The organism is Pseudomonas sp. DTU12.1, from assembly GCF_009873475.1.
GTDB lineage: Bacteria > Pseudomonadota > Gammaproteobacteria > Pseudomonadales > Pseudomonadaceae > Aquipseudomonas > Aquipseudomonas proteolytica.
On the sequence record NZ_CP045254.1, the window covers coordinates 685,300 to 742,970 of the forward strand.

Below are 57,671 nucleotides of genomic sequence, written 5' to 3' on the forward strand. Positions count from 1 at the left end.
GTGGAGCTGCACAACCTGCTGGAAAACACCTGATCTGAAGGGTGAACACGGTCTATGTGGGAGCTGGCTTGCCTGCGATGACGGTGTGCCAGCTTGCATATCCATCAAGCTGCCCCTCGCCATCGCGGCATAGGTATCTACACAACTTTCAGAAACTGACGAACTCCCCTGTGGCGAGCGGGCTTGCCCCGCGCTGGGCTGCGAAGCAGCCCCAAAACCAGCCGCTGCGGTGTATCTGGTACAACGTATTCGTCTTATTGGGGCTGCTTCGCAGCCCAGCGCGGGGCAAGCCCGCTCGCCACAACTGCGCTATCTGTCTGGATTTAGGTGTTGCTGCAAAGTTGTGTAGATACCTATGGCCATCGCGGGCAAGCCCGCTCCTACAGGGTTACACCCCTTGGCTGCGCAACCAGCTCATCAATTGCGGTAACGCAAACGCCCCGCTCTGGCGTGCCACTTCCCGGCCATTCTTGAACAGGATCAGGCTGGGAATCGAGCGAATCCCCAATTGCGCCGAAAGCTGCTGGTTGGCCTCACTATCGAGCTTGGCCAGCCGGCACTTGCCCGCCAACTGCCCGGCCGCCTGTTCAAACACCGGCGCAAACGATTTGCACGGCCCGCACCACTCTGCCCACACATCCACCAGCAGCGGCAAGTCGCCCTTGATCTGGCTGGAATAGTCGCCCTGTTTCAGTTCAAACGGTTTGCTCAGCAACACCGGCTGCTTGCATCGCCCGCACTTTGGGGCATCGCCCATGCGTTCGTGGGGGATGCGGTTGAGGCCATTGCAATGAGGGCAGGGGATTACCAGGGGATCGGACATGGTGGGATTCCGTTGAAGTTGCCAATGAACTCTATTTGGAGCCAAGACCGAAATTATCAAGGCTCGGCGGTGGCGACGCATGTGTTCACATTTTTGCCTGTGCGCACGTTTGGCCGCCTACCTAGGCTACGTATGCAAGTTTGAGATTGTGCCGCTGGTCTGCTGAGCACCTATCGCATATTGCGATAATTTGATGCCGAGACTAACCCCCATAGCAAGATGCGATAAGGATATTGCATGCGAGTAATCAGTGTGAGACCCATTCGAAATGCCAAGGGCAAGTGGAAGGAGTGACAGGAAAATGAGCGTATTGATTGAGCAGGCTGTTGAGCACTGGGAATTTGTGTCACCGCTGTTGCGCAAGCCCAAAAGCGAGGCTGACTACGATGTGCTGGTCGAGGCCCTCGACGAATTGCTGGATATTGTCGGGGACGACGAAACCCACCCCCTGATGGGGTTGGTGGATATTATCGGCGACTGGGTCGAGGCCTACGATCTGGAGCATTGGCCGATACCCGAGGTGAGTGGTGTCGAAGTGTTGCGGTCAATGATGCAGGAGCACGGTTTGACCCAGAGTGATTTACCGGGCGTAGGTCCTCAATCGGTGGTCTCTGAAATTCTCAGTGGCAAGCGCCAGCTCAACGTGCGACAGATTCGTTGGCTGGCAGAGCACTTTAAAGTGCCTGTGGATATGTTCATCTGAAAAGAGCTATGACGAACAACTGATCTCCAAATGCTTGCCCCAATCGGGGGGCCGCTGGGCGTACTGCTCCATCCCTGCCTGTTCTTCAAATGGCTTGCTCAACACCTCATGCAGCCTGTGCACTTCGCTGTAGTCGCCGGACTCGGCGGCGGTGATGGCGTTTTGTGCAAGGTAGTTGCGCAGGATGTACAGCGGGTTCACTGCGTGCATCCGCTCGCGGCGTTCTGCTTGGGGGCTGTTGCCATCGCGCTCGACACGGGCTTTATATAGGTCTGCCCAGGTATCGAACCCATTGAGGTCAACAAAGTCATCGCGCAACTGCGCCACGGCCAGTGCGGCGGGCTCATCCCCCAGGCGGCGGAAGAACAAAGTGTAGTCCACGCCGCTGTTTTGCATCAGTTGCAGCAAGCGCTCTACCAGTTTCTGGTCGTCGTCTTCGGCAGTGGTCAGGCCCAGGCGGCGGCGCATCAGGTCCAGGTAGTGGGCCTGGTAGAGCGGCAGGTACAGGCCCAGGGTTTCGCGCAGGGCTTCAACGCTGATATACGGCGTCAATGCCTGGGCCAGGGCACTGAGGTTCCACTGGCCGATCGGTACCTGATTGCTGAAGGAATAGCGGCCTTCATGATCGGAGTGGTTGCAGATGAAATGGGCGTCGAAGTCATCGAGGAAGGCAAACGGCCCGAAGTCGAAGGTAATACCCAGGATCGACATGTTGTCGGTGTTCATCACCCCATGGCAAAAGCCATAAGCCTGCCACTTGGCGATCAGCTCGGCGTTGCGCTCGACAATCTCGCGGAACATCGCCAGGTACGGCTCGGGTTGCTCCTGGCATTCGGGGAAGTGCAACTTCAGCACGTGTTCGGCCAGTTGCTGGTGCAACTCGGTTTTCTGGGTGTAGTAGAAGTACTCGAAGTGCCCAAAGCGGATATGGCTCGGCGCCAGGCGCAGGACCATGGCAGCACGTTCCTGTTTTTCGCGCCATACCGGGGTGTCGGAGCCGATCACGCACAGGGCACGGCTGCTGGGGATGCCCAGGGCGTGCAAGGCTTCGGAGGCGAGAAACTCGCGGATCGAAGAGCGCAGTACCGCGCGGCCATCACCCATGCGTGAGTAAGGCGTTTGCCCCGCGCCCTTGAGGTGCAAGTCCCAGTGTTCGCCGGCCGCGTTATATACCTCGCCCAGCAGCAAGCCGCGACCATCCCCCAGTTGTGGGTTGTAGGAGCCAAACTGATGCCCCGAATAGACCATCGCCCGTGGTTCGGCCTCGGCCCACAGCTTGTGGCCACCGAACAGTTCGGCGAACACCGGTGTCTGGGCGACGGCCGGGTCGAGATCAAGCAGGGCCATGGCGGCACTGCTCGCCACCACCAGCCGTGGCGCGTCGATGGGCTCGGGCAGTACGTGGGTTGAGAAACCATCGCCCAGGCGGGCGAAGCGGTTGTCGAAGGTCAGGTCGTCGAGGGCTTTCACCGGCCATCTCCAGCAGAATGTCCGAGCATTCTGCTGGGGATAAAGCGGTTAGTCGAGTTTGGTCGGCGGCGTGGGTTGTGGCGAGCCGTCATTGGCCGGCTTGCTCAGGGGTTCGATTTCCACCAGTTTGTATTCCTGGCCGTGCAGGTTCTTCAGGTAAACCTCCATCTGCCGGAACGAAATATTGATGCTCTGTTTCTTGAACTCACGATTGATGAAGCGGTTGACCTCATCGATCACCGGGTTACGGTCGCCCAGATCGCGCACATGCATGCGCAATTCGTGGTCGAGGGTACTTTCGCCGAAGTTGAGGAAGTACACGTGGGGTTCCGGGTCTTTCAGGACGCGCGGGTTATCCCTGGCGGCCTTGAGCAACAATTCCTTCACCAGGTCCAGATCGGAGCCGTAGTCCACGCCGAGCTTGAGGGTGACCCGGGTGATGGTGTCGGTCAGCGACCAGTTGATCAGTTGCCCGGTGATAAAGGTTTTGTTCGGGACAATGATGTCCTTGCGGTCAAAGTCGGTGATGGTGGTGGCGCGGATGCGGATCTTGCTCACCGTGCCCGACAGGTTGCCGATGGTGATGGTGTCGCCGATGCGTACCGGGCGCTCGAACAGGATCATGATGCCGGAGATAAAGTTGGCAAAGATCTCCTGCATACCGAAGCCCAGGCCCACCGACAGTGCGGCCACCAGCCATTGCAGCTTGTCCCAGCTCACCCCGAGGGTCGACAGGGTCGACACAAAACCCACACCGGCAATGACATACGACAGCAAGGTGGTGGTGGCATAGGCGCTGCCCTGGGCCAGGTCCAGCTTCGACAGCACCAGCACTTCCAGCAGCCCCGGCAGGTTGCGCGCCAGGGCAAAGGTGATACCGATGATGATCAGCGCGCCGAGCATGTCGCCGATGCTGATGGGCACCATGCTGATATTGGCGCCGGTACCGCTGGTGTATTCGTAGAGGGTGACGTTGTCCAGGTAGGAGAACACCGAGATCAGGTCGGACCAGACCCAGTACAGCGCCGCGATAAAACCGCCGAGCAAGGCCAGGCGAATCAGGCGCATGGATTGTTCGTTGACCTGCTCGATATCCAGGGTCGGTTCCTCGATCACCACTTCGCCGTCGCCGGCTTCCTTGGCGGCCTGGCGCTTGGCCAGTGCGCGGGAGTAGGCCAGGCGCCGTGCGGCAACGCCCAGGCCACGGACGAAGGTGGCTTCGATCACCAGCCAGAACATCAGCAGGTACAGGGTGTTGATCAGGCGGTCGCTGAGTTTGAGCGCGGTGTAGTAGTAGCCAAAGCACACGGCAATAAACAGCGCGATGGGCAGCGCGGTAAACGCGACGCCGACGACCTTGCGAAACAGTGAGGCTTTTTCATGGGTCGGGCTGTTGAGCAGCAGGCGGCTGAGCAGCCAGGCCATCAGCCCATAACAGGTGAGGACCACGGCGATACCCAGCACATCATCGGCCAGGGCTGCCGGTTGATGCTCGGCGATGGACACCACGGCCACCAGCGCCAACACCACCAGCCCCAGTTTGCGGATCCAGCCCTGGAGGAATTCGACCTGGGGTTTTTCCCAGCGGAAATGCAATTCGGCCACGCCACCCGGCGCGAGGATCCGGTAGGCGGTGTAGAACACCAGCCACGCCTGGGCGATCTGCACCAGGGCCATGCCCAGGTTGGCGTTCTGCCCACGCGCATCGATTTGCAGGGCATAGCCGCACAGCGCCAGGCCGAGGGTCACGGGCAAGGCCAGCAGGATATTCACCAGGATCGCGACCGGGGTGTGCCACTGGCTGTCACGCTTGAAGTGACCGATATCCATGTGGATTTTCTTCAGCCGGTCATACAGGTTGCTGCGCCGCCACAACAGTGCGCCGATCAGCAGCAGCAGGGGCAAAAACAGCAACGGGCGCTGGGCCAGGCCGTCGTACAGTTCGCTGAGGCTGGAGGCCCAGGGCAGGGTGTCGACCTGTTTGCTCAGGCGGTTGGGCACGCCTTCGAGCCATTCGACGTCCAGCGGTTTGTTGCTGGGGATCCAGAACATCTGTTCGTCGAGGGTCGCGCGCAGGCTGGCGGCGGTGCTGAGCAGTTGCTTCTGGTTCAGTTGCAGGGTGATGGATTCGTTGAGCAGTGAGCTCAGTTCCCGGCTCAGGCGTTCGAGCAAGTCGCTGCGGGTCACGGCCAGTTCCAGCAGGGTGCGGCGCAGCTGTGGCGTGACCTGGTCCTGTGGCTGGTCGGCCAGCAGGTTGTCGACGTAGGCGCTCGGTGAACTGATCAGCTCGCGCTGCTGGTTGACCTCGAATTGGTACAGGCGAATGTTGGCGATATCGTCGGCCAGGTCGCGATCGACTTTCAGGCGCGGCAAGGCCTGCTTCTGTTTATAGAGGATTTTCGACAGCAGCAGGCTGCCCTTGAGCACGTTGATCTGCTCGTCCAGGGCCGAATCGCTCTGGGTCACATTGTCCAGCAACTGTTTGGTTTGCAGGTTCTGCTGGGTCAGCTCATTGAGCCGGTCAGTGCTTTTGAGCAGGTAGTCGGACAGCTTCAGGTTGGCTGCGCTTTCCGTGGCCAGCAGGCTGCTGCCGCCGGCCTTCTGTGCCTCGATGGACTGCTGGGTCACAGTCTCCTGGGACTGGGCCAGGCGTTTCTGGTTGATCAGGGTTTGCAGGTCCTGGATTTCCTGCTCCAGGCGCGCGGTTTTTTCCACCGCCAGGTCATGCTGGCTGTTGCCCAGGTCTTGCAGTTGGCTGTTGCCGGCCAGTTCCTGGCGGCGCAGCGGGATCAAGGCGTTGAGCGCCGCCAGTTCGGCGTTCAGCAGGTTTCGCTGGTCGCCATTTAGCGGTTTGCCATTGTCCTTGCCGGCCTTGAGGATGCTGTTGATCTGCTGGATGCGCGTCTGGCTGTTGCTGATTTCGGTCTGGGCGCGCTCGGGGCGGGTCTGGGCAGCGATGCTCAGGCTGTTGGCGTCGGCCAACTCTTTTTGCAGGTCGCCTTGCTGGGTGCTGCGCTGCACCAGCAGTTGTTCGAGCTGCGGCACCGGCAGGCTGGCGTAGCGTTGGGCCACCGGGACAACCTTGGTGCCCTTGAGCCGGGCCAGTTCACGGGCGTTTTCCGTGGTCTGGCGGGGTGCATCTTGCAATTGGCGCTTGAGATCGCTCAGGCGTTGCTCGTAGTCCTGCTTGTTGCCCAGCAACGTCAGGGTCTGCTGCAAAACGTTCTGCAGCGCCTTCATGTCGGCGTCGGGCAGTTTGCGGTCCGGCAGCTTGTCCAGGGTCTGTTGCACACTCTCGATGCTTGGCGGGTCGGCGGCGAATACGGGGCTGACGCAGAGACTCAGGCCCAGCAAGGCAGTGGCTAAAAAAGTGCGCAGGATTGTCATAGAGACCGGTCGAACAAGATGAAGAATAGGGGGCGTGCTGATGGCCATTGGCACACCGTCGCCCCGCAGTTTAGAGGAAGAGTCCGGGGGCCGGGCGACTTCCTTCGGGGAATCTGACGCCGACTTTGCCGATCTTGTTCCCGTCCATCACGGCGACTGTCCAAATGGTGTTGTTCCACTCCACCTGGTCGCCGACGATGGGGGCGCCACCGACCTTTTGCGTGATGAACTGGCCCAGGGGCATATCCGGATCGATACCGTCGAGCTTGAGCCCGTACAGCGCCGACACCGCGCCCAGTTGCGCGTCGCCTTCGAGCACGAAGTCGCCGAAGAAGCGCAGGTCCAGGCCCCGTTGCGGTGCCTGGCTGAACAGTTTGCCGAGGGCCGCGAGGTTATGCTCATGGCCTATCACGCACAGCAGGTCGTCGGCCTCCAACACCGTACTACCCGACGGATGGAGCAGTTGCTGGCCGCGAAACAGCGCGGCGATGCGCGTGCCTTCGGGCATTTTCAGCTCGCGCAGGGCGGCGCCGATGCACCACTTTTCGGCGCCCAGGCGGTAGACGAACAGCTCCCACTCGCTGGTGACGTGCACTTCCAGGGCGGCCCGGGAAATCGGCGCGGGCTCGGGCGGTACCGTCACTTTCAAAAGCTTGGCCACCCACGGCAGGCTGGTGCCCTGCACCAGCAACGACACCAGCACGATAAAGAACGCCAGGTTGAAATACAGCTGGGCGTGGGGCAGGCCGGCCATCAGCGGGAACACCGCAAGAATGATCGGTACCGCGCCGCGCAGGCCGACCCAGGCGATAAATACTTTTTCGCGGCCGTGGAAGGCCTTGAACGGCAGCAGGCCAACCGCCACTGACAGCGGCCGGGCAAACAGGATCATCCACAGCGCCAGGCCCAGGGCCGGCAGGGCGATGGGCAGCAGGTCGTGGGGCGTGACCAGCAGGCCCAGCACCAGGAACATGCCGATCTGCGCCAGCCAGGCCATGCCGTCGAGCATATGCAGGATGCCGTGGCGGCTGCGCACCGGACGGTTGCCGATCACCAGGCCGCACAGGTACACGGCGAGGAAGCCGCTGCCGTGCAGGGCATTGGTCAGGGCAAACACGAACAGGCCACCGGCGATCACCAGGATCGGGTACAGGCCGTTGGCCAGGTTGATCCGGTTGACCAGTTGCAGCATCAGCCAGCCGCCGCCCAGGCCGATAATGCCGCCGATGCCGAATTCGCGGATCAGGTGGGTCAACAGGCTCCAGTGCAGGCCGGTCTGGCCGCTGGCGAGCATGTCGATCAGGGTTACGGTGAGGAACACCGCCATTGGGTCGTTGCTGCCGGATTCGATTTCCAGGCTGGCGCTTACCCGTTCGTTCAGGCCCTTGCCGCCCAGCAGCGAGAACACGGCGGCGGCATCGGTGGAGCCGACGATGGCTCCGATCAGCAGGCCCTGGATGATATTGAGGTCAAACAGCCAGGCCGCCGCCATACCGGTGAGGCCGGTGGTTATCAACACCCCCACGGTCGCCAGCGACAGGGCTGGCCACAGTGCCACGCGAAAACTCGCGACCCGTGTGCGCAAGCCGCCATCGAGCAGGATCACTGCCAATGCCAGGTTGCCCACCAGGTACGCGGTCGGGTAGTTATCGAAAATGATCCCGCCGCCATCGACGCCGGCGATCATGCCCACGGCCAGGATGATCACCAGGATCGGGATGCCCAGGCGGGACGAAAGAGAACTCACCAGAATGCTCGCACTTACCAGCAACGCGCCGATCAAGAACAGGCTGTTGATGGTCGTCGCATTCAAAGGCAGTACTCCGGAAATAAGGCGAGGCGCAGTCTGACCATGCAGTCTGCGTGCCAGCGATTCTAACCTGTTGAATTGCTGCGCTGTCAAAAAGCTTTTGTAGGAGCTGGCTTGCCTGCGATGGCAGCGCCTCGGTGAATCAGGCTCACCGCGGCGCTGCCATCGCAGGCAAGCCAGCTCCTACAGGGGGTGACTGTATTTCAGAGGCGGAAACGCCCCACCATCCCATTCAAATCCACCGCCAGGCGCGACAACTCGCTGCTGGCCGCACTGGTCTGGCTGGCGCCTGTGGCCGATTGCACCGACAAGTCGCGGATGTTCACCAGGTTGCGGTCCACTTCCCGCGCGACTTGTGCCTGCTCTTCGGCGGCGCTGGCGATCACCAGGTTGCGCTCGTTGATCTCGATGATCGCGCTATTGATGGTATCCAGGGACATCCCTGCGCCTTTGGCGATATTGAGTGTGGATTCGGCGCGCTCGGTGCTGTTGCGCATCGAGTCCACCGCCTGTTCGGTACCGGCCTGGATACTGCCGATCATCCGTTCGATCTCACTGGTCGATTGCTGGGTGCGATGGGCCAGGGCCCGCACTTCATCGGCCACCACCGCAAAACCACGCCCGGCTTCCCCGGCACGCGCAGCCTCGATGGCGGCGTTCAGGGCCAGCAGGTTGGTCTGGTCGGCCAGGCCGCGAATCACGTCGAGCACCTTGCCGATATCCCGCGACTCTTCGGCCAGCGCGCCGATCAGCGTGGCGGTGCCCTGCACATCGCCGCTCATGCGCTCGATGGCGCTGACGGTTTCCTGCACCAGGTCGCGACCATCACCCGCCGAGGCCGTGGCGTTTTTCGAGGCTTCGGAGGTGCTGACCGCATTGCGCGCGACTTCTTCAACGGCGCTGGTCATTTCGTTGACGGCGGTGGCCGCCTGTTCGATCTCGTTGTTCTGCTGGGTCAGGCCACGGGCGCTTTCGTCGGTGACGGCGTTCAGCTCTTCGGCAGCGGAGGCCAGTTGGGTGGCCGAACCAGAAATGCGCTGCAGGGTGTCGCGCAATTTCTCCTGCATTTTATTCATTGCGCGCAACAGGCGGCCGGCTTCGTCATCGCCATCGACCTTGATCGACTGGGTCAGGTTGCCCTCGGCAATGTGCTCGGCGGCTTCCAGGGCTTGGGCGATGGGCAGGGTGATGCTGCGGGTCAGCAGCCAGGCAAACAGCACGGTCAGTGCGGTGGCCAGCACCAGCAGGGCCACCACCAGGTCAAAGGCCGAGTCATATTGATCGGCAGCCTTTTGGTTGGTGGCATTGGCCATGCTGTTGTTGAGGTCCAGCAGGCGCGTGAGGGCCGCGTTGATCTGCTCGGAGTTGCTCAGCAATTGCGTGTTGAGCAGGGTGCGCAGTTCTTCTATCTGGTTGCTGCGCGACAGGCTCTTCATCCGCTCTTCAATCTGGTGGTACTGGCCCAGCAGGCGTACGTACTCGTCGTACGCCGAGCGTTCCTCACGGCTTTCGATCAGCTTTTCATAAGTGCCCTGGGCCGTACGAATCTGCTGGTTGCGCAGTTCAAAGGCTTCCAGGGTCTTCTGTTGTACGTCTGGCTCGCGGTTGGTCAGCAGGCGATAAGACAGCACGCGCAGGCGCAGGGTCAGTTGGGTAAAGTCCTCGAGGGCGCGAATGCTCGGCACGCTGCTCTGGGTGATGTCTTCGGCGGCCCCACGGATCTTGCTCATCTGGTTCAGCGCAAAAATACCGAGAAACAACATCAGCGCACCAATGCACGCGAAGCCGAGAAACGCGCGCGGCGCGATATTCATATTACGAAGAGACATGAGTGGTCCTGGGAGAGGCGCGATCCGTGCGGCTTTGAGGCGGGGTAAGCATGACCTATCGGACATGCGACCAAAGTCTTGAGGGGCTGTGCGCTTTTGTCGCACCCGGCACGGATTGGCAGGGATTCAGGAACCAGATGGCGTAAATGCAGTCACTAAGGCTCCACAGCGTGGCCTGACCCGTGAAATCAGGGCTGCGCGCCAGGATAACCCTGGCTTCCACGGTGAATTTTCTTTATCGTCACCGCCCTTTGAAAAAGCCCGAGAATTCAAAATGTTAGAAACATCCCTCAGCCAACTGGAACAACTGGTCAGTGACCTGGTGCAGCAGAATCAAGCATTGCTGGGTACCAACGAATCCCTCAAGGCGGAACTGGCCCGCGCCAAGGATGAGAACGACAGCCTGCAACTGAACCTGATGGAACAGGAAGAAAAGCAGGGCGCCACCGCCGCCCGTATCCAGGCGTTGGTTGAGCGTGTGAGCGCAGGTCCTGTGAGCGCATGAGTGAAGGGATAAAGGTCGTTTCGATTCTCGGTGAGGATTACTCGATCAAGGCACCGGACGGGGAAGACAACACCCTGCTCAAAGCCGTGACCATGCTCAAGGCGTCATTGGCAACCACCAAGCAGAAGTACCCGACCCTGATCGGCGACAAACTGCTGGTGCTGGCGGCGCTGAATCTATGTGCCGAACAGATCGACATGCAGCAGCGTCACCAGCAGGAACTCGACCGTTACCAAGAGCAAGTCAGCGCCACGGTCGATGTGATTTCCAAGGCCATCGGCCAGCCCTGATCAGAACCATTCATCCTGCATGGTCAGGCACGTATCGTCCCGTGCCTGCAGGATCGACAGTTCATGATGGCAGCCCGGTACCTCCCAGGTCAGGAAGTACCGGGCCGCTTGCAGCTTGCCCTTATAGAAGGCCACATCCGCTACATTGCCTTTGGCCAAGCCTTCTTCGGCGCGGATCGCCTGTTCCAGCCAGCGCCAGCCAATCACCGTATGCCCAAATACTTTCAGGTACAGCGCCGAGTTCGCCAGGCTGCTGTTGACCTTGCCCTGGGCGAGATCCGTCAACAGCCCCAGGGTCACGCTTTGCAGGCGCGCCACCAACTGTTCCAGCGGCTCGCGCATGGCCGTGAGTGACGGATACTCCTGGGCCCGTGCGCCGGTCTCAGCGATCAGGCGAACCAACTGCTTCAAACCCGCGCCGCCGTTTTGCGCGAGCTTGCGCCCCAGCAGGTCCAGGGACTGGATGCCGTGGGTGCCCTCGTGGATCGGGTTCAGGCGGTTGTCGCGGTAGTACTGCTCTACCGGGTATTCACGGGTGTAGCCGTGGCCGCCGAGGATCTGGATCGCCAGTTCATTGGCCTTCAGGCAGAACTCCGAGGGCCAGGACTTGACGATCGGGGTCAGCAGGTCGAGTAACTCATGGGCCTGCTTGCGCCCGGCCTCACTGTCCAGGGTCGTGGTGTCATCGAACAACCGTGCCGCGTACAGGCCCAGGTCGAAGGCACCTTCCACATAGGCTTTTTGCGTGAGCAGCATGCGCTTGATATCGGCGTGCTGGATGATCGACACCGGTGCGGTGTTCGGGTCCTTGCTGTCGGGCAGGCGACCTTGCGGGCGTTCCCGGGCGTACTCCAGGGAGTACAGGTAACCGGCGTAGCCCAGCATCACCGCGCCCATGCCGACGCCAATCCGCGCTTCGTTCATCATCTGGAACATGCAAGCCAGGCCCTGGTGTGGCTTGCCCACCTGATAGCCGACACACTCGCCGTTATCGCCGAAGTTCAACGCCGTGGAGGTGGTGCCGCGCCAGCCCATCTTGTGGAACAACCCGGCCAGCAACACATCGTTGCGCGGGCCCAGGCTGCCGTCATCGTTGACCAGGAACTTGGGCACGATAAACAGCGAAATGCCCTTCACCCCGGCCGGTGCGTCCGGCAGTTTGGCCAAGACCATATGCACGATGTTTTCCGACAGCGGATGATCGCCGCCGGAGATAAAGATCTTGTTGCCCTTGAGCCGGTACGTGCCATCCGCCGCTGGCTCGGCGCGGGTGCGAATGTCCGACAGCGACGAGCCGGCATGGGGCTCGGTCAAGGCCATGGTGCCGAAGAATCGGCCTTCGATCATCGGTTGCAGAAAGCGTTGTTTCTGCTCCTCGGTGCCAAAACTCTCGATCAGATTGGCCGCGCCCATGGTCAGGAAAGGGTAGGAGGTAGAGGCCGCATTGGCTGACTGAAAGTGCGCAAAGCAGGCCTGGGACAGCAGCGTCGGCAGTTGCATGCCACCGGCTTCGAAACTGCGGGCAGCATTGAGAAAGCCCGCTTCGAGAAAGGCATCGACGGCAGGTTTCACTTCCGGGATCAGGATCGCCTGACCGTCTTCGTAGCGCGGTTCGTTCTCGTCACCCTTGCGGTTGTGCGGTGCGAAGTACTTTTCGGCGATGCTGCGCGCAGTGCCAATCGCAGCGTCGAAGGTTTCGCGATTATGTTCGGCAAACCGCTCGCGCTGGGTCAGGCCCTCGGCATCGAGGACTTCATACAGCTCGAAAGCCAGATTGCGGGAACTGAGGAGCGTCTCGGACATGGCGGCTTACCTATGTGGGAATAGGCCGCAGTCTAAGTGCGCGAATAGAGGCGCGATAGCAAGATTGATCTGGGTGATGGAGCAGCAAAACACAACGTAAAGGTCTGACGCGGTCAATGTAGGAGCTGGCTTGCCTGCGATGGCGGAGTGTCAACCAAGCAAATAGTGCCTGGCCCACCGCCATCGCAGGCAAGCCAGCTCCTACATTTATCCGGTTTCGACAGATGCAATGCAGTGGGGCACCCATTGCAGGTGCCCCACTTTGGCAGTGATCAGCCGATCGTCATCAAGCTCGCGTTACCGCCAGCCGCAGCGGTGTTGACGCTCAACGCGCGCTCGATCACCAAACGCTCCAGCGCAATGTTGGTTTCGCCCGAAGACAGGCCATTGACCCCGACAATCGCGCCGCTGCGCTGGGCCACTTGCTGGCACACTCCACGCAGTTGGTCGGAATCGCCATGGTGCAGGACCGCATCGAAGATCACTTCGTCCTTGGTCCAGTCGGCCACGCGCTGGATCTTCGCCTGAACTTCCTTCGGCAGCCGTGGGAACAGCGCCTTGGTCAGGTCAGATTCCGGCCACACCGCCGAGCTACCCACCGCCAGTACGGCTGTCAGTTGCGCCAGCAGATCGCCTTCCAGGTCTGCCAGGCACAGTACGTGCTCGCGGGGCAGGATGGCGTAGCTGTTGCGTTCGCCAGTCGGGCCGGCCAGCAGGCGGGTGACACCGCTTTGCGATTGCGCGGCAAACTGGCTGCACAGCACGCTCAGGTCGCTGAACTTATTGCTTTCGGCCCAGGTTTTCAGGGCGGTCAACGGTTGGCTCATGGCGTCACGCAGGCGTACATCCGGCGCGGCAAGTGCGTCACCACGTACGAAGGATTGCTCGATCGCATCGGTAGGACGGGTCGACAGCAGGCGGTACAGGTACAGCGGGCCACCGGCCTTCGGACCGGTACCCGACAAACCTTCGCCGCCGAATGGCTGCACGCCGACCACGGCACCGACGATGTTGCGGTTGACGTACACGTTACCGGCGTGGACGTTGTCGATCACCTTGGCGATGGTCTCGTCGATACGGGTGTGCACGCCCAGCGTCAGGCCGTAGCCCGAGGCATTGATCTGGCCGATCAACTGGTCGATTTCCTTGCGCTTGTAGCGCACCACGTGCAGTACCGGGCCGAAGATCTCCCGTTGCAGCTCGTCGAAGCTTTCCAGCTCGATCAGGGTTGGCATCACGAAGGTGCCGCGCTTGATTTCTTCGCTGTCGGCAATCGCCACCTGGTACACGGTGCGGCCTTTGTCACGCATGGCCTGGATGTGTTTCTCGATACCAGCCTTGGCTTCGGCGTCGATCACCGGGCCGATATCCACGGACAGGCGCTCCGGGTTCCCCAGGCGGCATTCCGCCATGGCACCCTTGAGCATTTCGATGACGCGGTCTGCCGAATCTTCCTGCAGGCACAGTACACGCAGGGCCGAGCAACGCTGGCCGGCACTGTCGAAGGCCGAGGAGACAACGTCGATCACCACTTGCTCGGTCAGGGCCGAGGAGTCGACGATCATCGCGTTCTGGCCACCGGTCTCGGCGATCAGCGGGATCGGGCGCCCCTGGGCATCCAGGCGACCGGCGACGTTACGCTGCAGCAGGCGCGCCACTTCAGTGGAGCCGGTGAACATCACGCCTTTGACGCGATCATCACCCACCAGGCGGGCACCCACACTTTCGCCCTGGCCCGGCAGCAGTTGCAGCACGCCTTGCGGAATACCGGCTTCCAGTAGCAGACGCACGGCTTGCGCGGCGACCAGCGGGGTTTGTTCGGCCGGCTTGGCCAGGACCGGGTTACCGGCGGCCAGTGCAGCGGCGACTTGGCCGCTGAAGATTGCCAGCGGGAAGTTCCACGGGCTGATGCACACCACTGGGCCCAGTGGGCGGTGGGCGTCGTTGGTGAAATCGTTACGCGCCTGCACGGCGTAGTAACGCAGGAAGTCCACAGCTTCACGCACTTCGGCGATGGCGTTGGCGAAGGTCTTGCCGGCTTCACGGGCCAGCAGGCCCATCAGTGGCTGGATCTCGCCTTCCATCAAGTCCGCGGCACGTTCCAGGATCGCGGCGCGTTCGGCCGGTGGAGTGGCCTGCCAGATCGGAGCGGCATTGAGGGCGCACTGGATCGCATTGTCGACGTCTTCGACGGTGGCTTCCTGGACATGGCCGACCACATCACGCAGGTCGGAGGGGTTTAGCACCGGCGCAGCGGGTTCATTGCTGGAGGCGCAACCGAGCATCGGCGCGGCTTTCCAGTTGTTGTGCGCGGTGGCCAGCAAGGCGCAGGACAGGGACGCCAGGCGGTGTTCGTTGGCCAGGTCGATACCGGCCGAGTTGGCACGCTCGCTGCCATACAGGTCACGCGGCAGCGGGATACGCGGGTGCGGCAGGCCGAAGCCGCCTTCCAGCGTCGCCATCTGCTCGATGCTGGCCACTGGATCGGCCACCAGCTCCTGGATCGAAATGGATTGGTCGGCGATGCGGTTGACGAACGAGGTATTGGCGCCGTTTTCCAGCAGGCGACGCACCAGGTAGGCCAACAGTGTTTCGTGGGTACCGACCGGAGCGTACACGCGGCATGGACGGTTCAGTTTGCCTTCGGAAACCTTGCCTACAACCTGTTCGTACAGCGGTTCACCCATGCCGTGCAGGCACTGGAACTCGTACTGGCCGGGGTAATAGTTCTGGCCGGCAATATGGTAGATGGCCGACAGAGTGTGGGCGTTGTGCGTGGCGAACTGCGGGTAGATGACTTCCGGTACCGACAGCAGCTTGCGTGCGCAGGCGATGTAGGAAACGTCGGTGTACACCTTGCGGGTGTAGACCGGGTAGCCTTCCAGGCCTTCGACCTGGGCGCGCTTGATTTCGCTGTCCCAGTACGCGCCTTTTACCAGGCGGATCATCAGGCGGTGACGGCTGCGGCGTGCCAGGTCGATCACGTAGTCGATCACGTACGGGCAGCGCTTCTGGTACGCCTGGATCACGAAACCGATGCCGTTCCAGCCGGTCAGTTGCGGCTCGAAGCACAGGCGCTCGAGCAGATCCAGGGACAGTTCCAGGCGGTCGGCTTCTTCGGCATCGATGTTCAGGCCGATGTCGTATTGCTTGGCCAGCAGGGTCAGAGACAGCAGGCGCGGGTACAGCTCGTCCATCACGCGCTCGTACTGGGCGCGGCTGTAGCGAGGGTGCAGGGCCGACAGCTTGATGGAGATGCCCGGGCCTTCATAAATCCCACGGCCATGGGAGGCTTTGCCGATGGAGTGAATAGCTTGTTCGTACGAGGCCAGGTATTTCTGGGCGTCGTGTTCGGTGAGTGCGGCTTCACCGAGCATGTCGTAGGAATAGCGGAAGCCCTTGGCTTCGAACTTGCTGGCGTTGGCCAGGGCTTCGGCGATGGTTTCGCCGGTGACGAACTGCTCGCCCATCAGGCGCATGGCCATGTCGACGCCCTTGCGGATCATCGGCTCGCCGCTCTTGCCGATGATGCGGCTCAGGGATGAGGTCAGGCCGGCCTCGTTATGGGTGGCGACCAGTTTGCCGGTCAGCAGCAGACCCCAGGTGGCCGCGTTGACGAACAGCGACGGGCTGTTGCCCAGGTGTGGATGCCAGTTGCCGGTGCTGATCTTGTCGCGGATCAGTGCGTCACGGGTGCCCTTGTCGGGGATACGCAGCAGGGCTTCGGCCAGGCACATCAGTGCCACGCCTTCCTGGGACGACAGGGAGAATTCCTGCAACAGGCCCTGGACGATACCGGCACGGCCGCCGGCGCTCTTCTGGTTGCGCAGTTTTTCGGCAATCGAGGCGGCCAGCTTGTTGGTGGCTTCGGCCATCTGGGCCGGCAGGCGTGCCTGCTCGATCAGCATCGGTACCACTTCCGGCTCGGGGCGACGGTAAGCAGCAGTGATCGAGGCGCGCAGCACCGATTGCGGCAGGATGCTCTCGGCAAATTCGAGGAAGCACTGGTGGGCGTGGTCGTTCTGCACCTCACCGGCGTCGTCTGCGTCCTTGATGCCCGAACCGTTGAGCTCGGTCAGGGTTGCACCACCCTCGAGTTTCTCCAGGTAATTGAAAATTGCCTGCTTGATCAGCCAGTGCGGCGTGCGATCAATGGAGGTCGCGGCGGCCTTCAGGCGTTCGCGGGTCGGGTCATCGAGTTTGACCCCAAGGGTGGTCGTAGCCATATTTTTATCCTCATGGGTGCCACTACTGCGTGGCATCAGCTGGCGGCAAGATTAGCTTTGCGCAGTACGAGGTGCAACCGGGTGCAACCCATTTTCTTCACGAAATCCGCGCTGCTCGTCAGAATTCATTTTCACTCGACGGAATCGGCTTGGTATTGGTGCATTTACTTCTGGATTTGGCTGTTCTTGCTCCGAAAAGGAGCAAAAACCCGCCGTTTGCCGAAAAACATCCCTGGGTGCAACTTATTCTCACGAAACTGGTTGCACCTTATTTGCTTTGTTGAATAGCATTCGCGCCCAAGGTGCAACCAACTGCAAGGTTCGGTTCATCGGCTGATGGCTTTCCTGGGGAAACGTCAGTCATAAATGCGCGGCATGCAGTTTCGTCTACAAGCTACTCTCTTGTAGGTGGGCTGACAGACCGCCGCTACATAAAAACAAAGCCAGGGCGTAACTCAATGAGCGTAAGTAATCCAACCCTGATCACATTTGTGATCTACATCGCGGCAATGGTGTTGATTGGTCTGATGGCCTATCGCTCCACCAATAACCTTTCCGATTACATCCTCGGTGGTCGCAGCCTCGGCAGCGTCGTCACCGCACTCTCGGCTGGCGCCTCGGATATGAGCGGCTGGTTGTTGATGGGCCTGCCAGGTGCCATCTACATGTCGGGCCTGTCGGAAAGCTGGATCGCCATCGGCCTGATCGTCGGTGCTTACCTGAACTGGTTGTTTGTGGCCGGTCGCCTGCGCGTGCAGACCGAACACAACGGCGACGCCCTGACCCTGCCGGATTACTTCTCCAGCCGCTTTGAAGACAAAAGCGGCCTGCTGCGGATTATCTCGGCAGTAGTGATCCTGGTGTTCTTCACCATCTACTGCGCTTCCGGCATCGTTGCCGGTGCCCGTCTGTTCGAAAGCACTTTCGGCATGTCCTACGAGACCGCGCTGTGGGCCGGTGCTGCGGCGACGATTGCCTACACCTTCATCGGTGGTTTCCTGGCAGTAAGCTGGACAGATACCGTACAAGCTACGCTGATGATCTTCGCCTTGATCCTCACGCCAATCATCGTGCTGCTGGCCACCGGCGGCGTCGATACCACGTTCCTGGCTATTGAAGCGAACGATCCAACCAACTTCGACATGCTGAAAAACACCACCTTCATCGGCATCATCTCGCTGATGGGCTGGGGCCTGGGCTACTTCGGCCAGCCGCACATCCTCGCGCGTTTCATGGCGGCGGATTCGGTCAAGTCGATTGCCAATGCACGTCGTATCTCCATGACCTGGATGATCCTGTGCCTGGCCGGCACCGTGGCTGTAGGTTTCTTCGGTATTGCCTACTTCTCGGCACACCCTGAAGTTGCAGGTCCAGTGACCGAAAACCCTGAGCGTGTGTTCATCGAACTGGCCAAGCTGCTCTTCAACCCTTGGATTGCTGGCGTGCTGCTGTCGGCCATTCTGGCTGCCGTGATGAGCACCCTGAGCTGCCAGTTGCTGGTGTGCTCCAGTGCCCTGACCGAAGACTTCTACAAGGCTTTCCTGCGCAAGGGCGCTTCCCAGCTGGAATTGGTATGGGTAGGTCGCATCATGGTGCTGGTGGTTGCGCTGATCGCTATCGCGATGGCCGCCAACCCGGAAAACCGTGTACTGGGCCTGGTGAGCTACGCCTGGGCCGGCTTCGGCGCCGCGTTCGGTCCTGTGGTCCTGATCTCGGTACTGTGGAAAGGCATGACCCGTAACGGCGCACTGGCCGGTATCCTGGTCGGCGCGATCACCGTGATCGTGTGGAAACACTTTGAGTTGCTGGGTCTGTACGAAATCATCCCAGGCTTTATCTTCGCCAGCCTGGCGATCTACTTCGTGAGCAAGATGGGTGCCCCGACTGCCGGTATGGTCGAGCGCTTCACCGCTGCCGAGAAAGACTACAACCTCAACAAATGAGGCGTTCATCCAGGCCTTGATGGCCCGCTGAACTGAAAAAGGCCCGCATCCCTGGATGCGGGCCTTTTTTTTGGTGCGACGGTGACGGTTGCCTTGTAGGGAAATACTGAATTGCCTGCGGCCCGCGCCGCTCGGCAAATGGCTGGTGCAGAATCCCAGGCCCTCCACTTGCAGAGAAACACCGGATGTTCGCTCCTGCCAATCAAAGTGCGTTTAGCCTGACCGTCGACGGCCGGTCCAGTGATCTCAAGGTCCTGGCATTCAAGGGCGAGGAGGCGATCAGCCAGCCCTATTGTTTTGATATTGAACTGGTCAGCGAACAGCCGGACCTGGATCTGGAAGACCTGCTGCACCGCCAGGCCTTTCTCGCCTTCGATACGCTGGGCCATGGCATTCACGGGCAAATCCAGGGCGTTGCGCAAGGTGACTCGGGGCGGCGCCTGACCCGCTATCAAGTGAGCCTGGTACCGCAACTGGCGTACCTGCAGCACAGTGCCCACCAACGTATTTTCCAGCACAAGACCGTGCCGCAGATCGTCAGCCTGGTGCTTGAAGGGCAGGGCATCCAGCGCGATGCCTTTGAATGGCGCCTGGGTACGGATTACCCCGAACGTGAATACTGCGTGCAGTTCGATGAGACCGATCTGGCGTTTATCCAGCGCCTGTGTGCGGAACTGGGGATTCACTATCACTTTCAGCATTCGCCGGACGGCCACCTGCTGGTGTTCGGTGATGACCAGACGGTGTTTGCCCAGGCGGATCAGCCGACAGGCTATGCGCCCGGCTCAGGGATGGTTGCGGCGGTGCCGGTGATCAAACGTTTCAACGTGCGCCTGGAGGCGCGGACCACTGGGGTCAACCTGCGCGACTATGACTTTCGCAAGCCACGCCTGGTGCTGGAAAGCGCCGCCCTGGGCGAGCAACTGCCCACGCTGGAGGCCCAGGGCTATCCCGGGCATTTCACCGACCGTGGGCAGGGCAAGCACCTGGCGCAGCGGGCGTTGGAGCGTTATCGCAGCGATCAGCGCCAGGCACGGGGTGAGGGCGACCAGGCGGCGTTGGTCAGCGGGCAGTTCCTCAAGCTGGCCGATCATCCGCGTCAGCAATGGAATGGCCTGTGGCTGGTGACGCGGGTGATCCACCAGGGCAGGCAGCCGCAAGTGCTGGAGGAATCCGTGGGCGTGGTGGACGAGCAGGGTTACCGCAACGAGTTTTTCGCCACGCCCTGGGACGTGCCGTTTCGCCCGCCGCTGCCTGAGGCCAGTGCCCCGCTTGCCGGATATCAGAACGCCGTGGTCACGGGGCCCGCGGACAGCGAAATCCATTGCGACGAGTTCGGCCGGGTCAAGGTGCAACTGGCCTGGGATCGCCACGGCCAATCCGGCGAACATTCCAGTTGCTGGCTGCGGGTCGCCAGCGCCTGGGCCCATGAGCATTACGGCAGCGTGACGATCCCGCGGGTGGGCATGGAAGTGCTGGTGGGCTTCGTCAACGGTGATATCGACATGCCGCTGGTGGTGGGTTGCCTGGCCAACGGCGCGACGCCGGTGCCCCTCGACTTGCCCGCGGACAAGACCCGCAGCATCTTCCGCAGCCAGAGCAGCCCGGGAGGTGGCGGCTATAACGAGCTGCGCATCGAAGACCGCAAGGGCGCCGAGCAGATCTACCTGCGTGCCCAGCGCGACTGGACCCAGCACGTGCTCCATGATTTGCGCGTGCAGGTGGATCACCAGCGCCATGTGCAGGTGCGCGGCGAGTCGCACCACGAATTGCACGGCCAGGAGCAGCGGATTACCCACGGCAACCGGCTGACGGAATTGAAGCAGGACGATCATCTGGTGATCGCGGGGCAGCAGCAGGTGCACGTCGCACGTTATGCGCTGCAGGCGGGTGAGCAGATCAGCCTTGGCGCGGGCCAGCAAATGGTGGTCGATGGCGGTGCCAGCCTGACACTGCAGGCCGGGGGGCAATGGATCACCCTGTCGGCGGCAGGGATTTTCAGTAGCACGCCGATCCAACTGGGTGGTGCGCCGGCGGCGGCGGTGGCGCCATCAGCGTTGCGCCCGGGCGTGCAGGAAACCCTGCAGGCGGCGTTGAGTGCCGCGCAGGTGTTCAGCCTCAAGCGCAGTGCGCCGTTCTGCGAGGAATGTGAGCGCTGCAAGAATGGTGTCTGTGATACCCCGCAGCATCGTGTTGGAGGCTTGCGATGATGACCCCACGTGAATGGCTGGCCCAGGAGCCGCTGCAGGACGGCGAGCAGGTGTTTGTCATCCTGGCCAGCACCAGCGAGTGCCAGCCGGTCGCGGCCTGGCGCCAGGCGGATGGCGGGCCGCTGAGCCCGGTGTGGGCCGGCAGCGAGTACGGCGCCTGGGGTGAGGTGATGCCCTATGTGGCGTTGGTCAGCGACAGCAGTGGGTTTCTCGATTGGGTGGCGCGGTGCACTGCTACCGATTGGGGCTGGCTGGGTGTTTCCTCCAGCCCGTTGCAGGTGGTGGTTGACCATCTCGCCAGCCTGACCAAGGTGCGTTTGCCCGAGGGGCAGGAGGTGTTCTTTCGTTTCTGGGATGGCGGCTATCTGCTGCCGATCCTGCAAGCGCTGGGGCCTGGGGCGGGGGAGGTGATTCCCGTATTTCGACGCTACTGGATCAATGGGCAGCTTCAGCACGTGCCGGGCATGGTGGTGGGGGCGGCGAAGAAAAGTCCCTGGTGGAATGTGCCGGCCACCCTACTCAAGCAGCTTGGCGAGCAGTCCAGCGTGACCCTGGTGGACAACCTGCTGCAATGGCTGGCCCAAGAACACCCCGACCTGCACGACGCCTTCGCACCCGCGACCTTGAAGCACAAGGTCGCGTACTTTGTGCGCCAGCCCTACGCCGGGGACCAGGCATTGGTTGCCTACCTGGCCGGCGAGCGGGGGTGAGTCAGGCGTTCAGGGATTGCTGCAAGTCATCGAGCAGGTCTTCAATCGCCTCGATGCCTACCGACAGACGGATCATCTCCGGACGCACACCGGCCTTGGCTTGCTCTTGTGTATTCATCTGCCGGTGAGTGGTGGAGGCCGGATGGCAGGCCAGGGATTTGGCATCGCCGATGTTCACCAGGCGCTTGAAGATTTGCAGCGCATCGTAGAAGCGCACCCCGGCTTCATAGCCGCCTTTGAGGCCAAAGGACAGGATCGCCGAGGGTTTGCCCTGCATGTACTTTTGCGCCAGGTGATGGTGCGGGTGATCCGCCAAGCCGGCGTAGCTGACCCATTCCACTTGTTCGTGGGCCTGCAGGAACTGCGCGACTTTCAGCGCGTTCTCGGTGTGGCGCTCCATGCGCAGGGCCAGGGTTTCCAGGCCCTGCAGCAGCAGGAAGGCGTTCATCGGCGCCAGGGCGGCGCCGGTGTTGCGCAGCGGCACGGTGCGGGCCCGGGCAATAAAGGCCGCCGGGCCGAACTTTTCGGTGTAGACCACGCCATGGTAGGCCGGCTCCGGCTGGTTGAGGCCAGGGAATTTCTGCGGGTAGTCGGTCCAGGGGAAGGTGCCGCTGTCGACAATCACCCCGCCCAGGGAGTTGCCATGACCGCCGACATATTTGGTCAGGGAATGCACGACGATGTCTGCGCCAAACTGGATCGGCTTGCACAGGATCGGCGTGGCGACGGTGTTATCCACCATCAGCGGTACGCCGCGGGCGTGGGCAGCGTCGGCCAGGGCCTGCAGGTCGACGATATTGCCGGCCGGGTTGCCGATACTCTCGCAGTACACCAGCTTGGTGTTTTCGTCGATCAGTTCGGCGATGGCTTGGGCCGAGTCATCGCGGGCAAAGCGCACGTCGACGCCGAAGCTGGGCAGCAGGTGGGCGAACAGGGTGTAAGTGCCGCCGTACAACTGGGGGGTGGAGACGATATTGTCGCCGGCGCGGGTCAGGGCCTGGATGGCATAGTGGATTGCCGCGCTGCCTGCCGACACGGCCAGGGCCGCGATCCCGCCTTCCAGCGCCGCCATGCGCTGTTCCAGCACGTCATTGGTGGGGTTCATGATCCGCGTGTAGATATTGCCCGGCACGTCGAGGTTGAACAGGTCGGCGCCGTGCTGGGCGTTATCGAACTCGAAAGCGACGTTCTGGTAGATCGGTACGGCGACGGCCTTGGTGGTCGGGTCCGATTTGAAACCATGGTGCAGGGCGAGGGTGGCGTCTTTCATGGTGCTGTTTGACCTCCTTGGATTGCATGGGCAGCCCGGATAACGGGGGAGCTGGCTTGCCGGCGATAGCATCACCGCAGCGTATGGGTAATACCCCGTAGCCTGCATCGCGGGCAAGCCCGCTCCAACATAAGCGGCTAGAACGTTTTCGGTGCTGCCCCTACGTTTGCGGCATAAGCACCGCCTGGCATGCGGCCCTGCACCTTTGCCCGCGTAAAAGGTAAACTTCGCCCCCTGCGCAGGAGCAACCATGAATTATCGTCACGCCTTTCACGCCGGCAACCACGCCGATGTCTTCAAACACCTGACCTTGACCCGCCTCATCGCCCTGATGTCGCGCAAGGAGCAGCCGTTTGCCTATCTCGACACCCACGCAGGGATCGGTCTGTACGACCTGCAGGGCGACCAGGCCAACCGCACCGGTGAATACCTGGAAGGCATCGCCCGCCTGTGGGGCGAGGCGGACCTGCCGGCGCTGACCGCTGACTACATGCAGGTGCTGCACGAGATGAACCCGGATGGCCAATTGCGCTATTACCCAGGTTCGCCAGAACTGGCGCGGCGCCTGACCCGGCCGCAAGACCGCGTGCTGCTTAACGAAAAACACCCCGAAGACGGCGTGCTGCTCAAGGACAACATGAAGGGCGACCGCCGCGTGAAGGTCCATCTGGGCGAAGGTTGGCATGTGCCACGGGCCTTGCTGCCGGTGCCGGAAAAGCGTGCCTTGATGTTGATCGACCCGCCTTTCGAAAAACTCGATGAGATGCAGCGCTGCGCCGCCTCCCTCAAGGAAGCCGTGGGCCGCATGCGCCAGACGGTCGCCGCGATCTGGTACCCGGTGAAGGACCAGCGTATGTTGCGCCGCTTCTATCAGGACCTGGCCGGCACCGGCGCGCCAAAGCTGCTGCGCGTGGAATTGCTGGTGCATCCGCTGGACACCCCCAACACCCTGACCGGCTCGGGCCTGGCGATTGCCAACCCGCCGTGGGGCCTTGAGGAGGAGTTGCGTGAGCTGCTGCCGTGGCTGTCGAAGAAACTGGGACAGACCCAGGGTGGGTGGCAGATGGATTGGCTGATTGCTGAGTAACGGCATCGCTCTTTAGAGTGCTATCGCGGGCTTGCCCGCGATGCTTTTGAGGTCAGATCGGGCAGGTCACGCCAGTCCCGCCGATCCCGCAGTAACCCTGCGGATTCTTCGCCAGGTACTGCTGGTGATAGGCCTCGGCGAAGTACACCGTCGGTGCCTGGTCGATTTCAGTGGTGATTTCCCCCAGGCCGGCCTTGGTCAGCTCTTCCTGGTAAGCCTGTGCACTGGCCTTGGCCGCGTCCAGTTGCTCAGGGGTGGTGGCGTAGATCACCGAGCGATACTGGCTGCCAATATCATTGCCCTGGCGCATGCCCTGGGTCGGGTTGTGCAGCTCCCAGAACATCTTCAACAGGTCTTCGTACTTGAGTTTGGCCTGGTCATACACCACCAGCACCACTTCGCTATGGCCGGTCAGGCCCGAGCAGACTTCTTCATAGGTCGGGTTGGGTGTGAAGCCGCCGGCGTAGCCGACCACGGTGCTGACCACACCATCGCGCTGCCAGAACTTACGTTCGGCACCCCAGAAACACCCCAGGCCAAAGATCGCAAAACCCACATCGTCCATGAACGGGCCCAGCAGCGGGTTGCCGTTGACGAAGTGTGTCTCGGGCAGGTTCATCTGGGTTTCACGACCAGGCAGGGCTTGTTCGGCAGTCGGTAGCACGTTTTTATTCACCAGGATTTCCGAGCGCAAGACCATGATCAGTCCTCTCGTCAGGTTGAGTTAACAGTTCAGACCACCAGTGTGCCCGAGTGTTACAGCGCTGTCAGGCGATTGGCCCGCGTGGATAGCGTTTGAGCTTGTCCAGCAACTCGGAGCCGGGGATTGGCCGGTCGAACAGGTAGCCCTGGCCGACGTCGCATCGATGGCGGCGCAGGAACGCCAGTTGCTCGGCGGTCTCGATGCCTTCGGCGACCACCTTGAGCTTGAGGTTGTGCGCCATGGCGATCACCGCCGAGGTGATTTCCATGTCGTCCTGGTTGTCCGGGATTTCATGGATAAAGCTGCGGTCGATCTTGATGATGTCGATGGGGAATTTCTTCAGGTAACTCAGGGATGAGTAGCCGGTGCCGAAATCATCCATGGCCAGGGTCAGGCCGAAGCTCTTCAACTGGTCCAGTTGCAGGCGCGTATCTTCGGTGGCCTCCAGCAGCAGGCCTTCGGTCAGCTCCAGCTCCAGCAGATTGGCCGGCAGTTGTTCTTCCTTGAGGATGCTGGCGATGGAGGCCACCAGGTCCGGGTCGGAAAACTGCTTGGGCGACAGGTTGATCGCCACCTGCAGGTTGCCCATGCCGGCGGCGCTCAACTGCTTGCTCATGCGGCAGGCCTGGCGCGCGATCCATTTGCCGATGGGGATGATCAGCCCCGTCTCTTCCGCGACGCTGATGAACTGGTCCGGACGGATCATGCCCTTTTCCGGGTGGTTCCAGCGCAGCAGCGCTTCCATGCCCAGCAAGCGGCCGCTGCGCAGGCACAGCTTGGGCTGGTAGAACACGTCCAGCTCGTTCTGGGTCAGGGCGCGGCGCAGGTTGTTTTCGACGAACAGTTTGTAACTGGCCTCGGCATTCAGCGCCTCGGTAAACACCTGTACCTGGTGCTTGCCGTTGGCCTTGGCCTTGTGCAGCGCCAGGCCGGCGTTGCGCATCAAGGTCTGCGGGTCGCGGCCATGCAGCGGCGCGCAGGCCAGGCCCACGGAGCCGGTGACACTGATCAACTGGTTGTCGACGAACATCGGTTTGTCGAGGGTCATCAACAGCTGGGAGGCCATTTGCTGGCCGACCTCAAGGTCGGCGTTATCCAGCAGCACTGCAAATTCGTTACTGGCAAAGCGCGCCAGGCTGCCGCCGGCATTGAGGCTGTTGCGCAGGCGCCGGGCCAGGCTGATCAGCAGCTTGTCGCCGGTCTGGTGGCCGAGGCTGTCATTGATCCGCTTGAAGTTGTCGATGTCCACCAGCAGCAGGCTGATAGGCGCGTCGCTGTCACGGGCAAAGCGCTCATCGAGGTTGCGGATAAACGCCGGACGGTTGCCCAGGTTGGTCAGGTTGTCGGTGTAGGCCAGGCGCTCGATACGCTGCTGGGCGAGCTTGGTCTGGGTGATGTCTTCGTAGATGCCGATGTAGTGGGTCAGTTCGCGGTTGTCGCCATAGACCTTGGAAATCGACAGCTGGCCCCAGTACGGCTCGAGGTTTTTGCGCCGGCTCTTGAATTCGCCCTGCCAACTGTTGCTCTTGGCCAGGCTGGAAGGGGCGTCGAACAACAGTTCGCTGAGGTTTTCCAGGGCCGGCAACTGGGCCAGGCGATGGCCGTGGACTTCCTCGGTGCTGTACTGGGTGATCGCGGTGAAGCTGGGGTTGACGTATTCCACCACGCCGTCGCAATTGACCAGCAGGAAGGCATTGGCACTTTGCTCAACCGCGCGCTGGAACAGGTGCAGGGCGCTGGTGGCGGTGCGACGATTGTGGTTGTTGATGACCTGGGCGAACTGGTCGGCCAACTCGCCGGCAAAGGCGATCTCATCGGACAGCCAATCCCGGGTGCCAGTGCTTTGCTCCAGGCAGAGCACGCCCACGACCTGACCATCGACACGGATACTGGCGTCGAGCATTGCATGGATGTCCATGGGCCGCAGGCTTTCGACCATTTCCCGGGTGCGCGGGTCGCGCATTGCATTGCTGGCGTCGATGGCACGGCTGCTGTGCAGGGCTTCGAGGTAGTCCGGGAAGCCACTGGCATCGATCGGTGCCGGCATATGGTGCTGTTGGTCGGCGCGATGAAACGCAGAGATCGGCACCAGTTGCTGGCCTTCGAGGTTCCAGATGCTGGCGCAGTCGATCTGGTAGATATCACAGGCGCTGCGGGTGATCAGTTCGGCGGCTTCTTGCAGGGAGTTGGTGGTGCTGTAGCGCTGGCGGGCCAGCAGCAGGATCAGTTCCTGCTGGGCGCGCACCCGCTCCAGGTGTTGCAACTGCTCCTGTTGCGCGCGCTGGTTGAGCTCCAGGGCGATCTGCAGGCGGCTGTTCTGGTCTTCCAGGTCGGCGGCGGGCATCGGTGCCAGGTTGCTGAACAAGCCGTCTACCACCATCAGGTAGCCGCGCAGCAAGTGACGATTGTGTTGCTTGTAGGCCTCGCCCACCTCCAGCAGGCTCAGCGGGCCGTCGTTGGTGTGCAGGGTGTAGCGCACCAGGTAATGGGGGCTGGCGGTCAGTTGCTGCTGGATCGCATCATGCAACTGGTAGCGTGCCTGGGGTTCCATCAGGCTGGCGTAGGGGGCGCCGAGCAGCGAGCACAGCTCTACTGCGGGCAAGCCGAATTGGCGTTCACAATTGGGATCGAGGTACAGCAGCGCCCAGCTAGCCTCATTAAGCCGTTCGAAACGCAGCATACCGAGGCGCGAAGGCACCGGTAATTGCGTCACGACCTCGGCCGCCGTTCGGGCGACATCGGGTTGGCTTTTCATGGGGGAACTCGCTTGGAAAAATGCGCATCGCGCCGGGCTATCGCCCTCTTTACTGCTGTCTGCGGCAAGGTTGCATCATGCAGCGCGGACTGACAAGAGAGGATGAAGGCTAAGTGCTATAAGTGGGTTATCGGCCGCGCAGCGGTTTTCTACAGTCGCAATGATGGACGGTTATCCTGCATGCCCTTTGTAGGAGCGAGCTTGCTCGCGAAAATCGTTAACGATAACGCGCCTGACCTGAATGAGTGTGGCGTCTTTGAGTTTTTCGCGAGCAAGCTCGCTCCTACAGAAGGGGCATGGGCAATTCAAACAGGCAAAAAAAGCCCCGCCAAATTGGCGGGGTTGAGGTACGAGCGTGGCGCTCGGAAATCGTGCAGCCAGCCTCCCCCGATGAAGGGGGAGGCTGCTGCGGGTTACAGCAGGATGGTGCGGATATCGTTCAGCAACTGGCTCAGGCGCTGGGTGAAGCGTGCAGCGGCCGCGCCATTGATCACACGGTGATCGTAGGACAGCGACAGTGGCAGCATCAGCTTCGGCTGGAAGGCCTTGCCGTCCCACACAGGCTGGATAGTGGCCTTGGAAACACCGAGGATCGCCACTTCCGGCGCGTTGACGATTGGCGTGAAGCCAGTGCCGCCAATGTGCCCGAGGCTGGAGATGGTGAAGCAGGCGCCTTGCATGTCGTCCGGAGTCAGCTTCTTGTCGCGGGCCTTGGCAGCCAGTGCCGCGGCTTCGCCAGCAAGTTGCAGCAGGCTCTTCTGGTCGACGTTCTTGATGACCGGTACCAGCAGGCCATCCGGGGTGTCGACCGCAAAGCCGATGTGCACGTACTTCTTGCGAATGATCGCTTTGCCGCTTGGTGCCAGCGAACTGTTGAAGTCCGGCAGTTCCTTGAGCAGGTGCGCACAGGCCTTGAGCAGCAGTGGCAGTACGGTCAGTTTCACGCCGGCCTTCTCGGCCACGGCTTTCTGCGCAACGCGGAAAGCTTCCAGGTCGGTGATGTCGGCCTGGTCGAACTGAGTCACGTGCGGAATGTTCAGCCAGCTGGCGTGCAGACCGGCCGCGCCGATTTGCATCAGGCGGGTCATCGGCACTTCTTCGATTTCACCGAAGCGGCTGAAGTCCACGGTGCGGATCGGCGGAATGCCTGAGCCACCGGTGGCGGCGCCGGCAGCCGGAGCTTCCTTGGCTTTTTGCATCATGGATTTGACGTAGACCTGCACGTCTTCCTTGAGCACGCGACCGTGTGGGCCGGTAGGGCTGACAGCACTCAACTCGACACCGAATTCACGGGCCAATTGACGCACGGCAGGGCCGGCGTGGGCCTTGGCCCCACTTGGCGCAGGGGCAGCAGCCGGGGCCGGAGCGGCCTCGGCTTTTGCCGCAGGAGCCGGGGCGGCGGCAGGTGCAGCTTCAGCCTTGGCGGCCGGAGCAGCAGCGGCTGGTGCAGGGGCTGCAGCAGGAGCTGCGCCGCCCGCGACTTTCAGCTTGAGGATGAAGTCGCCAGTGCCGACTTCGTCTTCCAGCTTGACCGCGATGCTTTCCACCACGCCGGCAGCCGGCGAAGGGATTTCCATGGAGGCCTTGTCGGACTCCAGGGTGATCAGCGACTGGTCGGCTTCGACGGTGTCGCCGACCTTGACCAGCAGCTCGATGATCTTGGCCTTGCCCGACGAACCGATGTCCGGGACGTGAATGTCCTGAACGGTGGCCGCTGCCGGTGCAGCAGCCGGGGCCGCTGGGGCCTCGGCAGCAGCAGCGGGCTTTTCAGCCGGCGCAGGGTCAGCAGCTGCAGCAGGTGCCGCCGCCGGGGCCGCGTCAGCGGCTCCTTCGATTTCCAGCTCCAGCAGTTCGTCGCCTTCTTTCAGGCGGTCGCCCAGCTTCACTTTCAGGCTCTTGACCACGCCGGCCTTGGGAGCAGGGATTTCCATGCTCGCCTTGTCCGATTCCAGGGTCAGGATGCTCTGGTCGGCTTCGACTTTGTCGCCGACCTTCACAAACAGTTCAATTACTTCACCTTCACCGCTGCCGATGTCAGGTACGCGAATGAGCTCGCTCACAGATAGTTTCCTCAGCAGTCCAGTGGGTTGCGTTTTTCCGGGTTGATCCCGAACTTGACGATGGCGTCAGCCACCACCTTGGGTTCGATCTCTCCACGGTCAGCCAAGGCTTCCAGGGCTGCCAACACCACGAAGTGACGATCGACTTCGAAGAAGTGACGCAGCTTCTTGCGGCTGTCACTGCGGCCGAAACCGTCGGTGCCCAGCACTTTGAATTCCTTGGACGGGACCCACTGGCGAATTTGTTCAGCAAACAGCTTCATGTAGTCGGTAGAGGCGATAACCGGACCTTTACGGCCAGCCAGGCACTCTTCGACGTAGCTCAGCGCAGGCTTCTGGCCTGGGTGCAGGCGGTTGCTGCGTTCCACGGCCAGGCCGTCGCGACGCAGTTCGTTGAAGCTGGTAACGCTCCACACGTCAGCGCCGACGTTGAACTCTTCACGCAGGATCTTCGCCGCTTCACGCACTTCGCGCAGGATGGTGCCGGAGCCCATCAGCTGTACGTGGTGTGCCGCTTCCTTGGTGTCTTCTTCGAGCAGGTACATGCCCTTGATGATGCCTTCTTCAACACCGGCCGGCATGGCAGGTTGCTGGTAGGACTCGTTCATCACGGTGATGTAGTAGAAAACGTCCTGCTGCTCTTCGGTCATCTTCTTCATGCCGTCCTGGATGATCACCGCCAGCTCGTAGCCGTAGGTTGGATCAAAGGTGCGGCAGTTCGGGATGGTGGCAGCCAGGATGTGGCTGTGACCGTCTTCGTGTTGCAGGCCTTCGCCGTTGAGCGTGGTACGGCCGGCGGTGCCGCCGATCAGGAAGCCACGGGTACGGCTGTCGCCTGCTGCCCAAGCCAGGTCGCCAATACGCTGGAAGCCGAACATCGAGTAGAAGATGTAGAACGGCAGCATTGGCTGGTTGTGGCTGGAGTACGAAGTACCGGCAGCGATGAAGGAGCTCATGGCGCCCGCTTCGTTGATGCCTTCTTCGAGGATCTGGCCCTTCTTGTCTTCCTTGTAGAACATCACCTGGTCTTTATCGACTGGCTCGTAGAGCTGGCCGACGGAGGAGTAGATGCCCAACTGGCGGAACATGCCTTCCATACCGAAGGTACGGGCTTCGTCCGGGATGATCGGGACGATGCGCGGGCCGATTTCCTTGTCCTTGACCAGCTGCGCGAGGATCCGCACGAAGGCCATGGTGGTGGAGATTTCACGGTCGCCCGAACCATCAAGGATTGCCTTGAGGGTGCTGAGGTCCGGTGTCGGTACGCTGAAGCTCTGGGCGCGGCGCTGTGGCACGAAACCACCCAGGGCAGTGCGACGCTCGCTGAGGTAGCGGGCTTCGGCGCTGTTCGGCTCTGGCTTGAAGAACGGCAGGTTCTCCAGCTCTTCATCCTTGACCGGGATGTCGAAGCGGTCACGGAACAACTTCAGGCTGTCGACGTCGACTTTCTTGGTGTTGTGCGCAGTGTTCTTCGCTTCGCCGGCACCGGTGCCATAACCCTTGATGGTCTTGGCCAGGATGACGGTAGGTTGTTCTTTGTGGTTGACCGCTTCGTGGTACGCCGCGTAGACCTTGTACGGGTCGTGGCCGCCACGGTTGAGTTTCCAGATCTCGTCGTCGGAGAGGTCAGCAACCATCGCCTTGAGTTCAGGCGTGTTGAAGAAGTGTTCACGTACGAATGCGCCGTCTTTGGCCTTGTAGTTCTGGTACTCGCCGTCGATGACTTCGTCCATGCGACGTTGCAGGATGCCGTCGACGTCCTTGGCCAGCAGTGGGTCCCAGAAACGACCCCAGATGACTTTGGTCACGTTCCATTGGGCACCGCGGAACACGCCTTCGAGTTCCTGGATGATCTTGCCGTTGCCGCGAACCGGGCCGTCGAGGCGCTGCAGGTTGCAGTTGATGACGAAGATCAGGTTGTCCAGCTTCTCGCGGCCGGCCAGGGAGATGGCGCCCAGGGATTCCGGCTCGTCACACTCGCCGTCGCCCAGGAAGCACCAGACTTTCTGCTTGCCTTCGGGGATGAAGCCACGGGCTTCCAGGTACTTCATGAAACGTGCCTGGTAAATCGCCTGGATCGGGCCCAGACCCATGGAAACGGTCGGGAACTGCCAGAAGTCAGGCATCAGCCAAGGGTGCGGGTACGACGACAGGCCGCCACCGTCGACTTCCTGGCGGAAGTTGTTCATCTGGTCTTCGGTGATGCGACCTTCCATGAACGCACGGGCGTAGACGCCTGGCGAGGTGTGGCCCTGGAAGTAGATCAGGTCGCCGCCGTGTTCGTCGGTCGGGGCCTGGAAGAAGTAGTTGAAGCCGATGTCATACAGGGTTGCGCTGGAAGCGAAGCTGGAGATGTGACCGCCCAGGTCAGAATCTTTCAAGTTCGTGCGCATAACCATCGCCATCGCGTTCCAGCGTACCAGCGAGCGAATGCGGCGTTCCATGAACAGGTCGCCAGGCATGCGTGCTTCGTGGGTAACGGGGATGGTGTTGCGGTATGGCGTGGTGATGGCGTAAGGCAGTTGCGAGCCGCTGCGGGTCGCGAGTTCGCCCATACGGGTCATCAGGTAATGCGCACGGTCTTCGCCTTCTTTGTCGAGAACCGATTCCAGGGCGTCCAGCCATTCCTGGGTTTCGACGGGATCGAGGTCTTGCATGGCTTGCTCCAGGGCGGAAAGGCTACCAGAATCGGTTGCCTGAAGTTTGCGACTGGCCTTGTGGGCAGACGACATAAATTCTTGGATGGCCGAAGGTTGCTTCGGCGTCCTGTAGTTTTACTACAAATCGTCGGCCATTTCAGCCTTTCGAATGTATATACGAGTAGTAAAACTACACAAGACTGAGTGTATGACTCGGTCTGGCTGGTGAGCATAATCGTTATTGTTGATCTTTTGCGAACAAGAAAAGGTAGAAGTTTAATGTTGCCTGCCAAAATTAATGAATTTTCAGCTATTTCTAACTTTTGTTCGACAGTCCTTCGCCAAGCGTGGTTCTTGCGTTCACAGCCACAAGCCATTTACACGCCGATCAAGGATAGACCATGAGCCTTCCAATGCTGGTTGAACTCCCTGCCGTTCTGTTGCCGTTTGCCAGCCGGGCCGAGCAGTCATTTCGTGACGCAGCGGCCACGCTGGATGCCGATCATGGCCTGTCCGCGTGGACGCCGCAACGTTGGGCCGACTTCGCCCGTGTCTGCGCCGCCAGTGATTTTGTGATTGAACAGAGTGTTCGTGACCCTTTGATGTTGCTGGAACTGGTGGCCTGGGGCGAACTGGATCGCGGCTTTGCACCCGATGAGCTGTGTGGGCAGATTGCCGCAGCGGTGCAACAGGCTGAAACAGAAGACGAGCTGGGCCGCGTCCTGCGTCGCCAGCGGACCCGCCAGCAGGTGCGGATTATCTGGCGCGACCTGACCCGACAGGCGGACCTGGTGCAGACCTGCCGCGACCTGTCGGACATGGCCGACGCCAGCATCGACCAGGCTTACCAGTGGCTGTACCAGCGCCATTGCGCGCAATTCGGCACCCCCACCGGCGGGCGCAGCGGCGAGCCGCAGCAGATGGTCATCCTCGGCATGGGCAAGCTGGGGGCGGTGGAGTTGAACCTGTCGTCGGACATCGACCTGATCTTCGCCTACCCCGAGGGCGGCGAGACCGTGGGCGCCAAGCGTGCCCTGGACAATCAGGAGTTCTTTATCCGCCTGGGCCAGAAGCTGATCAAGGCCCTGGACCCGATGACCGTCGACGGTTTTGTGTTCCGTGTCGACATGCGTTTGCGGCCTTATGGCTCAGCCGGGGCGCTGGTGCTCAGTTTCAATGCCTTGGAGCAGTACTACCAGGACCAGGGGCGCGACTGGGAACGCTACGCGATGATCAAGGCGCGGGTGGTGGCCGGCGACCAGGTGGCGGGTGCGCAATTGCTCGACCTGCTGCGCCCGTTCGTCTACCGGCGCTACCTGGACTTTTCCGCGATCGAAGCGCTGCGCACCATGAAGCAGTTGATCCAGCAGGAAGTGCGGCGCAAGGGCATGGCCGACAATATCAAGCTGGGCGCGGGCGGCATCCGCGAGGTGGAGTTTATCGCCCAGGCGTTCCAGCTGATTCACGGCGGGCGCGACCTCAGCCTGCAACAGCGGCCATTGTTGAAGGTGCTGGGCACCCTGGAAGGCCAGGGCTACCTGCCGCCGGCGGTGATTGCCGAGCTGCGCAGCGGCTATGAATTCCTGCGTTACACCGAACATGCGATCCAGGCCATCGCTGATCGCCAGACACAGATGCTGCCCAACACTGACGAAGACCAGGCGCGGATCGCGTTCATGATGGGCTTTGCCGACTGGACCGCGTTCCATGAGCAATTGATGTACTGGCGTGGCCGGGTGGACTGGCATTTTCGCCAGGTGATTGCCGATCCGGACGAAGAGGAGGGTGTAGAAAGCGAATTGGTGGTGGGCGGCGAGTGGTTGCCGCTGTGGGAGGAATCCCAAAATGAAGAGGCGGCCTGCCGCCAATTGGCCGAAGGTGGCTTTGCCGACGCACCCAAGGCCCTCAAGGCCCTGGCCAGCCTGCGCGGCAGCCCGCAGTTGCGGGCGATGCAGCGCCTGGGGCGTGAGCGGTTGGATGCATTCATCCCGCGCCTGCTGGCCCAGGCGGTCGAGCACGCCAATCCGGACCTGGTGCTGGAGCGCGTATTGCCGCTGGTGGAAGCGGTGGCGCGGCGGTCCGCTTATCTGGTGCTGTTGACCGAAAACCCTGACGCCCTGCGTCGGCTGTTGACCCTGTGCGCCGCCAGCCCATGGATTGCCGAGCAGATCACCCGCTTCCCGCTGCTGCTGGACGAATTGCTCAACGAAGGCCGGCTGTTCAAGCCGCCCTTGGCGCCGGAGTTGGCCGCCGAATTGCGCGAGCGCCTCACGCGCATCCCCGAGGATGACCTTGAGCAGCAGATGGAAGCTCTGCGCCACTTCAAGCTGGCCCACCGCTTGCGCGTAGCGGCGTCGGAAATCGCCGGCAGCCTGCCGCTGATGAAGGTCAGCGACTACCTGACCTGGCTTGCCGAGGCCATTCTCGAGCAAGTGCTGGCCCTGGCCTGGCGCCAGACCGTGGCCCGCCATGGTACGCCGCAGCGCCTGGACGGCACCTTGTGCGATCCCGGATTTATCATCGTCGGCTATGGCAAGGTCGGCGGCATCGAGCTGGGACATGGCTCGGACCTGGACCTGGTGTTTATCCATGACGGTGACCCGCAGGCCGAAACCGATGGCGCCAAGCCAATCGATGGTGCGCAGTTCTTTACGCGCCTGGGCCAGCGGATCATTCACCTGTTGACCACCCAGACCAACTCCGGGCAATTGTACGAAGTGGATATGCGCCTGCGACCTTCTGGCGCATCCGGGCTGCTGGTCAGCTCCCTGGGGGCCTTTGCCCGCTATCAGGAAAACGAGGCCTGGACCTGGGAGCATCAGGCCCTGGTGCGGGCGCGGGTATTGGTCGGCAGCCAGGATGTGGGCCGCGCGTTTGAAGGCGTGCGGGCGCAGGTGTTGGGGCGCACACAGGACCTGGCGAAGCTGCGCCAGGAGGTCAGCGAGATGCGCGCCAAGATGCGCGACAACCTGGGCACCAAGTCGACCGGGGCCGGCACGGCGGCGAATGCCTTCGAGCCCACGGCGGTGTTCGATCTCAAGCAGGACGCCGGAGGTATCGTCGATATTGAATTTATGGTGCAATACGCCGCTTTGGCGTGGTCTGCGCAACATCCGTCGTTGCTACGCTATACCGACAATATCCGCATCCTGGAAGGCCTGGAGCAGGTCGGGCTGATGCCCGCCGCCGATGCCCACCTGTTGCGCGAGGTGTATAAGGCCTACCGCTCGGCGGCCCATCGCCAGGCCCTGCAGAACGAGGCTGGGGTGGTTGCCGGGGATCAGTTTGCTGACGAACGGCGCCAGGTGAAACGGATCTGGCAAGAACTGGGGTTAAGCTAAAACACTACAGCGACCCCAATTGAATGTGGAGACCGGCTTTATGTGGGAGCGGGCTTGCCCGCGATGCAGGCGCTGCGGTCTGGCTGGCAGCACGCGGTGATGCTATCGCGGGCAAGCCCGCTCCCACACAAACCGTGACCTACAGTAATTATCGAGGCGGGGAGGCATGAGCCTCCCCGAATCGTTTGTGGAAACTACATGAATATTCTGATCGTTGGGCCCAGTTGGGTCGGTGACATGGTGATGGCGCAGACACTGTTCCAGTGCCTGAAACAGCGTCATCCCGACTGCCAAATCGACGTGCTCGCCCCCGAGTGGAGCCGGCCGATCCTGGAGCGCATGCCTGAAGTCCGGCAGGCCTTGAGCTTCCCGCTCGGCCATGGCGCGCTGGAGCTGGCGACCCGACGGCGCATCGGCAAGTCCCTGGCCGGCCAGTATGACCAGGCGATCCTGCTGCCCAACTCGATGAAGTCGGCGCTGGTGCCGTTCTTTGCCGGCATCCCCAAGCGCACCGGCTGGCGCGGCGAGTTCCGCTATGGCTTGCTCAATGATGTGCGCAAGCTCGACAAGGCCCGCTACCCGCTGATGATCGAGCGCTTCATGGCCCTGGCCTACGCGCCTGATGCCGAGTTGCCGACGCCGTATCCGCGGCCGAGCCTGCAAATCGACCCGGTTACTCGCGATGCGGCCCTGGCCAAGTTCGGCCTGACCCTGGATCGGCCGGTGCTGGCGCTGTGTCCGGGCGCCGAGTTTGGCGAGTCCAAGCGCTGGCCGTCGGAGCACTACGCCAGGGTCGCCGAGCTGAAAATCCGCGAAGGCTGGCAAGTCTGGCTGTTTGGCTCGAAAAACGATCACTCGGTGGGTGAAGACATCCGCCAACGCCTGATCCCCGGCCTGCGCGAAGAAGCGGTCAACCTCAGTGGCGATACCTCGCTGGCCGAGGCGATTGACCTGCTGTCCTGCGCCGATTCGGTGGTGTCCAACGACTCCGGCCTGATGCATGTGGCCGCTGCGCTGAACCGCCCGCTGGTGGCGGTGTATGGCTCCACGTCCCCAGGCTTCACCCCGCCATTGGCCGACAAGGTGGAAGTGGTGCGCCTGGGCCTGGATTGCAGCCCGTGTTTTGAACGCACCTGCCGTTTCGGCCACTACAATTGCCTGCGTCAGTTGCTGCCCGATTCGGTAGCCGAGGCCTTGCAGCGGTTGCAGGGCAACGTGGTCGAGGTTCATTGAGTTGCGGGTACTGGTAATCAAGACCTCATCCCTGGGCGATGTGATCCACGCATTGCCGGCATTGACCGACGCGGCCCGGGCGATTCCGGGGATTCGCTTCGACTGGGTGGTGGAGGAAGGCTTCGCCGAAATCCCCACCTGGCATCCTGCGGTGGACAAGGTGATCCCGGTGGCGATTCGCCGCTGGCGCAAGAACCTCTGGCAGACCTTCAAGAGCGGCGAATGGCGGCGCTTCAAGAAGCAGATCCAGTCCACCAAATATGACCTGGTGATCGACGCCCAGGGCCTGCTGAAAAGCGCCTGGCTGACCCGCTATGTGCGGGCGCCGGTGGCCGGCTTCGACAAGCAGTCGGCCCGCGAGCCCATTGCCGCACGTTTCTACTCCCGGCGCCTGGCGGTTGCCCGTGGCCAGCATGCAGTTGAGCGCTTGCGCCAGTTGTTCGCCGTGGCCCTGGGCTATGACCTGCCCAAGGGCCTGGGGGATTACGGCCTGAGCACCGAAAAACTGCTGGGCTTGCCGCCCAAGAAACCGTTCGTACTGCTGCTGCACGGCACCACCTGGGACACCAAGCATTGGCCCGAAGCCTACTGGCGCGACCTGGCCGAACGCATGGGCAGCCTGGGGGTGGATGTGAAGTTGCCGTGGGGCAATGCCGCCGAAAAGGCTCGGGCCGAGCGCCTGGCCCAAGGCCTGGCCAACGCTGAAGTGTTGCCTAAATTGAATCTGGCCGGTGTGGCGCGCGTCCTGGCTGGTGCCCGGGCCTGTGTCGCCGTGGATACCGGCCTGGGGCATCTGGCCGCTGCGCTGGATGTGCCGACGATCTCTCTGTTCGGCCCGACCAACCCGGGCCTGACCGGTGCGTATGGCAAGGCGCAGATCCATTTGGGCAGCGATTTCCCCTGCGCGCCGTGCCTGCAAAAGAAATGCACCTACCAACCGACCGCTGAAGACCAGCGCCGGTTTGATCTCAAGCGCGAGTGGCCGCTGTGCTTTACTCGCCTGAACCCTGAGCGTGTGGCCAGCCGACTGAGCACGTTGTTATTGGCTGAGGAGCTGCACTGATGCAACTGGCATTTGTTCTGTACAAATATTTCCCCTTTGGTGGCTTGCAGCGCGACTTCATGCGCATCGCCCTGGAGTGCCAGCAGCGCGGCCACCAGATCCGTGTCTACACCCTGATCTGGGAAGGCGACATCCCGCCGGGCTTTGAAGTGCTGGTGGCGCCGGTCAAGGCGTTCTTCAATCATCGGCGCAACGAAAAATTGACCGCCTGGATGCAGGCCGACCTGGCCAAGCGCCCGGTGGACCGCTTGATCGGCTTCAACAAAATGCCGGGCCTGGATGTGTACTACGCCGCAGACGGCTGTTTTGAAGACAAGGCGCAGAACCTGCGCCACTCGCTGTACCGCAGTTTTGGCCGCTATCGGCATTTTTCCGAGTACGAGCGTGCGGTGTTTGCCAAGGACGCCAAGACTGAAGTCCTGATGATCTCCGAGGTCCAGCAGCCGCTGTTTATCAAGCATTACGACACGCCGCTGGAGCGCTTCCACCTGTTGCCGCCGGGCATCGCCCAGGATCGTCGGGCGCCGCCGGATGCGGCCCAGATCCGGGCCGGGTTCCGGGCCGAATTCAACCTCGCGGACGATGATTTGCTGCTGGTGCAGATCGGTTCGGGCTTCAAGACCAAGGGCGTGGACCGCAGCCTCAAGGCGCTGGCGGCGCTGCCTGCGGATCTGAAAAAGCGCACCCGCCTGTTTGTAATTGGCCAGGACGACCCCAAAGTATTCCAACTGCAGAGTGCTACCCTTGGGCTGGGCGACAACGTGCAGTTCCTCAAGGGGCGCAGTGATATCCCGCGTTTCCTGCTGGGCGCCGACCTGTTGATTCACCCGGCGTACAACGAAAATACCGGGACTGTGCTGCTCGAAGCAGTGGTGGCCGGGTTGCCGGTGTTGGTCACGGCGGTGTGTGGGTATGCCCATTACATCCGCGAGGCCGATTGCGGGCGTGTGCTGGACGAGCCGTTCGAGCAGGCCCAGCTCAACCAGTACCTGGCCGGGATGCTCAGCGATCAGCAGCAACGTGCGGCCTGGAGCCGCAATGGTCTGGCCTTCGCCGAGACGGCCGACCTCTATAGCATGCCGCAGCACGCTGCGGATGTAATTCTGGCGGAGCAACACTGATGAAGTTGATTCTTGCCGAACCGTTCAAGAGCCTTTGGGCCGGGCGCGATGCGTTCGCCGAAGTCGAGCTGTTGGACGGTGAGGTTTACCGTGAACTGGAAGCCCGTCGTACCTTGCGTACCGAGGTGGATGGGCGCGGCTACTTTGTGAAAATCCACCGTGGCATCGGCTGGGGTGAAATCTTCAAGAACCTGTTCACCGCCAAGTTGCCGGTGCTGGGCGCCGGGCAGGAGTGGCAGGCAATCCAGCGCCTGCACGAAGTTGGCGTACCGACCATGACCGCCGTGGCCTATGGCGAACGCGGCGCCAACCCGGCCGACCAGCATTCCTTTATTGTCACCGAAGAGCTGGCGCCGACCATCAGCCTGGAAGACTTGAGCATGGATTGGCTCAAGCAGCCGCCCGAGCCGCGTCTCAAGCGCGCGCTGATTGCCGAAGTGGCGCGCATGACCGGGATGATGCATCGCGCTGGCGTCAACCATCGTGACTGCTACATCTGTCACTTCCTGCTGCACACCGACAAGCCGGTAACCGCCGATGACTTCAAACTCTCGGTGATCGACCTGCACCGCGCCCAGGTGCGGCCGCGCATCAGCCAGCGCTGGCGCAACAAGGATTTGGCGGCCCTGTATTTCTCGATCCTGGATATTGGCCTGACCCGCCGCGACAAGTTGCGTTTCCTCAAAGGCTACTTCCAGCAGCCCCTGCGCCAGATCCTGGCCGAGGAAGGCGCGTTGCTGCAGTGGCTGGAGCGTAAGGCCAGCAAGCTCTATGACCGCAAAGTCCGGTACGGAGGTGCACTCTGATGGCGGGTTGGAACCTGGAACCTGCTTACTCGGAGCTTGTGGACGATTTTGGTAGCCTCGACGCAGTGTTCGCCCTGCAGGGCGAGCGGCTGACCCGTGATCCGCTGTCCGAAGTCATTCGCGTGGAGCGCGGCGGGATCAACTATTACGTCAAGCGCTACACCGGCGCCGGCAAAGGCCTGCGCCGTTACCTGGGCAAGCCCCGGGTCAAGTCCGAGTGGCAGAACCTCAAGCGCTTCGCCAAGTGGGGCATCCCAACCGCCGAAGTCGTGGCCTGGGGCCTGGAGCGCAAGGGCCTGGCCTATGATCGTGGGGCGATGATCACCCGCGAGTTGCCGCGCACCGAAGACCTGGCGGCCCTGGCTGAACGCAAGGACCCGCAGTTGTCCGACCCGGTGTGGGTCGACAAGGTCAGCCGCCAGCTCGCTGAATACACCCGGACCATGCACGACCACCGCTTTACCCACAACGATTTGAAGTGGCGCAACCTGCTGATCGACGACCAGCAGACCCTGTACCTGATCGACTGCCCCAACGGTGACTTCTGGCGCGGGTTCTGGCTCAAGTATCGGATCACCAAGGACTTGGCGTGCCTGGACAAGGTTGCCAAATACCACTTGTCTGCCACCCAGCGCCTACGCTTCTACATGCAATATCGTCGGCTCAAGCACCTGGGCGTATCGGATAAACAGCGGATCCGCCATGTACTGAAGTTTTTCGAGGGACGCGAATGAATGACTTCCTGGCAACTGAAGACCGGGCCTTGCTGGAGCGCAATGGCCTGGCTGACTTTGATGCCCTGTGGGCCAGGCAACTGGACGCAGTGGACGAGCCCAACACCAGTCGCGGCGGTTGGAGCAGCGTGTTTCGCCTGGAGCTGGAGGGTCGCGGTTTTTACCTCAAGCGCCAGAGCAACTACCTGACGCGCACCCTGCATCGGCCGTTTGGCGAGCCGACCTTTGCCCGCGAGTTTCGCAATATCAGCCGCTATCGGCAGAAGGCGATCCCGGCTTTGCAGGCCGCCTTTTATGGTGAGCGCAAAGTTGCGGGCGAATACCGCGCCTTGCTGCTGACCCGCGCGCTGGATGGCTGGAATGACCTGGATTCGCTGCTGGAGCAGTGGCCAGCCCTGAGCGACGCCCAGCACCATGCGATCCTCGTGGCCTGCGGCCATTTGGCGCGCAAGCTCCATGGCGTCGGCCAGGTGCATGGCTGTTTTTACCCCAAGCATATCTTCCTGCAGGCCACCGGCGACGGTTACGCAGCGCAGTTGATCGACCTGGAAAAAACCCGGCCGCTGTTGCTGGGCCGGCGTGACCGGGTCAAGGACCTGGAGCCGTTGCTGCGGCGTGCCGGGGCCTGGACAGCAGAGCAGGTGCGGCAATTTCTGGCGGCCTACCTCGACCAGCCGGTGGACAGCTCCCTGGTGGATACCTGGGCACGTTACCTGGCAGGGCGGCGCAGTCACAAGGAGGCCCGCTGATGCGCTTGTCTGAACTCAAAAATGCCGGGCGCACGCCTGCGCTGCCCTTGAGTATCGAGTTGGCGGATGCGGCCGGCCCAGGGCAATTGCAGCTGCTGAGCCTGCTGCGGGTGTTGCCGGGCCAGCGTTATGTGGGTGCGGCTATCTGGCGCGGCCGGCCGGTGCTGGCCAAGTTGCTGGTGGGTGGCAGCGCCGCCCGGCATTTCCAGCGTGAACTCCAGGGCGTGCGCCTGCTGGCCGAGCAAGGCCTGACCACGCCGCTGTTGCTGGCTGACGGTCTGCAAGACGGTGAGGGCGGCTGGCTGTTGTTCGAGTTTCTCGACGGCGCACACAGCCTGGCCGAGGCCTGGGCAGCGGTTGAAAGCATGCCGCCTCTGGCGGATGAACAGCAGGCTGTGTTGGCCGAAGCACTGGGCGCGATTGCACAGATGCACACCAAGGGCCTGTGGCAGGAAGACCTGCACCTGGACAACCTGATGCGCCAGGGCGACAAGCTGTATTTGATCGATGGTGGCGGGATCTGCGTCGAACAGGCGGGCAAGCCCCTGTCACGCAACCGGGTACTGGAAAACCTCGGGGTGTTTTTTGCCCAGTTGCCGAGCGACCTCGAGCCGTTTACCGAAGAATTGTTGGTGCACTACCTGTTAAGCAATGGCGAACACGCCTTGCCCCTGGAAGCCCTGCAAAAGCAGGTGCGCAAAGTGCGGGCCTGGCGCTTGAAAGACTTCCTGGGCAAGGTCGGCCGCGAGTGCACCTTGTTCAGCGTGGTGCGCGGGGCCTTTGGGCTGCGGGCGATCCGCCGGGAAGAGGAGGCGGCCCTGCTGCCGGTACTGGCAAACGTCGATGGGCTCATCGGCCAAGGCCAGATGTACAAGGCCGGCGCCTCGGCCACGGTGGCCCGAGTGGATGTGGCCGGGCGACCACTGGTGATCAAGCGCTACAACATCAAGGGGTTTGTGCACTTGCTCAAGCGCTTCTGGCGGCCAAGCCGCGCCTGGCACGCCTGGTACGAAGGCAATCGCCTGACGTTCCTGGGGATCGCCACGCCCAAGCCCCTGGCACTTCTGGAGCGGCGTTTTTTCTGGCTGCGCAGCCGGGCGTATCTGGTTACCGAGCATTTGGCCGGGCCAGACCTGATTGAGCATCTGGCCCCTTATGTCGAAAGCGGCGAGGTACCCGAGCCCGAACTGCTGGCCCTGGAGCGCCTGTTTGGCGAACTGATTCGCGAGCGGATCAGTCATGGCGACTTCAAGGGGCGCAACCTGTTCTGGCAGGGAGGGCGCTGGGTGCTGATAGATCTGGACTCGATGTGCCAGCACGGCTCACTGAGTAGTTTTGCGCCGGCGTTTGCCAAGGATCGTGCGCGGTTCATGCGCAACTGGCCGGTCGATAGCGCGTTGTATCGAGTAATCGATCAGCGCTTGCCCAGCAGGATCGACGGCGTCCTGTAGCTGCACGCTTGCCCGCTCCTGACAGGGCGGGCTCAGCTCATGCGTAGTGTTTCATCTTGTATATTGATTAATGATTGTTGAGTCGTTGTGCGCTCGAATTATTTGAGAGCGCAAAATCATGTCATGAAAAACTGATCTTAAGTGTATGTGGGGAGTTCTGTCTCGGATTAGTCCGATACTTCTCATTGGGTGTGTATGTGTTCGGTTATGTGGTTTTACATCTCGTGATGTTTGATCTTTATTTGAGTTTTTTGTGCTGTTGAAAGTTGTGGGTTGGGGATGTAGCTTTTGCGTTAACAGGTTGCGTGGCCTGTTAATGTCTTTAAGTTTGGAGAGTTTTATCATGTCTAATATTGGTAGTGTTTCGGGTTATAACTTTCAACCTTATGAGGGAGTTGGCTATAAGGAAAAAGAGATAGCTCGGCCCAATAAACTGGATCTTACCGCTGGAGAGGATGCGCAAGTGCTTGATCCCCGCACCGGCACCTGGGGGCCGGCGGTCGCTGCTGGCGAGGGTCGAGGCAGGGCTCCTGAGGAGCCTATCGATAGGGAAATTCCCTATGACCCTACCGGCAAAAGCTACGGGCCGGCCGATGCTGCCGGTCAGGTGATAGATGTGGAGATTCCTTATGACCCTACGGGAAAGAGCTATGAATCTACCGACCCGGATGGTCAATTGATTGATGTGGAAATTCCTTATGATCCTACCGGGCTCTATGGTAGTACTCCGGACAAGAACGAAACCGATAAACCCGCTAGCACTCATCGTACTCACTTGAGTTCTATTCGGTAAGTTGGGTGGCTTCATAAGTAAATAGTTTGGCCGGCGTTTGTTTGGTTGCAATTGAGGAGTGGCGTCTAGTGCAGTTAAGGCATGTGGCGTCACTTTTTCCAGTTGCGCCTTTGTTTAACGATATGTCGTGGTTTTACAGCGACCGAGTAAGCGCCGGCAAGCCGGCGCCTCCTGGTGGGGTCAGAACTGATACTGGGCGCCGGCTCCGGCATACCAGGACCGCCCCGGTGCCGCTTCGTAATAGCGCCCGTTACTGTCGCCAACAATCACAGAGCCGACATATTGGCGGTCCAGCAGGTTATCCAGGCGCAAGGTCTGGTGAAAGGTCCAGTGTTCGACCTTCTGCTCAAACCGCGCGCGCCAGTTGAAGACGCTGTAGCCCGGCGCAGCACGCTCCTGGTTGGTGTCCTCGACATAGATCTTGCTGCGGTACATGCCTTCGACAGCAGTGCTTAGCCAATCCCTTGGTTTCCAGTTCAGCTCGGCAAACAGCAGGGTCTGCGGGACGCCGGGCAGGTAGTTGCCTTTGTCGATGGTTTTGCTGTTGTTGCTGAAGTCACTGTCGTAGGTAGCTTGCAGGCGGGTGTAGGCGAGGTTGGCGCTCCATTGTTCGCTCAGTTGGCTTTCGATGCCCAGTTCAAAGCCGCGGCGCAGGGTGCGGCCGGCGTTTTGGTAGCTGGTGCGCCCGCCATTGGACTGTGCGACTACCAACTCATCCTCGGTGGTGATCTGGAATACGGCAGCGTTGAGCCGCGTGCTGTTGTTCACCTGCGCCTTCAAACCCACTTCATATTGAGTGCTCTCTGAGGGCTTCAGGCCAAAGTTGAAACCTTCGATGGCACCCGGGGCATAGGCCATTTCTGCCTGGGTCGGCGTTTCAAAGCCCTTGCCGGCACTGACGTAGCCGTGCAGGTCAGGGGTGAAGGCGTACATCACGCTCATCGAGGGCGTGTTCTTCTGGTAGGTCTTGTTGCCGCTGGCATCGCCATTGCTCAGGAACTGGTCATCGACGTCCATCTCCATCGTGCTGTGGCGCAGCCCGGCTTGCAGGGTCCAGCGGTCAATGGCCCAGTTGGCCTGGATGTAGGGGTCGAGGCTGCGGGCGGTGTCAATTTCGTTGCGGCGCAGTTCGCCTTTCACGCCCAGGGTGTTGCCGCTGTAGTTCTGGTAGCCGTGGCGGCTGTCCTCGCTCTGGTCGAAGTCCAGGCCGGCGATGATCATCAGCTCGCCCGGTGCGCTGTCGATAGGCTGCATCCAGCGCACGCCACCGCCGTAGAACTTGCGGTCGAATTGCACCACGCCGCCGCCGCGTTCGTTGCTCGGAACACCCTTGGGAATCGACAGATACTGAATCACACTCCGCCGCCCCGTATAGGCATTGACCTGCAACGTCGCATCGCCCATGTACCGCTCGTAATTCATCCCCAATTGCTGGTGATCGATGCTCTTGCGCGTGTTGTACGTCAGGGCGTTGCTGCTGACCGAACGCGGGTCGGCCTTGTAGCCCGCCCAGGTCTGCCCCAGCGGATCCTGGGTGCCGTTCTGCTCCAGGCTGCTGTAGATCAGGGCCAGCTTGCTGTCGTCATCGGGCTCGACGTTGAGCTTGGCGAAGGTCTGGTCGCGGCGAGCGCTGCTGTGGTCGCGGTAGCCGTCGGTGTCCATGCGCGAGGCGTCGAGGACAAACCCGGCGCCCTGTACCGCGCCTTCGGCGCTGAGGTGGTTCTTGTTCAGGCCGTCGCTGCCGAACAGGGTTTCGGCGCCAATACGTGGTGCGCCCTCGCCATTGCGCGAGAACATCTGGATCACCCCGCCGGCGTTGCTGCCATACAGGGTGGCGGCTGGGCCGCGCAGTACTTCTATGCGCTCGGCGGTGTCGAGGTTGAACGTTGCCGCCTGGCCCTGGCCGTCCGGGGTGCTGGCGGGGATACCATCGGCAATCAGCTTGATCCCGCGTACGCCAAACGCCGAGCGCGCGCCAAAGCCACGGGACGAAATCTGCAAGTCCTGAGCGTAGTTCTGGCGGTTCTGCACCACCAGCCCCGGCACGCGGGACAGGGCCTCCGAGGCGTTGATGCCCAACTGGCCATCGCTGATCTGCTCACGGCTGATGCTGTCCACCGAGTAGGGCAGGTCGAAGCTGCGACTGGCGCTGCGCGAGCCTGTCACCACACTGGGGTCGAGGATCAGTGGGGCATCTTCTGCCTGAGCGGCTTGCGGCAAGCCCAGCAGGCTAGGGAGCAGCATCGCAATACAGGTGGGAACAACAACTTTCATGAGCAAGCCAACTTCCATGACGCGCAGCGCAGGCGCGGAAAAAAGGGCGCGAGTTTAACGATTCTGCGAGGCTTTTCCGAAGAATATTCCCGCACATTACCGGCATATTCGTCTTACGCAGTCTTGGGTTAGGCTGCCCCCTCATGCCAAAGAGGGTTGCCCGTGAATCCTACAAACATTCTGCTGTTTGCCGCCATTGTCCTTTCGACCACGGCCTGTGGCACCCTCGATACGGTGTTTCGCGAAGATGCGGTGGCCAGCCAGGGCCTCAAGAACCTGCGCAGCCATTGCGAGAGCGTGCCCCGTATCTACAGCGGCGTGGTGTACGACTTCTGCTCCCTCAATGGCGAACCCAACAGCAAAAAAAGCCTGGACGAGCAGCAGATCGGCCCGCTGCCCTGGATTGCCGTTGACCTGGTACTGTCAGGTGTTCTCGATACTTTGGTACTGCCCTACACCGTCTACCGACAGAACCGTGATGGCAGTATCGAGATCTTCCGCTGATACCGCTTGTTTCTCCGTGCCATTTGCCGCTAGAGGCGTTTTGCCGCTTTTAAGCTATAATCCCGCCCTTTAGCTTTTCTCGCCGAGGCGAGGAGCACACATTTTTCAGGCGCCAGCGCCTGCATGCAGACTAAAAGAGGCTAGACCCCAGTGGCATTGACGATTCTTGGCCTGTCCGGCGCCCTTAGCCATGATCCTTCCGCAGCGTTGTATATCGACGGCAAGCTGATCGCGGCCGCCGAAGAAGAGCGCTTCGTACGCGATAAACATGCAAAGAACCGCATGCCCTACGAATCGGCGAAGTTCTGTCTGGAGCAGGCCGGTATCAAACCTTCCGACGTTGATGTAGTGGCGATCCCGTTTGCCCCGATCAGCTTGTTCGGCGAGGCCCGCTGGCACTATGCCAAGCGTTACTGGTATGCACCGGACCGCGCACTCGATGCGATCCTGATGGGCAACCGTCGCTACAAGCGCTACCGCAACAAGATTGTCTGGTGCCTGGAGCAACTGGGCTTTGATCCGAAGAAGATCAAGATCGAGCCGGTCGAGCACCACCTGGCCCACGCTTCCAGCGCTTATCACTGTTCGGGCTTCCAGGAGAAGACCGCGATCCTGGGGATCGATGGTAAGGGCGAGTACGCCACGACCTTCTTTGGCTATGGCGAGAACGGCAAGATCCACAAGATCAAGGAATTCTACGATCCGGACTCCCTCGGCGGCCTGTACGGCGCGATCACTGAGTTCCTCGGTTTCGAGATGCTTGATGGCGAGTTCAAGGTCATGGGCATGGCGCCGTATGGCGATGCCAGCAAGTACGACTTCTCGCGCCTGGCCTCCTTTGAAAACGGCGAGTTGGTGATCAATACCGACTACGCCAACGTCATTGGCCTGCGCCGCTATAAAGAGAAAGGCAAGGGCTTCTACTTCTCGCCAAAACTGATCGAGTGGCTGGGTCCCAAGCGCGAAGGCGATATCGCTGACGAGCCGTACATCCACTACGCAGCCAGCATGCAAGCGCTGTTCGAGAAGCTGGCGTTGCAGATGATCGACCATTACCTGGGCGATATCCTCAAGGAAACCGGCAAGCTGGCCTTCGCCGGCGGCTGCGCGCTGAACGTCAAATTGAACCAGAAGATCATTGCCCGCGACGACGTCAAGGAGCTGTTCGTGCAGCCAGCGTCCGGCGATGCCGGCACCGCGGTAGGTGCGGCGGCTTATGTGTCCCATGCCCGTGGTGTACCGGTAGAGAAGATGGAGCACGTCTATCTCGGCCCGTCCTACAGCAACGAGGAAGTGATTGCCGCGTGCGCCAAGCACCCGAGCAAGCCGAAGTGGCGCCAGATCGAGGACATGCCCAAGCGCATCGCCCAGATCATGGTCGACGGCAATCCGGTGGCCTGGTTCCAGGGCCGCATGGAGTTCGGTCCGCGTGCCTTGGGCGGACGTTCGATCATCGGTTGCCCGAGCGCCTTGGGCGTGGCTGACCGGATCAACCACCAGATCAAGTTCCGCGAGCGCTGGAGGCCTTTCTGCCCGTCGATGCTCGACACCGTGGCCCCACAGATGATCAAGGTCGATCACCCGGCCCCGTTCATGACCTTCACCTTTGAAGTGGCGGAAGAATGGAAAACCCGCGTGCCGGAAGTGGTCCATGAAGATGGTACCTCCCGCGCCCAGGTGCTCAAGCGCGAGTACAACCCGCGCTACTACGACATGATGAAAGAGCTGGAAGTGCTGACCGGCAACGGTGTGTCCCTGAACACCTCGCTCAACCGCCGTGGCGAAGCGATGATTTGCTCGCCGACCGACGCCCTGAACATGTTCTTCGGCTCGGACCTGCAGTACCTGATCATGGAAGACATCCTGGTCGTCAAAGATGGTGTGGAAGGGCAAGTCATTGACTGAAGCACTGATTGGCGTCGTCATCCCTGCCTATAACTATGCGCGCACCCTTGGGCGCGCGGTTGAGTCGGTGCTGGCGCAACTCGACGAAGCCGATGCGCAGTTGTTGGTGATTGATGACGGCTCTACCGATGAGACACCGCAGGTGCTCGAGGCGCTGTTGGCCAAGCACCCCGGGCGATTCCGCGCCCTGCGCAAGCCCAATGGCGGCCTGGCCTCGGTGCGCAATCGTGGGATTGAAGAGTCTGCGGGCCAGTACCTGATGTTCCTGGACGCCGATGATGAAATGGCCCCAGGCGCCCTGGCCCTGGTCGCGCAGCATATTGCCACCCATCCCGACAGTCGCTTGATCATCGGTGGTCACTGGTCGGTGTTCGAGGACGGCAAGCGCCGCCTGCATGCCGTCAAGCCGCTGCCTGCCACCCCATTCCAGCGGGTGCGCGGGTATTTGCTGGACAAAACCATCGCGATCTCCAATGGCGCCTGCGCCATGCACCGGGACATCTTCGCGGTGGGCAACTACCCCGAACGCATGCGCAACGCCGAGGATATCCCGGTGTTTGCCCAGGCCCTGGCGCGCGTGCCTTGCACGGTCATCGACCAGCCGCTGGCGCTGATCTACAAGCATGGGGACAGCTTGCGCCATGACATCAATCACAGTGTCGCGGCAGGCGTGAGCCTGGTGGACGAGGTGTTCTCGCCGGGGCGTATGCCGGCAGAGCTGCAAGGCTTGCGCCGTGCGTTTCTCGCACAGCGCTGCTTGTCTTTGTTTCGCAATTGCTTAAGTGCCGGGGAGTACACGCTTGCCAAGCAGTTTTACTGCCAGGCGGTGCGTACAGACTGGCGCGCCCTGACGCGCTGGTCGTACACACGCAAGGCGCTTCAGCTGCTGTTCAAGTAAGCGTTTTATAGCCTGTTACGCTACGCCGAGAATGACCAGTACAGCGCCCGGTTTGATTGCAATCACTGGGCGTCGGTTTTTTGCGGTGCAGTGGTTTTCTGGAACATATGTTTTCAAATCTTGTGCACACGATGTGACGCCAGGTTTTAAGGGGGGGGTGTGGTTGGTATAAGCAGCAAGTTGTGGGCTCGGGCTTTGAGCGTGGTCGTCGAGCATCCCGTTCGAGTGGCATTTTTTGGGAGCCTGCTGCTATCCCTGATCGCGGTACTGGGTGCCGCGACTGTAGGGCGTGATGCTGCGTTCTACCTGACCATTGCCCAGGACGTCCTAGACCATGGTCCGAAATCCGCCTTTGCGGTATTCAACTGGCCCTGGTTCTCCCTGCTCCTGGCGGGTACCCATTCGGTTTCAGCCCTGCCCATAGAACTGAGTGCTTACCTGTGGTGTTCACTGTTTGCAGCGGGCACCTGTGCGCTCTTGGTTGACTGCGTTCGCCAGCGCTCGGTGCAGGTTGCACCTTGGGCCTGCCTGGTGGTGCTGGCGATGCCGGCGTTCAACCAGTTTCGTGGCGAGATCCTGCGCGAGTTCGGCTTCTGGTTTTTCTGCATCCTGACGCTGTGGCTGGCCATGCGCTGGCAGGCCCGTGGTGGCTGGCTGCGGGCGGCAATCATTCATCTGGCGATTGTCGCGGCGGCAGCCTTCCGCCTGGAGGCGTTATTGCTGTTGCCGGCGCTGGGCCTGTGGCAGTTGCCTGGCCTGTGGGTTCGCGAGCGGCGTCTGGCGCTCCTGCAATTCATCGCGTTGCCGCTGCTGGGCGTGGTGGCGGGTATGGTGCTGGTCTCGGCCACGGGTGGTTTTTCATCGGGCCGCGTTGCCTACTATCTGGACTTGATCAATCCAAACAGTGTATTGGCGTCGTTTGATTTGCTGCGCGAGCAGTTCTCCCGATCGCTGATCAACAAGTACTCCCAGGATGAAACAGGGCGCATCATCTTTTTTGGCATCCTGGCGGCCATGGTCATCAGTTTTGTGAATATTTGCGGGCCCTTTGCCGTGCCTTTTTTACGGGGGCGCAACTGGCAGGCAATCAAGCTCTACTGGCATGAGTACCGGCCTTTTGCCTGGGCTGCGGTGTTGTACCTGTTGGTGTTGCTGCTGTTCTTTATTCAGCAGCAGTTCATGAACGTGCGTTACATGAGCTTCTTGAGCCTGCTGTTTGTACCGGCGCTGGCGCTGGCAATGCAGATGTTTGCCCAGCAGTTCCCGCGCCTGGGCAAGGCCCTGGTGGCGGTCTGCCTGTTGGTGATGTTGTCCAATGTGGTGTCCACCGGGCCCGGCAAGGTCCAGTACGTCGAGGCGGGGCGTTGGATGGCGGCGAACGTCGAGCCGGATGTCCCGGCGTATTTCGATGATGGCCGTATCAGCTATTACGCTGGTCGCGGTTATCAGCTCCAGCAATTGACCCGGGAAGTGGCCATGTCGCCGGCTTATGCGGATAAATTCCGCTACTTCCTGATCGAAGCCCGCGGCAACGAACCCTGGCTCACCGGTTGGCTGGCCGAGCGCAACCTGCGCATCGTCGAGCGCTTCGCCAATCGCCGAGGCGCCACGGTACTGGTCATCGGCCAGTGAGATCAGTCCAGTAGTTGCCGCAGGCGCTCAATCAGTGGCGCCTGTTGACTGCCCGCCGGCAAGGCCTGGCGATAGCCATTGAAGAAGGCTTGCCCGGCGTCATCGCCCAGTAGCCATTGCCGATCCTCGGCATAGCGCCGCAGGTGGCTGAAGTTGCGCCGCCGCTTGCTCTGGCTCAGCGGGGTGGCCTGGCAGCTCAGGTCGGCAATGTCGATCAAGCCCAGGGTGTTTTCCGGTGTCAGGACCACGTTGCCAAAGTGCAGCGAACGAAAGTACACGCCCTTCTCGTGCAATTGCGCAATGAAGCCGCCCAGGCGCCCACGCAGGGCGTCGGCGTCGGCCTTGGCGAGTTTCAACTGGCGGATGGTTTCCCCGGCCAGCGGGCTGTAATACACCGCATCCCGCGCAATGCTGGGGATGCGATACACCGCAATGATGCGCGGGCAGGGGATGTCCCGTTGCTGCAATGCGCGGGTGTTGTTGGCGAAGCGTTGTGCATAGGGGTAGAACAGCGCCGAACTGAGCAGGCGCTTGCGCCGGAACAGTTTGAGCATGCAACCATCGGTCAACCGGAGCACCTTGTCGCCAGAACCATCGGCTTCCAGCACCTGCGCGCCGGCGCGCAATGCCTCATAGGTGTTGTGATCGATTACTTGCATGCCTGACTCCCATCAATAGCCGGTCATCTTAACCGACTTGGCGCAAAGCTGGCCCATGCTCATGTTTTTTGGGGCGAAGAGGCCTGTGATATGATCCGCGCCTTACTGATTTGCGCGGATTCCCATGAGCAGTCCTGAACCGAAAACCCAGTCGACGCTGGCGATTTACTTCCGCCTCCTGACTTACGTACGGCCTTATGTGGGTCTGTTCATCCTGAGTATCGTCGGGTTCCTGATCTTCGCATCGACCCAGCCGATGCTCGCTTACATCCTCAAGTATTTCGTCGATGGCCTGGCGAACCCCGAGGCTAGCCTGTTCCCCGGCAACCCCTATCTTGGCAAGTTGCAGTTGCTGGAAACCGTGCCGCTGATGATCGTGCTGATCGCAGCCTGGCAGGGCGTGGGCTCGTTCCTCGGTAACTTCTTCCTGGCCCGGGTTTCCCTGGGGTTGGTCCACGACCTGCGCGTGGTGCTGTTCAACAAGCTGTTGGAGTTGCCCAACCGCTTTTTTGACAAGAACAACTCCGGCCACCTGATTTCCCGCATTACCTTCAACGTCACCATGGTCACCGGGGCTGCCACCGATGCGATCAAGGTGGTTATCCGTGAAGGCATGACCGTGATTTTCCTGTTTTGCACCCTGGTCTGGATGAACTGGAAACTGACCCTGGTGATGCTGGCGATCCTGCCGGTGATCGGCATGATGGTGAACAGCACCAGCCGTAAATTCCGCAAGCAGAGCAAGAAAATCCAGGTGTCCATGGGCGACGTGACCCATGTGGCCTCCGAGACGATCCACGGCTACCGTGTGGTCCGCAGCTTTGGCGGCGAGCAATATGAAAAGGTGCGCTTCGAGCAGGCGAGCCTGAGCAATACCGAGAAACAACTGGCGATGACCAAGACCGGCGCGGTGTACACGCCGATGCTGCAATTGGTGACCTACAGTGCGATGGCCGTGGTCATGTTCCTGGTCCTGTATTTGCGCGGCGATGCCTCGCCTGGCGACCTGGTGGCCTATATCACCATGGCTGGCCTGCTGCCCAAGCCGATTCGCCAGCTTTCCGAGGTCAGCTCGACCATCCAGAAGGGTGTGGCGGGCGCCGAGAGTATTTTCGAGCAGTTGGATGAGCCGGTAGAAGTCGACCAGGGCGTGATCGAGCATGAACGCCTGGCTGGGCGTATTGAAGTGCGCAACCTCAGCTTCCAATACCCGGAAAGCGACAAGAAGGTGCTCAACGACATCAGCTTTATCGTCGAGCCTGGGCAAATGGTCGCGCTGGTGGGGCGTTCGGGCAGCGGCAAGTCGACCCTGGCCGGCTTGATCCCTCGCTTCTACCAGCATGAGCAGGGGCAGATTCTGCTCGATGGCGTACGCGTGCAGGATTTCACCCTGCGCAACCTGCGCCGGCAAATCGCCTTGGTGACTCAGCAGGTCACCCTGTTCAACGACACCGTGACCAACAACATCGCCTATGGCGACCTGGCTGGCGCGCCCACCGATGCGGTACACCACGCCGCTCGCGAAGCGTATGCCGATGAGTTCATCGTGAAGATGCCCCAGGGCTATGAGACCCTGGTAGGCGAGAACGGCGTACTGCTGTCCGGCGGCCAGCGCCAGCGCATTGCAATTGCCCGGGCCTTGCTCAAGGATGCGCCGCTGCTGATTCTCGACGAAGCGACCTCGGCCCTGGATACCGAGTCCGAACGCCATATCCAGGCGGCCCTGGACCATGTGGTGAAGAACCGCACCACCCTGGTGATTGCCCACCGCTTGAGCACCATCGAGAAAGCCGACCTGATCCTGGTAATGGATGACGGCCAGATTGTCGAGCGCGGGACCCATGTCGAGTTGCTGGCGAAGAATGGCTACTACGCCCGCCTGCACGCCAAGGAGTTCGAAGAAGGCGACCCAGTGGCGCCCTCCCATGTGACGGATGCCTATTGAGGCGCCAGGGGCGCCGGGCTGCGATCGACCGCCAGGATTGAATCGGTCGATGCTTTTCCCTGTGCTAATATCGCGCCCCTGTTCATTTTGTATGTGGGTTGCTCCATGAAGTTGTCCATGCCGCGATTCGATCAAGCCCCTGTCTTGGTGGTCGGCGATGTCATGCTCGACCGTTACTGGCATGGCGGTACCTCACGGATTTCCCCTGAGGCACCGGTACCGGTAGTCAAGGTCGAGCAAATCGAAGACCGCCCAGGCGGCGCTGCCAACGTTGCCCTTAACATCGCCGCCCTCGGCGCCCCGGCCTCCCTGGTCGGCGTGACCGGCGACGATGAAGCCGCCGACAGCCTGACCAACAGCCTGCGCGGCGCTGGCGTGCGTGCCCTGTTCCAGCGCATCGCCCACCAGCCGACCATCGTCAAGCTGCGGGTCATGAGCCGTCACCAGCAGTTGCTGCGTATCGACTTTGAAGAACCCTTCGCCACCGACGCCCTGGCCCTCAGTGAGCAGGTCGACGAGCTGCTCGAAGGCATCAAGGTGCTGGTGCTGTCGGACTACGGCAAAGGCGCATTGAAAAACCACCAGATGCTGATCCAGGCCGCCAAGGCCCGTGGCATCCCGGTGCTGGCCGATCCCAAGGGCAAGGATTTCTCGGTCTACCGAGGCGCCAGCCTGATCACGCCGAACCTCAGCGAATTTGAAACCATCGTCGGCGGTTGCGTCGATGAGCACGACTTGGTGAGCAAAGGCGCAAGCCTGATGGCCGACCTCGACCTCGGCGCCTTGCTGGTGACCCGTGGCGAACACGGCATGACCCTGCTGCGTCCCGGTCACCCGGCCATGCACTTGCCGGCGCGTGCGCGGGAAGTGTTCGACGTCACGGGCGCCGGCGACACCGTGATCTCCACCCTGGCGGCAGCGATTGCGGCAGGGGAGGAGTTGCCCCATGCGGTAGCCCTGGCCAACCTGGCAGCGAGCATCGTGGTGGGCAAGCTGGGTACGGCGTCCATCAGTGCCCCGGAACTGCGTCGCGCGATCCAGCGCGAGGAAGGCTCGGAGCGTGGTGTGTTGAGCCTGGAGCAATTGCTGCTGGCGATTGACGATGCCCGTGCCCATAACGAGAGCATTGTCTTCACCAACGGCTGCTTCGATATCCTGCACGCCGGCCATGTGACCTACCTGGAGCAGGCTCGCGCCCAGGGTGATCGCCTGATCGTGGCGATCAACGATGATGCTTCGGTCAGCCGCCTGAAAGGCCCTGGCCGACCGATCAACAGCGTGGACCGGCGCATGGCGGTCCTGGCTGGATTGGGCGCGGTGGATTGGGTGATCAGCTTCTCCGAGGGCACTCCGGAAAACCTCCTGGCCCAGGTCAAGCCAGATGTGTTGGTCAAGGGTGGTGACTACTCGGTCGACCAGGTGGTCGGTGCCGATATCGTCAACGCCTATGGTGGCAAGGTCAAAGTCCTGGGGTTGGTGGAAAACAGCTCGACGACCGCGATTGTCGAAAAAATCCGCCAAACCAACGATGCCGCTCAATAGGTTTTACCGCTATGTCTGATGCTCTCGTACTGATTACCGGCGGTGCCGGCTTTATCGGTTCCAATCTGGTCGATGCACTGCTTGCCAAGGGCTATGCAGTGCGCGTGCTGGATAACCTGTCCACCGGCAAACGCAGCAACCTGGCGCTGGACAACCCGCGCCTGCAACTACTGGAAGGTGATGTGGCCGACGCTGCGCTGGTCGCTCGTGCGGCGGTGGGGGCGACAGCCGTAGTGCACCTGGCGGCAGTCGCGTCGGTGCAGGCGTCGGTGGATGATCCGGTCAGTACACACCAGAGCAACTTCGTGGGTAGCCTGAATGTCTGCGAGGCCATGCGCCAGGCCGGGGTCAAGCGCGTGGTGTTTGCCTCGAGCGCTGCGGTGTATGGCAACAACGGCGAAGGCGACTCTATCGACGAGCAAACCGCCAAGGCACCGTTGACGCCTTATGCATCGGACAAGCTGGCGAGCGAGCATTACTTTGACTTCTACCGTCGCCAGCATGGCCTGGAGCCGGTGATTTTCCGCTTCTTCAACATCTTTGGCCCGCGCCAGGATCCTTCATCGCCGTACTCCGGGGTGATCAGCATCTTCAGCGAGCGCGCGCAAAAAGGCCTGCCGATTGCCGTATTCGGCGACGGTGAGCAAACCCGGGACTTCATGTACGTCGGGGATCTGGTGGCGGTGCTGGTGCAAGCGGTGGAAATGGCCGAAGCGCCTCTGGGTGCGATCAATGTCGGCTGGAACCGCACCACCACGCTCAAGCAGTTGCTGCAGGCGCTGTCGGAAATCGTCGGCTCGTTGCCGGCTGTCAGCTACACAGAGCCGCGTTCAGGGGATATTCGGCACTCCAGGGCCAATAACCAGCGCCTGGCGGCGAGCTTCACGTTGCCTGAGGCGACGCCGCTGAAGACGGGCCTGGAGAAACTGCTGCACGGCTGAGCCCTTATTCTCTGTAGGAGCCGGCCTGGCTCCTACAGGGGAGGCGTCAGCGTCCTGCTTTTTTCGGCACCATCTTGCGCAAGATCTGCCTGGCCCGCCCGGTCAGCTGGCTCAACTTCGATTCCTTCTCCGGCGCGCTCAGGCCCTGTTGCCTGAGCCAGTCCTTCCAGCGGATCCGCTCATCGCGCACCAGCCAACCTTCCTGCTGGGCAAAACTTTCGGCCAGGTACAACCCGCGCGTGCTCGCTGGCACCAGTTGATCCTTTTTCAAGGTAAACAGCTCGGCGCAAGGCTGGCCGTCCTTCAGGGGCATCAGGTACAAGTCCGGGCGCTGGCGGTCCAGGCGCGCCACCAGTTGGTCGCCCTCCAGGCGTTCGTCCACATGGAACAGGCTCAAGGACTTGGCTTCCTTGGGCACTTCCAGGCGCAGGTCGTAGATCAATTGCAGTGAGGCCGTGGGCAGGTGCACATAGGCCCGGGGGCGTTCGATCAATTGCATGTTGGCGCAGCGCACCGGGCGGGCAGCGCCGGACAGCGGCGACAGGCGAAACGGCAACGCCTCGCGGTAATGCAGCGCGCTGGAGTAGGGCGCCGGCAGCCAGGTATCGTTGAAGCGCCCGCCCAGCCAGCCTTCCGGGGTTTCCAGCAGGCACTCCTCGGCGATTTCCTGGATGGCAGTGTGCAGTGGCAAGTTCAGTTCATGGGCCGGCACGTAGCCGGAAATCAGTTTGAGCACCACGTCGCCACGGTCCTGGCGACGCTGGCGCACCAGTACCCAGTAATCGCGGTTTTGCCAGTGCAGTGTCAGGCGCACCGACACCCCGAGGTTGGCCAGTTCCAGGGCGAAGCGCTCGGCATCCGCCACTTCCACCGGCTTGCGCCGCTGCAGAGTCTGGGCAAAGTTGAGCGGCATGCCCACGCTCTGGTAGCTCAGGCCTTCGGGGGTGGCTTCGACGTACAGCGGCAGAGTTTTAAAGTTACTGGGGTTTTTTCTTATGAGCGTTCGCGGCATGTCGGCTCCTTCTTGCGTCGGGGTCGGCCGCGTCGGCGGCATCAGGATTGGCGAATGATCTTGGCAGCGGTTGCCACATTATGGGCAAGGTGCAGCGGGTTGATGGTCCCGACAATAGCACTGGCCACGCCCGTTTGCGCAAACAACAAGATGAAACTGGCGTGAATTGGATCCACTCCCGGCTCAAGGCACGCATGCCCACTGGCCAGGGCCTTTTTCACCAGGATGCCTTTGCCGTGGGCGGCGGCATAATCAATCACGGCTTTTTCGTCTTGCTCGTTCAGATTGTAGGTGACCATGGCGCAATCACCTTGTTCCAGAGCCCTCACCCCGCCCTCGACGGTTTTGCCGGAAAAGCCGAAACCGCGAATCTTGCCCTCGGCCTTGAGGTCCGCCAGAGTCTGGTAGACCTCGCAGTTGTTGAGAATATGCAAGTCGTTGCCGTCGGAATGCACCAGCACCAGGTCGATAAAATCCGTTTCCAGGCGTTTCAGGCTGCGCTCCACGGACAGCCGGGTGTGGGCCGCGCTGAAGTCGTGACGGGACACGCCGTCGGCAAATTCTTCGCCGACCTTGCTGACAATCACCCAGTCCTGGCGCTGGCCACGCAGCAGCGGGCCCAGGCGTTCTTCGCTGTGACCATAGGCGGGGGCGGTGTCGATCAGGTTGATCCCCAGCTCGCGCGCCTGGCGCAGCAACATCCGCGCCTCCTCATCGTTGGGGATCTGGAAACCATTGGGGTACTTCACCCCCTGGTCGCGCCCCAGTTTCACGGTGCCCAGGCCCAGTGGCGACACCAGCAGGCCGGTGCTGCCCAGGGGGCGATGAAGGTCATGCAGGGTCGG

Annotated in this window: 41 protein-coding genes (2 of these 41 only partly in view); 25 read left to right on the plus strand and 16 right to left on the minus strand. The window is 61.4% G+C overall.

What is annotated here, in order from left to right; genetic code table 11:
- Positions 1–33 carry the 3' end of a ParA family protein gene (locus tag GDV60_RS03010; protein ID WP_159906240.1) on the plus strand. The gene continues 738 nt to the left of window position 1, outside the view, so 33 of the gene's 771 nt are visible here — the last part of the coding sequence; its start codon lies beyond the left edge, outside the window; the stop codon is at positions 31–33.
- 355 nt (positions 34–388) lie between these two features.
- Here the strand turns inward: GDV60_RS03010 and trxC are convergent, their stop codons facing one another.
- Positions 389–823 (minus strand): thioredoxin TrxC, encoded by a 435-nt coding sequence (trxC, locus tag GDV60_RS03015; RefSeq protein ID WP_070996509.1) that lies wholly within the window; start codon positions 821–823, stop codon positions 389–391.
- Between the two features lie 301 nt (positions 824–1,124).
- On the opposite strand from trxC, the gene GDV60_RS03020 reads away from it, so the two are divergent.
- A complete protein-coding gene (locus GDV60_RS03020; protein WP_029299232.1) occupies positions 1,125–1,526 on the plus strand; it encodes a type II toxin-antitoxin system HigA family antitoxin in 402 nt (133 codons plus the stop codon).
- Positions 1,527–1,532: 6 nt separating this feature from the next.
- Here the strand turns inward: GDV60_RS03020 and selO are convergent, their stop codons facing one another.
- The 4 genes from selO to GDV60_RS03040 form a co-directional block, all read right to left on the minus strand.
- Entirely contained in the window at positions 1,533–2,996 is a 1,464-nt protein-coding gene (selO, locus tag GDV60_RS03025; RefSeq protein ID WP_159906242.1) for a protein adenylyltransferase SelO, read from the minus strand.
- Between the two features lie 48 nt (positions 2,997–3,044).
- Positions 3,045–6,383, minus strand: a complete 3,339-nt coding sequence (mscK, locus tag GDV60_RS03030) for a mechanosensitive channel MscK (RefSeq protein WP_159906244.1) — start codon at positions 6,381–6,383, stop codon at positions 3,045–3,047.
- Between the two features lie 70 nt (positions 6,384–6,453).
- On the minus strand, positions 6,454–8,196 hold the full coding sequence (locus GDV60_RS03035) for a potassium/proton antiporter (protein WP_029299228.1): 1,743 nt from the start codon (positions 8,194–8,196) through the stop codon (positions 6,454–6,456).
- Between the two features lie 200 nt (positions 8,197–8,396).
- Entirely contained in the window at positions 8,397–10,022 is a 1,626-nt protein-coding gene (locus tag GDV60_RS03040) for a methyl-accepting chemotaxis protein (RefSeq protein WP_159906246.1), read from the minus strand.
- Positions 10,023–10,296: 274 nt separating this feature from the next.
- Between GDV60_RS03040 and GDV60_RS03045 the strand changes: the two genes are divergently transcribed.
- A complete protein-coding gene (locus tag GDV60_RS03045; RefSeq protein WP_029299225.1) occupies positions 10,297–10,527 on the plus strand; it encodes a hypothetical protein in 231 nt (76 codons plus the stop codon).
- Positions 10,524–10,817 (plus strand): cell division protein ZapA, encoded by a 294-nt coding sequence (locus GDV60_RS03050; RefSeq protein WP_029299223.1) that lies wholly within the window; start codon positions 10,524–10,526, stop codon positions 10,815–10,817. Before GDV60_RS03045 ends, GDV60_RS03050 begins: the two co-directional genes overlap by 4 nt.
- Here GDV60_RS03050 and GDV60_RS03055 read toward each other — a convergent pair whose 3' ends face one another.
- Complete coding sequence (locus tag GDV60_RS03055; protein ID WP_159906247.1) at positions 10,818–12,620, minus strand: acyl-CoA dehydrogenase; 1,803 nt, start codon at positions 12,618–12,620, stop codon at positions 10,818–10,820.
- Positions 12,621–12,892: 272 nt separating this feature from the next.
- Positions 12,893–16,846: a trifunctional transcriptional regulator/proline dehydrogenase/L-glutamate gamma-semialdehyde dehydrogenase gene (gene putA / locus GDV60_RS03060; RefSeq protein WP_159906249.1), complete on the minus strand. Its 3,954-nt coding sequence runs from the start codon at positions 16,844–16,846 to the stop codon at positions 12,893–12,895.
- A gap of 29 nt (positions 16,847–16,875) precedes the next feature.
- On the opposite strand from putA, the gene GDV60_RS03065 reads away from it, so the two are divergent.
- The 4 genes from GDV60_RS03065 to GDV60_RS03080 all read left to right on the plus strand — a co-directional run bounded on the left by GDV60_RS03065 (position 16,876) and on the right by GDV60_RS03080 (position 21,709).
- Positions 16,876–17,130 (plus strand): hypothetical protein, encoded by a 255-nt coding sequence (locus GDV60_RS03065; RefSeq protein ID WP_159906251.1) that lies wholly within the window; start codon positions 16,876–16,878, stop codon positions 17,128–17,130.
- 174 nt (positions 17,131–17,304) lie between these two features.
- The gene (gene putP, locus GDV60_RS03070; RefSeq protein ID WP_159906253.1) at positions 17,305–18,789 is read left to right on the plus strand and encodes a sodium/proline symporter PutP; all 1,485 of its coding nucleotides are present in this window, start codon (positions 17,305–17,307) and stop codon (positions 18,787–18,789) included.
- A 185-nt stretch (positions 18,790–18,974) separates the two neighbouring features.
- Entirely contained in the window at positions 18,975–20,999 is a 2,025-nt protein-coding gene (locus GDV60_RS03075; protein WP_159906255.1) for a type VI secretion system tip protein VgrG, read from the plus strand.
- Positions 20,996–21,709: a DUF4123 domain-containing protein gene (locus GDV60_RS03080; protein WP_159906257.1), complete on the plus strand. Its 714-nt coding sequence runs from the start codon at positions 20,996–20,998 to the stop codon at positions 21,707–21,709. The genes GDV60_RS03075 and GDV60_RS03080 overlap by 4 nt, the downstream gene beginning before the upstream one ends.
- A gap of 1 nt (position 21,710) precedes the next feature.
- Here GDV60_RS03080 and GDV60_RS03085 read toward each other — a convergent pair whose 3' ends face one another.
- Positions 21,711–22,979: an O-acetylhomoserine aminocarboxypropyltransferase/cysteine synthase family protein gene (locus GDV60_RS03085; RefSeq protein ID WP_029299210.1), complete on the minus strand. Its 1,269-nt coding sequence runs from the start codon at positions 22,977–22,979 to the stop codon at positions 21,711–21,713.
- A gap of 250 nt (positions 22,980–23,229) precedes the next feature.
- Here GDV60_RS03085 and GDV60_RS03090 point away from each other — a divergent pair, with 250 nt between their 5' ends.
- Positions 23,230–24,066, plus strand: coding sequence for a 23S rRNA (adenine(2030)-N(6))-methyltransferase RlmJ (locus GDV60_RS03090; protein WP_070996495.1), 837 nt, complete (start codon positions 23,230–23,232; stop codon positions 24,064–24,066).
- A gap of 52 nt (positions 24,067–24,118) precedes the next feature.
- Here the strand turns inward: GDV60_RS03090 and msrA are convergent, their stop codons facing one another.
- The 4 genes from msrA to aceE all read right to left on the minus strand — a co-directional run bounded on the left by msrA (position 24,119) and on the right by aceE (position 32,241).
- On the minus strand, positions 24,119–24,766 hold the full coding sequence (msrA, locus tag GDV60_RS03095; RefSeq protein WP_159906259.1) for a peptide-methionine (S)-S-oxide reductase MsrA: 648 nt from the start codon (positions 24,764–24,766) through the stop codon (positions 24,119–24,121).
- 67 nt (positions 24,767–24,833) lie between these two features.
- Positions 24,834–27,524 (minus strand): bifunctional diguanylate cyclase/phosphodiesterase, encoded by a 2,691-nt coding sequence (locus GDV60_RS03100; RefSeq protein ID WP_029299205.1) that lies wholly within the window; start codon positions 27,522–27,524, stop codon positions 24,834–24,836.
- A gap of 413 nt (positions 27,525–27,937) precedes the next feature.
- Positions 27,938–29,584: a dihydrolipoyllysine-residue acetyltransferase gene (gene aceF / locus GDV60_RS03105; protein ID WP_092232975.1), complete on the minus strand. Its 1,647-nt coding sequence runs from the start codon at positions 29,582–29,584 to the stop codon at positions 27,938–27,940.
- Between the two features lie 11 nt (positions 29,585–29,595).
- Positions 29,596–32,241: a pyruvate dehydrogenase (acetyl-transferring), homodimeric type gene (gene aceE / locus GDV60_RS03110; RefSeq protein ID WP_029299202.1), complete on the minus strand. Its 2,646-nt coding sequence runs from the start codon at positions 32,239–32,241 to the stop codon at positions 29,596–29,598.
- Positions 32,242–32,624: 383 nt separating this feature from the next.
- On the opposite strand from aceE, the gene glnE reads away from it, so the two are divergent.
- From glnE to GDV60_RS03155, 9 genes are all read left to right on the plus strand, one after another.
- Positions 32,625–35,564, plus strand: a complete 2,940-nt coding sequence (glnE, locus tag GDV60_RS03115) for a bifunctional [glutamate--ammonia ligase]-adenylyl-L-tyrosine phosphorylase/[glutamate--ammonia-ligase] adenylyltransferase (protein WP_133713939.1) — start codon at positions 32,625–32,627, stop codon at positions 35,562–35,564.
- A 198-nt stretch (positions 35,565–35,762) separates the two neighbouring features.
- Entirely contained in the window at positions 35,763–36,797 is a 1,035-nt protein-coding gene (gene waaF / locus GDV60_RS03120; protein WP_029299199.1) for a lipopolysaccharide heptosyltransferase II, read from the plus strand.
- A gap of 1 nt (position 36,798) precedes the next feature.
- Positions 36,799–37,860: a lipopolysaccharide heptosyltransferase I gene (waaC, locus tag GDV60_RS03125; protein ID WP_032862116.1), complete on the plus strand. Its 1,062-nt coding sequence runs from the start codon at positions 36,799–36,801 to the stop codon at positions 37,858–37,860.
- Complete coding sequence (locus GDV60_RS03130) at positions 37,860–38,981, plus strand: glycosyltransferase family 4 protein (RefSeq protein ID WP_159906261.1); 1,122 nt, start codon at positions 37,860–37,862, stop codon at positions 38,979–38,981. The genes waaC and GDV60_RS03130 overlap by 1 nt, the downstream gene beginning before the upstream one ends.
- Positions 38,981–39,787, plus strand: coding sequence for a lipopolysaccharide core heptose(I) kinase RfaP (gene rfaP / locus GDV60_RS03135; protein WP_029299193.1), 807 nt, complete (start codon positions 38,981–38,983; stop codon positions 39,785–39,787). The genes GDV60_RS03130 and rfaP overlap by 1 nt, the downstream gene beginning before the upstream one ends.
- A complete protein-coding gene (locus GDV60_RS03140; protein ID WP_159906263.1) occupies positions 39,787–40,521 on the plus strand; it encodes a lipopolysaccharide kinase InaA family protein in 735 nt (244 codons plus the stop codon). The genes rfaP and GDV60_RS03140 overlap by 1 nt, the downstream gene beginning before the upstream one ends.
- Positions 40,518–41,270: a lipopolysaccharide kinase InaA family protein gene (locus GDV60_RS03145; RefSeq protein WP_159906265.1), complete on the plus strand. Its 753-nt coding sequence runs from the start codon at positions 40,518–40,520 to the stop codon at positions 41,268–41,270. Before GDV60_RS03140 ends, GDV60_RS03145 begins: the two co-directional genes overlap by 4 nt.
- Positions 41,270–42,721 carry a lipopolysaccharide kinase InaA family protein gene (locus tag GDV60_RS03150; RefSeq protein ID WP_159906267.1) on the plus strand — a complete coding sequence of 484 codons (1,452 nt, stop codon included), beginning with the start codon at positions 41,270–41,272 and terminating at the stop codon, positions 42,719–42,721. The genes GDV60_RS03145 and GDV60_RS03150 overlap by 1 nt, the downstream gene beginning before the upstream one ends.
- Positions 42,722–43,064: 343 nt before the next feature.
- Positions 43,065–43,514: a hypothetical protein gene (locus GDV60_RS03155; protein ID WP_159906269.1), complete on the plus strand. Its 450-nt coding sequence runs from the start codon at positions 43,065–43,067 to the stop codon at positions 43,512–43,514.
- A 180-nt stretch (positions 43,515–43,694) separates the two neighbouring features.
- Here the strand turns inward: GDV60_RS03155 and GDV60_RS03160 are convergent, their stop codons facing one another.
- On the minus strand, positions 43,695–45,788 hold the full coding sequence (locus GDV60_RS03160; RefSeq protein WP_169888585.1) for a TonB-dependent receptor: 2,094 nt from the start codon (positions 45,786–45,788) through the stop codon (positions 43,695–43,697).
- Between the two features lie 162 nt (positions 45,789–45,950).
- On the opposite strand from GDV60_RS03160, the gene GDV60_RS03165 reads away from it, so the two are divergent.
- The 4 genes from GDV60_RS03165 to GDV60_RS03180 all read left to right on the plus strand — a co-directional run bounded on the left by GDV60_RS03165 (position 45,951) and on the right by GDV60_RS03180 (position 50,727).
- Positions 45,951–46,292, plus strand: coding sequence for a YceK/YidQ family lipoprotein (locus tag GDV60_RS03165; protein WP_159906271.1), 342 nt, complete (start codon positions 45,951–45,953; stop codon positions 46,290–46,292).
- A 150-nt stretch (positions 46,293–46,442) separates the two neighbouring features.
- Positions 46,443–48,197, plus strand: coding sequence for a carbamoyltransferase (locus tag GDV60_RS03170; protein WP_159906273.1), 1,755 nt, complete (start codon positions 46,443–46,445; stop codon positions 48,195–48,197).
- The gene (locus GDV60_RS03175) at positions 48,190–49,095 is read left to right on the plus strand and encodes a glycosyltransferase family A protein (protein WP_159906275.1); all 906 of its coding nucleotides are present in this window, start codon (positions 48,190–48,192) and stop codon (positions 49,093–49,095) included. Before GDV60_RS03170 ends, GDV60_RS03175 begins: the two co-directional genes overlap by 8 nt.
- Positions 49,096–49,320: 225 nt before the next feature.
- Complete coding sequence (locus GDV60_RS03180; protein ID WP_256679354.1) at positions 49,321–50,727, plus strand: hypothetical protein; 1,407 nt, start codon at positions 49,321–49,323, stop codon at positions 50,725–50,727.
- 2 nt (positions 50,728–50,729) lie between these two features.
- Here the strand turns inward: GDV60_RS03180 and GDV60_RS03185 are convergent, their stop codons facing one another.
- Positions 50,730–51,386, minus strand: coding sequence for a phosphotransferase (locus GDV60_RS03185; RefSeq protein WP_104911449.1), 657 nt, complete (start codon positions 51,384–51,386; stop codon positions 50,730–50,732).
- A gap of 124 nt (positions 51,387–51,510) precedes the next feature.
- On the opposite strand from GDV60_RS03185, the gene msbA reads away from it, so the two are divergent.
- The 3 genes from msbA (at position 51,511) to GDV60_RS03200 (ending at position 55,814) form a co-directional block, all read left to right on the plus strand.
- On the plus strand, positions 51,511–53,331 hold the full coding sequence (gene msbA, locus GDV60_RS03190) for a lipid A export permease/ATP-binding protein MsbA (protein WP_029299179.1): 1,821 nt from the start codon (positions 51,511–51,513) through the stop codon (positions 53,329–53,331).
- A 105-nt stretch (positions 53,332–53,436) separates the two neighbouring features.
- Positions 53,437–54,873: a bifunctional D-glycero-beta-D-manno-heptose-7-phosphate kinase/D-glycero-beta-D-manno-heptose 1-phosphate adenylyltransferase HldE gene (hldE, locus tag GDV60_RS03195; RefSeq protein ID WP_029299178.1), complete on the plus strand. Its 1,437-nt coding sequence runs from the start codon at positions 53,437–53,439 to the stop codon at positions 54,871–54,873.
- 11 nt (positions 54,874–54,884) lie between these two features.
- Positions 54,885–55,814 carry an NAD-dependent epimerase/dehydratase family protein gene (locus tag GDV60_RS03200; protein ID WP_029299177.1) on the plus strand — a complete coding sequence of 310 codons (930 nt, stop codon included), beginning with the start codon at positions 54,885–54,887 and terminating at the stop codon, positions 55,812–55,814.
- Between the two features lie 46 nt (positions 55,815–55,860).
- On the opposite strand, the gene GDV60_RS03205 is transcribed toward GDV60_RS03200, so the two are convergent.
- Positions 55,861–56,826 carry a hypothetical protein gene (locus tag GDV60_RS03205; protein ID WP_029299175.1) on the minus strand — a complete coding sequence of 322 codons (966 nt, stop codon included), beginning with the start codon at positions 56,824–56,826 and terminating at the stop codon, positions 55,861–55,863.
- A 41-nt stretch (positions 56,827–56,867) separates the two neighbouring features.
- On the minus strand, positions 56,868–57,671 hold the 3' portion of the coding sequence (locus GDV60_RS03210) for an aldo/keto reductase (RefSeq protein WP_159906279.1). 9 nt of this gene lie beyond the right edge of the window; 804 of the gene's 813 nt are visible here — the last part of the coding sequence; its start codon lies beyond the right edge, outside the window; the stop codon is at positions 56,868–56,870.

Excerpts from the sequence above, each read along its gene's own strand:
- GDV60_RS03050 (WP_029299223.1), top strand. The coding sequence starts at position 10,524 with ATGAGTGAAGGGATAAAGGTCGTTTCGATTCTCGGTGAGGATTACTCG.
- GDV60_RS03040 (WP_159906246.1), bottom strand. The coding sequence starts at position 10,022 with ATGTCTCTTCGTAATATGAATATCGCGCCGCGCGCGTTTCTCGGCTTC.
- hldE (WP_029299178.1), top strand. The coding sequence starts at position 53,437 with ATGAAGTTGTCCATGCCGCGATTCGATCAAGCCCCTGTCTTGGTGGTC.
- rfaP (WP_029299193.1), top strand. The coding sequence starts at position 38,981 with ATGAAGTTGATTCTTGCCGAACCGTTCAAGAGCCTTTGGGCCGGGCGC.
- GDV60_RS03160 (WP_169888585.1), bottom strand. The coding sequence starts at position 45,788 with ATGAAAGTTGTTGTTCCCACCTGTATTGCGATGCTGCTCCCTAGCCTG.
- GDV60_RS03085 (WP_029299210.1), bottom strand. The coding sequence starts at position 22,979 with ATGAAAGACGCCACCCTCGCCCTGCACCATGGTTTCAAATCGGACCCG.
- GDV60_RS03140 (WP_159906263.1), top strand. The coding sequence starts at position 39,787 with ATGGCGGGTTGGAACCTGGAACCTGCTTACTCGGAGCTTGTGGACGAT.
- GDV60_RS03100 (WP_029299205.1), bottom strand. The coding sequence starts at position 27,524 with ATGAAAAGCCAACCCGATGTCGCCCGAACGGCGGCCGAGGTCGTGACG.
- GDV60_RS03020 (WP_029299232.1), top strand. The coding sequence starts at position 1,125 with ATGAGCGTATTGATTGAGCAGGCTGTTGAGCACTGGGAATTTGTGTCA.
- GDV60_RS03080 (WP_159906257.1), top strand. The coding sequence starts at position 20,996 with ATGATGACCCCACGTGAATGGCTGGCCCAGGAGCCGCTGCAGGACGGC.
- GDV60_RS03075 (WP_159906255.1), top strand. The coding sequence starts at position 18,975 with ATGTTCGCTCCTGCCAATCAAAGTGCGTTTAGCCTGACCGTCGACGGC.
- GDV60_RS03130 (WP_159906261.1), top strand. The coding sequence starts at position 37,860 with ATGCAACTGGCATTTGTTCTGTACAAATATTTCCCCTTTGGTGGCTTG.
- putP (WP_159906253.1), top strand. The coding sequence starts at position 17,305 with ATGAGCGTAAGTAATCCAACCCTGATCACATTTGTGATCTACATCGCG.
- putA (WP_159906249.1), bottom strand. The coding sequence starts at position 16,846 with ATGGCTACGACCACCCTTGGGGTCAAACTCGATGACCCGACCCGCGAA.
- GDV60_RS03055 (WP_159906247.1), bottom strand. The coding sequence starts at position 12,620 with ATGTCCGAGACGCTCCTCAGTTCCCGCAATCTGGCTTTCGAGCTGTAT.
- GDV60_RS03155 (WP_159906269.1), top strand. The coding sequence starts at position 43,065 with ATGTCTAATATTGGTAGTGTTTCGGGTTATAACTTTCAACCTTATGAG.
- mscK (WP_159906244.1), bottom strand. The coding sequence starts at position 6,383 with ATGACAATCCTGCGCACTTTTTTAGCCACTGCCTTGCTGGGCCTGAGT.
- msbA (WP_029299179.1), top strand. The coding sequence starts at position 51,511 with ATGAGCAGTCCTGAACCGAAAACCCAGTCGACGCTGGCGATTTACTTC.
- waaF (WP_029299199.1), top strand. The coding sequence starts at position 35,763 with ATGAATATTCTGATCGTTGGGCCCAGTTGGGTCGGTGACATGGTGATG.
- GDV60_RS03045 (WP_029299225.1), top strand. The coding sequence starts at position 10,297 with ATGTTAGAAACATCCCTCAGCCAACTGGAACAACTGGTCAGTGACCTG.
- GDV60_RS03090 (WP_070996495.1), top strand. The coding sequence starts at position 23,230 with ATGAATTATCGTCACGCCTTTCACGCCGGCAACCACGCCGATGTCTTC.
- glnE (WP_133713939.1), top strand. The coding sequence starts at position 32,625 with ATGAGCCTTCCAATGCTGGTTGAACTCCCTGCCGTTCTGTTGCCGTTT.
- GDV60_RS03200 (WP_029299177.1), top strand. The coding sequence starts at position 54,885 with ATGTCTGATGCTCTCGTACTGATTACCGGCGGTGCCGGCTTTATCGGT.
- trxC (WP_070996509.1), bottom strand. The coding sequence starts at position 823 with ATGTCCGATCCCCTGGTAATCCCCTGCCCTCATTGCAATGGCCTCAAC.
- GDV60_RS03145 (WP_159906265.1), top strand. The coding sequence starts at position 40,518 with ATGAATGACTTCCTGGCAACTGAAGACCGGGCCTTGCTGGAGCGCAAT.
- aceE (WP_029299202.1), bottom strand. The coding sequence starts at position 32,241 with ATGCAAGACCTCGATCCCGTCGAAACCCAGGAATGGCTGGACGCCCTG.
- GDV60_RS03185 (WP_104911449.1), bottom strand. The coding sequence starts at position 51,386 with ATGCAAGTAATCGATCACAACACCTATGAGGCATTGCGCGCCGGCGCG.
- GDV60_RS03205 (WP_029299175.1), bottom strand. The coding sequence starts at position 56,826 with ATGCCGCGAACGCTCATAAGAAAAAACCCCAGTAACTTTAAAACTCTG.
- GDV60_RS03150 (WP_159906267.1), top strand. The coding sequence starts at position 41,270 with ATGCGCTTGTCTGAACTCAAAAATGCCGGGCGCACGCCTGCGCTGCCC.
- msrA (WP_159906259.1), bottom strand. The coding sequence starts at position 24,766 with ATGGTCTTGCGCTCGGAAATCCTGGTGAATAAAAACGTGCTACCGACT.